This window comes from Polyangium sp. y55x31 (assembly GCF_029946505.1).
GTDB lineage: Bacteria > Myxococcota_A > Polyangia > Polyangiales > Polyangiaceae > Polyangium.
Genome location: NZ_JARZHG010000026.1, coordinates 1 through 57,671, shown reverse-complemented (window position 1 = coordinate 57,671; position 57,671 = coordinate 1). Strand labels below are relative to the sequence as shown.

The following is a 57,671-nucleotide window of genomic DNA, read 5'->3' as shown; positions in this document are numbered from 1 at the left end:
GATCGGGCCACACGGCATGGCGGTCCGTGGGGCGCGCTGCTCGAGGCGTGGCGCAAGATCGGCCGCGAACGATGAACCTCGCGGGCCTCGGAGCGCCGGAGGAGACGCGCGCCGAGGTCGCGAAACGGCTCGGCCTGTCGAGCGCCCTCGCGTTTTTTCCGGTGCGCCACCAGAGCCCGACGTGCGCGGCGAAGCTCGAAGCGTTCCTGCCGGCCTTCGCGCCGGACGTGATCCTCGTCGAGCTGCCCGCGCGGTTCGAAGAACACCTCGAAGCGCTGCTCGATCCGGAGAGCCGCGCGCCGTTCGCGATCTGCGCGGTCACCGACGAGCGGAGCCCCCGCTTCGTCGGGCGGCGCGACACGAGCCGCGCCGCGGAGGCGCCCCGATCGCGGGCGTATTACCCGTTCTGCGACTACTCGCCCGAGCTCGTGGCGCTTCGGTACGCGAAGGCAAGCGGCGCCGAGGTGCGCTTCATCGACCGGTTTTCGCCGCTGCCCGAGGACGACTCGGCCCTCGACGAGGACGACCTCCCCTCGGCGGAGCGCGCGCTCGGCGATCGGCTCGGGCAGGACGCGGGTGGGCTGCTCGCGCGCAGTCGGTTCACGGCGGCGCTCTGCGCGCGGGCGGGCGCGCGGGACTTCGACGAGCTGTGGGAGGCGCTCTTCGAGCAGGGCGGCTGGGACGAGAGCCCCGAAGGCTGGGCGCTCGCGGTGGGCGCGTACGCGCTCGCGACGCGGCGGACGTTCGGGCAGGAGGAGCTCGAAGCCGACGGGACGCTGTCACGCGAGCGGTTCATGGCGGCGAAGATCGCGGAGGCGGCGCGGACGGGGAGACGCGCGCTCGTGGTGGCCGGGGCGCTGCACGTGGTCGCGCTCGGCCGCGCGCGGGAGACATTGCCCGAGCTCCGGCGGGCGCCGAAGGACGACGCGGAAGCCGAGGTGCGGCTCGTTCCGTACACGTTCCCGCGGCTCGACGCGCTGCTCGGCTATGCGCCCGGGATGAGCGGGCCGGCGTTCTACCAGCACGTGTGGGAGGCGCGGGCGGAGGCGGATCCGTTCGCGCAGGCGGCGGAGCGGGTGCTGCTCGAGACGATCCGGCGGGCGCGGGCCGAGGGGGATGCGCTCGGGCCGGCCGACGCGATCGCGGCGCTCGCGTTCGCGCGGGAGCTCGCGTCGCTGCGCGGGCGGCCGAAGATCGGGCGGGCCGAGGTGATCGAGGCCGCGACGAGTTGCTTCGTGAAAGGCGAGCTGCGCGTGTCGGGGCGGCGGGTCGTCGCGGCGCTCGGCGAGGCGCTGCGAGGCAGCCGGGTGGGAAAGCTCGGGCCGACGGCGGGTCCAAGCCCGATCTCGCGGGACTTCCGGGCGACGGCCGAAGCGCTCGGGCTCCTGCCTTCCGGAGGGCCGCCGCGGTCGATCGAGCTCTCGCTCGCGGCGTCGAAGAAGGCGCGGCGCTCTTCGTGGTTCTTGCATCGCGCGGCGTGGCTCGGGCTCGGGTTCGCGACGCAGGTCGGGGTGGGCGAGGCGGAGGGGTTTGAGGCGGCGACCGAGCGCTGGACCGTGGCCTACGCGCCGGAGGTGGACGCGCGGCTCCTGGATCTCGCATCGGAGGGAGCGAGCGTGGAGGAGGCGGCCGCGCGGCTGCTCGTGCGCGCGGCGCGGGAGGGTGAAGGGCACGCGGGGGTGATCGCGGCGTGCGTGGGGCGAGGCGTGCGCATGGGGCTCGAAGGCGTCTGCCTGCGGCTCGCGCCGGCGCTCCAGGCGGCGATCCGCGCGGACGAGGATCCGCGGTCGCTCCTCGAAGCGGCGAGAAAGCTCCGGCGGGTGCGGGCGCAACGCGCGCGGATCGGCCTCCCGAAGGCGGCGTGGCTCGACGCGCTCGGGCGCGCGGCATACGAGGAGGGGGCGCGTGGCCTCCCGCGGCTCGCGCAGACCTCGGGATCGCGTGCCGCGGACGTGCCAGCGCTGCTCGCGGATCTCGGCGGGGCGGCGCTCGCGGCCGATGGCATGGGCCCCGCCCGGGAGCTCTTGCTGGCGAAGGCGCGGGCCGCGCGTGAGATCGCGCGAGCGACCTCGCCACTCGTGCTGGGCGCGCTCGACGGGCTCTTCGTGAGCCTCGGCGAGGGACGGGGCTCCGAGCTCGGCGCACATTTCGAGGCGGCGCGAGGGCGTCCCGAGGCGAAGGGCGCATACCTCGAAGGCCTGCTCGCGCTCTCGCCACGCGCGCTGCTCGACGAACCATCGCTGCTCGAAGCGCTCGTCGCACACGTGTCCTCGGGCAGCTTCGAGGGCTTCCTCGCCTCGCTCCCGTCCTTGCGCCGCGCCCTCGCGCGGCTCGGCCCTCGCGAGCTGGAGGAAATTTCTTCACGCGCCGCGCACCTGCTCGGCCTCGGCACTGCCGAGACGCTGCTCGTCTCGCCCTTGCCTCCCGACGAGGTGGCGCGTCTCTCGGCGTGGGAGCTTCGATGGCTCGAAGCCGAGGCGTCGTGGGCGGGCCCGTCTTCGGACGCAAATCGCTGACGTCCCGCGCCTCTCGACGCGCCGCGCTCGCTTTGCTACCCCTTTTGCCGATGAGCTCGCTCAAGGTCGGAGATCGCGCGCCGGAGATCGACGCGCAGACGAGCGCCGGCGACCGGTTCGTCCTCTCCAAGCAAGAGGGGCTTTGCACCGTCGTGTACTTCTACCCGAAGGCCTTCACGCCGGTGTGCACGGGCGAGACGCGCCTGTTCCGGGACAACTACAACGAGCTCCTGCTGGCCGGCGCAAACCTCGTCGGCGTGAGCACGGACGACAGCGACACGCAGTGCAAGTTCGCCGGCGATCTCCACCTGCCATTCCCGCTCATCGGGGACACGGACAAGCGAATCGCACGGGCCTACGACGTCCTCTGGCCGGTCATCGGGGTGGCGCAGCGCTACACGTTCGTCGTGAGCCCCGAGATGATCATCGAGGCGATCTTCCACCACGAGCTCAGCGCGGAGAAGCACCGCGACGACGTGCTGCGCTTCGTACACGCGAAGTTCGAGGCGGAGCGGCCCCAAGTCGGCTAGCGATCTCACATCCACCGCGCCGAAGAGACATCCGGACATCCCGACCTTCTCTTGGCGCAGCGCCAAAGCCACGTCCGGCCGCGCCGGCCTTCTCTTGGTGCAGCGCCAAGGCCACCTCCGGCCGCGCTGACCTTCTCTTGGCGTAGCGCCAACGCCACCTCCGGACGTGCCGACCTCCGCTTGGCGCGGCGCCAACGCCACCTCCGCACGCGCCGACCTCCGCTTGGCGCGGCGCCAACGCTACCTCCGCACGCGCCGACCTCCGCTTGGCGCGGCGCCAACGCCACCTCCGGACGCGCCGATCTCCGCTTGGCGCATCGCCAAGGGTGTCACCGGCCGCGCCGACCTCCACTTGGCGCGTCGCCAAGGGCGTCACCGGGCGTGCGGAGGTCTGCTAGCTCGTTCGGGGCTTCTTGCGCTCGCGCTTCTCACGCTTGGCGACCACGGCGGCGGCGCGCTTGGCCATGATCTCGGGCGTGAGCGGGCGGCCAGGCAGCGGGTCCTGCTCGTCGTGGTGCTCTTCGATCGCGCCGGGCTCGTAGCCGAGCTCGAAGATCGCGACCTCGCGCTGACCTCGCTCGCCGAGGCGGATCGGCATGACGGACGCGCCGATGCCCGCGCCGACGTACACCGCGCCGGGATGCGCGCCGCCGCTCCTCCGGCTGCCGTAAAGGCCGTGCACATAGCGGTGTCCCGCGAGCTTGCCGATCGCGAGCTCGTGCAAGCGGGCGAGCGTGACCTGGCCGGCGTGGGTGTGGCCGGAGAGAACGAGCGGGATGTCGCCCTGAGCCCAGAGCCCGTCGGCCTCCTCGGCGATGTGCGACATGGCGATCGTCGGCAGGTCGCGGCGCAGGCCCTTCAACGCCTCGTCTCTGCGGGCGTGGCCGGTGTACGCGTCGTCCAGGCCGACGACCTGGAGCATCTGGTGGCGCAAGCCGATGATGGTGTGGCGATTGTCGAGGATCTCGACGCCGCCGCGGCGCAGGGCCTCGCGGACCTCTTCCGCGCCGGACCAGTAATCGTGGTTGCCGAGCACCGCCATCACGGGCGCCTCGAAGCGCTGCACGAGGGCCTCCAGCCGATCGAGGTACTGCTGGCTGTGGCAGACGAAATCGCCCGTGAGCAGGACGAGATCGGGCTTCTCCGCGTTGGTCAGCTCGACCGCCGCGAGCTGCACCGCCCACGGGGTCACGCGGCCGACGTGGAGATCGGTCAGGTGCGCGATACGCAGGTGGGAGAGGTGCTCGGTGTAATGCGCCGGGCCGGCGAAGCGCCGGACCTGGATGCGCGTCTTCGCGCGGGCGACGGCGGCGGGCGAGACGACGGTCTCGTCGCCGGGGAGACGGCCGCGGAACTGCTCGAGGAGCAAGCCTTCAGGAGGAGGGGTGCTCGGCACGAGGGATCAGTATAAGGCGCGGGGACACACAAGCTACGGCTTTTGCCCGGGATTCGCCGCTCGCTCGCGCGAGGATCCCGAGGGCTCCAGGCCTTTCGTGCTGTCCACTTTACCCGCGTGAACCCGTCGTCTAGCGTCCGATCCCGCGGATGGCGGAGCGAGGCGTACGCGGTGCCCTCCGAAGGGCGAGGGCAATCGCGACGAGCCCATGGCGCCGTGTGCTCCTCGCCGTGACAGCCCTCCTCGCGGCGTCGCTTTTGCTTTGGCCTGGTCCCGACGGGCAGAGGAAGGTGGCGTGGGAGGATCTCGTCCTCCCGCTCGCCCCCGGAGCGGTCGTCGCGCGGGGTTATCACCTGTCTCCACCGCGGCGGGGCGAGGAGCACGACGTGGTGTTCACGGCGCGGCGCGAGGCCGGGCCGGAAGGGCCCGCGGGGCGGATCGAATTGCACGTCGTGGATCGAGGGCGATGGCCCGGCGTGCGCGAGACGAAGAGTTTTGGTGTCGCCTACGAGACGCCGCGATCCCAGGCGCCGATCGAGGAGCTGGAAGCGGTGACGCAGGCGCTCCGCGACGCGATCGACCGGAACGACACGGGGCTCGGTCCGCCGTCGTCGATCCCGCTCGCGACCGAGCCGGAGCCGCCGCTCGTGGCGCGCGTGCTCGCACGGCTCGTCGGGATCCGCGCGATCGTGGTGCCGGCGCTGCTCGCGGTCGCGATGGGGCTTCTGGGCTCGCTCCGGCGAGGGGATACGTTCGTCGGGGCGGCGCTCTTCGGGCTCGGGCTCGTGCTGCGGATCGTGCACCTCGATCTGCCGTTCGTGCACGACCAGGACGTGCAGCGGCTCTTCACGGGGGCGCTGCCGCTCGGCGAGATCCTGACGGGCAAGGGGCTCGAGGATCGGCACCCGCCGCTGTGGTTCGTCGTGCTGCACGCGGCGGGGACGTTCGGTGGATCCGAGGCGGTCATGCGCGCGCCGGCGGCGATCGCGGGAGCGCTGATCGCGCCGGCGATCGTGTGGGGCGCGCGGCTCGTGCGAGGGCGCGCGGGGCCGCTCGGGGCGATCGCGGCGCTCGTCGTGGCCGTGAGCCCGGAGCTCGTGGCGCGCTCCCGCGAGGTGAGCGAGATCCCGCTGTTCGGGCTGCTCGTGGTGGTGACGTGTGCGCTCGCGGCGCGGCTCGCGGAGGGGCGTTCGCGGGCGGCGCGGATCGGGCTCGCCGCGTCGACGGCGCTGCTCGCGTGGACGTACTACCTCGCGCCGCTCGTGATCGCGGGCGTCTTGCTCGGGCTCGTCGCGACGCGCAAACCGCTGCGGAACGTGGCGCTTCCGATCGGCGTCGGGGCGGCACTGGGCGCGCCGGCCTTCGTCCTGCTCGTGGTGACGGTCGTGCGGGATCACGGCGCGCGTGAGGTCGCGGAGCGGTTTCCGGATCTCGCCTGGGGGAGCCACGCGCCGATTCCGATGCTGCTCGGGCTGCTCGGCGAGACGATGAAGTGCGTGGGCCCAGGGGTCGTGCTTCTCGCGGGAGCCGCGGCGATGCTCGGGCTCGGGGCGCCACGAAACGCAGGGCCCGTGGTGGCCGTGGGCGCGGCGCTCGTGACCGCGATCGGCATCACGCTCGCCGCGAAGGTGGCGCGCGTGCAGACGTATTACTTCGCAGCCGTGGCGCCCGCGCTCGTGTTTGCGCTCGCGGTCGCGCCGCACCGGTACGTCCCGGCGTCGGTCTGGTCGGCGCTCGGCGGCGCCGCGCTGTCGATGCTGATGGTCCTCGACGCGCCTCGCCCGCACCTCGCGTATTTGCCCGACGCGGACGCGTTCATGCCGCGCTTCGCTGCGATCGCCGCCAGCCGCTCGGAGAAACGCATCGTCACGGTGGCGCATTACGACGCGACGCTGCTCGCGTATTACCTCCAGCGCGCCGCGAACACGCCCGCCTCCTGGCCCGGGACCGAGGTCTCGGGCGAGTTCGTCCTGGGAGACGCGGGACGCCGTATCCTACCGCTCGTGCAGGTGCACCGGATGGACGCGCAATCGGACGAAGCAGCCAGGGACGCGCTGCTCGCGGCGATCGCCGAAGGACCGACGCTCGTCATCGAGCGCGACGCGTTCGTCCTCGCGCGCGTGCACGACGCGCTCGCGCGGTGCGAGGTGCTGATGGAGGCGCCCACGGCGCGGCTCGTCACGTGCGGCGGAGAGGCGCGCTGACGGAGGGCGGAGGCGGGAGCGGCTCATGCGCATGCGCGGGGGAAAGTCAAGCGCGCGTGCCAGGGAAGCCCGAAGGCAGGCCGCCGCATGCGTTCATCCGCTTGCTCCCATAGCTCGCGGGCCCTAGGCACTCGAGCGGGGAAGGGTCATGGCGGAGGCATTCGACGACTTCGTGATGCCGGATCTCGACGGCCTGGGGTCGCTGTGCCGAGGGGGACGAGGCGATGGATCGAACGGCCAGGGACATCTTCGTCATCAGCGATCTGCACCTCGGTGACGGCGGCGTGCGCGACAACTTCGAGGCAGGCAAAAAGACGGGAGAGCTGCGCGCGTTCATCGACCACGTCGGCGCCGAGGGGGGCGAGCTCTTCATCCTCGGCGATCTCTTCGAGCTCTGGCAGATGAACATGAGCCGCCTCTTCGTGAAGCGGCGGGAGCTGCTCGACCACCTGGCCGCCGTGGAAGCCATCTATGTGCCAGGCAATCACGACGTCGACCTCGTCCACTTCGCCGGTACGGACCTCCTCGCGCATCCCTTGTTCGCCCGCATGCGCACGCCGTTCGAGCGGGTGATCGAGGGCAGGCGATTCCTCTTCTGCCACGGGCACGAGACCGATCCCTTCAACGCAGGGGACGACCCCGGATTCGGCCGCATGCTCGCCATCTTCGGCGGCGTCTTCGAGGACGAGAATGGCTCTCCGCTGCTGCCGAGCGGCGAGAGCGCAGAGGACGTGCTCGAGCAGTTCGGCGATTCGATGTTGATGATCTGGAGGTGCGCCCTCGGAGCCATGAAAAAGCACGCGACGCGCGAGGATCTGCGCCCCAACGCGACCCTGACCCCAGCGCAGAACCCGGATCGGCTCGGCGAGCACGTGGCCGGCGTTCGCGCCAATCGGCAGAAAGGCGGTTACGACGTTGTGGTGCTCGGGCACACACACAAGGCGGGTCGAATCGGAGATTGGTATTTCAACAGCGGCTCGTGGACCGGCCCTCTCAACCACTTCCTGCGTATCTCGCCGGACGGCCACGTTCGTCATCTCGAGTGGAAGAGCGGCCGCGCCATCGAGCACGAGATGCCCGTCGTGGCGCCCGACGAGCCGCGCCGCGCCGAGCCGTCCGCGGTGAAGAACCCGTTTCAATCGGCCATGTTCGCGGTCAAGACGCTCTTTCCCAGGCCGAAGAAGCCGGAGCCGGCGCGGTGGATCCTCCTCGCTCAGGGCGCGCTGGCGTTCGCCTTGGGTATCGGCACCTTGAGCGTCTCCATCGGTCAGGGGACGACCGCGGGGTGGCGCGTGCTCGTGACGGCCTTCGGCCTCTACGCCCTCGTCGACGGGTTCATCTCGCTGATGGCCGCGCGGCCCGAGGCCCCCATCAAGCGCCTCTTCTCCCGCCTACGCGGCGCGGCTGGAATCCTGCTCGGGCTCGTGGTGCTCCGCCGCGGCTATGCGGCCGAGATCTTCGTCGTCTTGGTCGGCATCTGGGCGTTCATCTCGGGTGCGCTGCGCGCCGCGGCCTCGGTGGTGTTCAAGGGAATGGTCGACTCGCGCTGGCTCTTCATCGTCGGCGTCGGTTTGATGATCGCCGGCCTCATTTTGCTCTTGTGGCCGCCGTCGGCTCCGCTGGTCAAATACGTGCTTGCCGGATACCTCTGTTATTACGGTCTGGGGGAGATGCTGGCCGGCGTCTTCGGGCAAAGATTGCCGAGGAAGGCCTCACTCATCCGGGCGTTCGTCCCGCCGCGCCCCGGCGACCCCACCTCGGCGGCGCCTCTCCGATAGGGACGAGCGCGGGAAATGGGGAAAGCGGGAGAGGTCCTATGAAGGGTATTCCACATCTCGTCGCCTCTCTGTGCAGATATGCTCTGATGATCGTCCTCGTATCTCAAGCAGGGTGTGGCGTCGCGCAGCGCGCGGGCCGGGGCGCAGCCGAGGGGGCGATCGGCAAGGTGGCCGGGAAGATCGGCGATCCCGAGCGCATCAAGGAGCTGGCGGAGGGCGTGAAACGGCGCGCCATCGGCAGCGCGACGGAGGAGCTCGGCCAGCCGCAACGACTCGCCGACATCCACCGGATCGCGGCGGCGCTCGGGGCAGGCGTCGTCTTCGGCGCGTCGAGCGCGGCATTGGGGGGGCCGCCCGTCGTCGAGCGCGTGAGCGAGGGCGACAGGCGCGAGGCGCAGAGCGCGACGCCGGTCGAGTCGATCGCGGGCCAGGCGGCGCGCGCATTTTCACAGGGGATCTCCGCCGAGCTCGGCCGCGAGGGCAAGGGGTCGCTCACGACGAGCCTCTCCGCAACGACCGAGCAGGTGACGGCATCCATGGCGCGCGGAGTGCGGGGCGAGCTCGGCGCGCTCTTCCCCGAGTGCAACGACGGCGACGCGGCGACGTGCCTGGATCGCTCCGTCGAGCGCGTCAGCCGCGCCAGCGCCGCCGGCGTCGCCGCGGGGCTCCGTGAGTCGCTCGGCGTATGGCCGCTCGTCCTCGCGTTCGGCGTCGGCGCGTTCTCCATGCTCGCGCTCCTGTGGTCGCGGGCGATCTACCGCGCGGGACAGCTCGCCCGCAGATAGGCTACGTAAATTCTCCCCCGAGGACTGCACGCATGGGACCTTCGCTCGACGCCCTGTTCCGCCTCTACACATTCTCGACCGGTCGGCGGCTCTTCTCCCTGCACCAGGTCCGAAGGCTCGCCCCGGAGACGGGCCAGGTCGAGCAGGCGCCGCCGGTGCAGGACGAGAAGCAAACCCCCTGACAGCCCGCGCGATGACGGAGGGCGCGGACGACAAGAAGCGCGAGGCGGCGCGGCGGCTGCGGCTGCTCTTCGGGCGCTTCGCGGACAGCTCGCTCGGAAGCCCGCTCGAAGGGGACGAGGTGCTCCTGCGGATCGACGAGGATCTCTCGTTCCTCTACGATCGCGCATTCCGGCGCGGCCCCTCGCCCGAAGGCGCGCGCGGCGCCGGCCTCGGGCCGAGCGTGCTCCGGCCCTCGACGTGGCTGGCGAGCGTGGAAGAGCTCTTCCCACCCGAGGCGCGCGTGGTGATGGAGGAAGACGCGGCGGCGCGGCACGGGCTCGCGGCGCTGCTCGAAGATCCGGCGGCGCTCGCCTCGGTGACGCCTTCCCCCGCGATCCTCGCGCTGCTCGTGCGGCTGCGTGGTCAGATCCCCGAAGCCTCGCTCCCCGCGGCGCGGCGGCTCATCGAGGAGGCCGTGCGTGATCTCTCGCGCGCGCTCGCCAAGGAGCTCACGCCTTCGCTCACGGGATCGTCCGGGCCACGCGGCCGGACGAACCTGCGCGTGCTCGCGAACCTCGACGCGCGACGCACCGTGCGGGAGAACCTGCGGCACTATGACCGCGCGCGCGGGGTGCTCGGCGTCGAGCGGCTCGTGTTCCGGCGGCGCCTCGCGAGGCAATCGCGCCATCGGCTGATCGTCCTGCTCGATCAGAGCGGCTCGATGGTGGACAGCGTCGTGCAGGCGGCGATCCTCGCGGCGATCTTCGCGTCGGTCCCGTCGATCGATCTGCGCCTCGTCGCGTTCGACACGCACGTGGTGGACATGACGGAGATCGCCGGGGATCCGGTGGAGGTCCTGTTCTCGCTCCAGCTCGGGGGCGGGACGCTGCTCTCGCGGGCCGTGGGGTACGCCGCGACGCTCGTCTCCGAGCCGCGACGCACGCTCGTCGTGCTCATCTCGGATTTCCGCGAGGGAGGCGCGCTCGGCGCGCTCGTCACGCGGGTGAAGGATCTGCTCGACGCCGGGGTGACCGTGCTCGGGCTCGTGGCCCTCGGCGACAAGGGCGCGGGCGGCTTCGATCGCCGCGTCACGGGCGCGCTCACGGCGCTCGGCATGCCGATCGGCGCCATGACGCCGCGGGAGCTCGCGGCCTGGGTCGGGCGTCACGTGCGCGGGGGCGAGACGTGACGATCCGCCGGGGAGCGCCGGCCGGCATGCGTCGCGCGGCGGCGCGGACCGAGCTTCTCGCCGTGCCGATGGGCGAAGGCGCAGCACGTGTCGGAGGCGCGACGGTCACGTGGCGCGACGGCCGCGTCGCGTGTGATTGCCCGATGGGCGACGCGCCGACGTGTCTGCATCGGCTGGTCGCGCAGGGCGACGAACGGGCGCGGGATCTCGGCGGAAGAGCGGGCCCCACGGATGCGCCGCCGGCCCTCGTCTTCCCCGAGCCTTCGAAGGCGGAGCCGCTCCCCGCGGAGGACGCCACGCGGTTCGCGCCGCTGCTCGCCGAGGTCGACGCGCTCGTGGCGGAGATCGTGACGTTCGGCCTGCGGCGCGGGGCGCGTGTCTCGGAGGATCGGGTGCGCGAGCTTTCCGCGCGTGCTGCGGCTATGCGCCCACGAGCGCGCGGGCCACGCGACGCGGGCCTCGGCAGGCTCGCGCGGTCGCTCGATCGGCTCGCGGCGCTCTTGCCGGCGCAAGGTGGCCCGGACGCGGGCGCGGCCGAGGCGGATGCGCTCCGGGAGCTCGCCGTCACGCGAAACCTCGGACGCGCGCTCCGTGCGAACACGGGCGCGCTGCCGCTCGAGGACATCGCGGGCGCGTCGCAACGCGCGTACGTCGAGGTGCCGCCGATCGAGGTGCAGGGGCTCGGCCTCGAAGCGTGGGTCGCGGCGGGCGGCGTCGCGGGCGTGACGGCGTACGTGGCCGTGCTCGGCGAAGACCGCGTCCTCGCGCGGACGCTGCTCACGAAGGGAAAACCCGCGCGGCCCGCGGATCCGCGGACGTGGGCGGAGGGGCTCGCGGCAGGGCCCGCGTTCGCGCGGAGCGGCCTCACGATGCGGGATCTCGCGCGGGGTCGGTTCACGCTCTCCGGCGCGCGGATCGCGCTCTCGCACGGGCGCCTCTCGGGCAGCCGGGCGACGAGCGTGGCCCTTCGGCCGGCGCTCCCGTGGGGCGATGATCGCCTCTCGCGGAGCGTCCTCGCGGGCCCCAAAGACGCGACGCGGCTCGGCCGGAGCCTCGACTTCGACGCGCTCGGCCGCCCCCCGCGCTCGTCGCCGATCGTGCTCTTGCCCTTGCAGAGTTGGTCCCCGAGCGACTTCGATCATGCGACGCAGGAGCTCTCGATCCGCATGCGCGTCGGCGCGGGCGTGGAGCTCCGGACCTCGCTCTCGTTCCGGGAGGAGCGCGCGCTCCTGTTCGACAACCTCGAAGTGCTGAGCCGCGCCGGAAGGCCGCCGCGTTTTCTCTGCGTTCGCCTCGCCCGCGAAGGAGGCTCGCTCGTGATCGAGCCGATCACGGCGATGCTCGTGGACGGCTTCACGATCGATCTCACGCTCGACGTGGTGGATCCCGCGCTGGAGGTGACCCGATGATCCCCGAGCGGCTCGCGAGGCAAGCGCGCGCGGCGATCGAGGACCTCGCCGCGGCCGGCGCGCTCGAACGCACGGAGCACCGGGCGATCTCGTTCCGGCGGCTCTCGGCGGACGCGCGGTCGATCGGCCTGTTCGATCTGGCGGCGCGCCTCGAAGCCGTGGCCGCGGCGCTCGAAGCACAAGCGGGGCTCGGGCCACGGCCGAACATGGCGCTCGCCGAGGCGCTGCTCGCGTCGTACGACCGCGTCGAAGCGCTCTCTGCGCGGCTCGCGCGTTCGGCGCTGCTCTCCGCGTTCGGGGCCGAAGACGACGACCCGGAGGCGCCGTGAACGCGCCTCTGCCTGCCCCCGATCACGAGGCCGTTTTCCTCGTGCGCCTCCGCTCCCTCGTCTCCGCCGTGCGTGTGCTCGAGGTTCGCGCGGACGCCTGGCCCGCGCGCCGCGTCGTCGAGCAACACGAGGGATACTTCGCCGAGGACGCCTTGCTCTTGCGGTTCGAGCCGCGCCAGGAAGTCCCCTTCCCGCTCCGCCTCCACGGCGAGCGCCCCGAGGACGACGTCGCCCATCACGAACGCGTGCGCCGCGCGAGCCGCGTGTTCCTGCGCGCCACGGCGCTCGCGGAGGCGCGCCCGAGGCGCGCGGAGCAAGCCTTCCAGGCGCTCGAATCGCTCTTCGAGGAGATCGGCCCCGACGCCGCGGCCTCGATGTGGCTCGAAGCCGCGCGCAGTTTCTTTGCGCTCGGCGACGAGGAACACGCGACGCGTTCGCTCCGCCGGCTCGCCCGGCTCGCGCGACGCGCCCCCGTCTCCGCGGCGCTCCTCGTCGCTGCGGTGTCCTCGCCTCGCCACGGAAACACCGTGCCTGGGGAGCTCGTGGACGTCGCGGCCGAGCGTGCAGGGGCCGACGCGGGGTTGTCGTTGCGGCTTGGCGTGTTGCGACGTCTTCTCGAAGCCGGCAGCGACGTACCGCCGGGGACGATGGCAGCCCTCACGAATGCGGCGCGGGCCTCGGCAGATCGCGATGCGGCCGAGATTCGGATCGACGCGGCCCTCCTCGGTTGTTTTGGTCTCCCGGGCACGTGGGCGCCTGCGGGGGAGGCCTCGCTCGTGCGGGCGCGGCTCCAGGCGCTCTGGGCGCTCTCGCACACGTCGGGCGACCACGGCTTCCACGTCCGGAAAAGCCTCGCTTCCGCGCTCCGCGCCACGCTCGACGACCTCGACACGGCGCATCTCGCCGCCGCGCTCGACACCCTTGTCCCGTTGAGCCCGAGCGACGACACCACGCTCCTGCTCGATGTCACGCTTCGCCTGCTCGGCGCGCTCGCGCGCGAGACGAGCGCATCGGCCGAGGACACCTGCATCCGAGCCCTCCTCCACCTCGCCGACGTCGCTCCGACGAACCTCTCCGATCACGGAGGCGATCTCCGTCGCGCCCTCGCGGACGCCTTCGACAAACCTGCGTCCCGCCCGCTGTTCGCCGCGCTCTCTGCCGATCTCCGTACCACTCCGCCCCGCTCGGTCACACACACGAGCCGCGTCCGTTCCCTTTCGCGATGGCTGCCCGCGCCGCTCGTCGCCGCGACGCTCGCCGCGCTCGCCGCCCCCGCCGAGGCGGCCGCGGCCTCACCCGCGCTCGCCTTCGTCTGGGCGCTGCGCCTCCTCGGCCTCGCGCAAGACGAACGCACCTCCCTCGATCTCGCCGAAGACGCGCTCTCCCTCGCCGAAACCCTCGCGCAGCGCATCGACCCCCACCTCGTCACGACGAGCACCGTCGCCGCCGCCGATCCCACCGTCCACCTCGCGCACCCCGACCCCGCCGCGCTCCTCCGCGGCATCACGCTGTCGCGCGCTTCCCTCGCCGATCGCGGCGCCCTCCGCCCCGAGCGCTGGCCCGCGCCCGCCCTCCCTGGCCTCTCCGATCCACGCGACGCGCGGTTCGTCCTCCTCGCGTGGTCGCTCTCCTCGCTCGACGCACGCGAGGCCGGCACCCACCACCTCGCCTTCGCGCGCATCGCCGACGCGACGCCCCTCGTGCGCGCCGGCGCCGGCCGCCTCCTGCCCTCGCCCCTCGCCTTGCGGGGCGTTTCTCCCTCGCTCACGCGCCTCGCCGCGACGAACCTGCTCCGTGTTCCCACCGCGGACGAACCTTCCCTCCGCGACGTCGTCGTCCTCTGCGCCCCGCGTGACCTCGCCGAGGCGTTCGCCCGCGACGTCGGCGTCTCTCCGCGCCTCGTCGCTGAATCACCGCCGTTCGTTCCGACGAAACTCGATCCACCCCGACCCCTCGTCCCCCGCGATCTCCCCCTCCCCGACCCCGATCCCGCGCGCCCCGTCGCCGCGCTCTTCCCGCGACGAACCGCGCTCGATCCCGCGCCCGTCCCCGCGCGTGATCCCGCCCTGCCGCTCTCGGCCGTGATCGCTGGCCATATCGTCTCGCTCGGGCCTCGCGGCGAGCTCGTCGTCACCGCCGAGGGCGCTTCCTCCCCGCTGCGTCGCGTTCCTTCGGCCGTGCGCAAAGACGAACGCTACCGCGCGCTCGTCCGCGGTCGCCGTGCGGAACGTGCGCGCAGGCACGAGGCCGCACGGCTCCTCGAAGAGCGCATGATCAAGGCCGCGCCCGTCACGGCGGGCGAGCTCGCGTGGCTCCTCGACGATCCTCTACACGCCTCGCTGCTGCGGCATCTCGTCATTGCGACGCGCCCGCAGGATTCCGGGCCTTCTCTCGCGCTCCTCTGGACCTGGGACGGCGCGCGTGGGCTCGGCGTCGTCCCGCTCGACTACGACGCCCGCTGGATCGGCTGGACCGATGTCGAGCTCGTGCACCCGGCCCGCTTGCCCGACGTCGCCGCGTGGCGCGCGCTTTCGGAAGATCTCGGCGTCAAACAGGAGCTGCCGCAGCTCTTCCGGGATCTCCGCGGCGTGCCAGACGACGAGCTCGACCGCACCGAGAGCCACGCCCTCGGGCGCCGCCTCATCGACGCGGCGGCCCTGCGGCGCGCGCTCGCGGAGGAGGGGTTTTCCACGGGGCCCGGGATCGCCACGCGGACGTTCGTGCATGAGCCGTCGAATTCGACCGTCGTGGCGTGGTTTGATCCAGGCAGCCCGCCCTGGCCGCGCGACGTCGCATTCTCCGGTGGGTTCGGGTTTTGCGGTTCGAATGGTGCTCTCCTGCCCTTTGCCGCGATCCCCTGGCCGCTCGTTTGTGAGGCGTGGGCTAGCATCGAACGCGCTCTTGCGCGGGCCGCGCCACGCGCGAGATAGCGGGAGCGGGGTCAGCGCGGCACGTCGATCAGCGCTCCTCTCCGCGAGATGCGGGCCGCGCCTGGACGCTGTCCATCGAAGAAGTGCAGCTCGGGATACCCCGATTCCACCTTGATCGCATATACGGGACGGGTCACGGGGACCTTCGCGACGAGCTCCTTGCTGCCCTCGGGCGCGTCGAGCGTGAGCGTGAGCTCATTGCCTGCGTCATTCGACGTGGCGACGAGGACGGCGCCTTTCGGCAGGACGGTATACGTGACGCCCCCCGACCTCACCACGTTCCTCCACGCGCCCGCCGCGCCCGGAGCCACGGGGAGCCTCAGGGCCGCGGCGATGATGCTGCCGGATTCGACGCGCTGGGCGAGCAACGTCCCATCCTCGGCCATTGTGTAGCCCCAGTACCCCTTCGTGGGGGTGTCGACCGATCCCTCGCGGAAAAACACCCCGGAGGCATCGCTCACGAAGCGATCTTTGCGACAATCCAGAATGACGAGGCCGCGCAAGCTCTCGAGCGAGAGGGGTTCGCACCCCTCCGGCGTCGGGCGAACGAGGAACGCCCTCGTGCTCCAGTGAAAGATGCCGATCGTCGGCCCGCGGAGAAGGGGGCCTTTTTCGCACGGTTTGTTGAAGAGGCGTTTGCAGAGCGCGTCGTCGAAGAACCTGCCGACGAGGCTGGAGGCAGGGTTGCGTGGGACGATCCCGCGGAGTTCGTGAATGCAGCGGAGCCCCTCGCAGACGGGCCGGGCAGGCTGCCTCAGAGGACCTACGAGGCTGATCCCGGACTGTTCGGATGGATCCTCGGCGGGCACGTCGAGCTCTTTCATGCCCGACGGGCCCAGGACACCAAACTTCGCCCGGCCTGGCTTTTCGGGCGCGGCGGCGAGCACGTCGCCCTCCCAAGGGAGCCCCGAATTCATCTCCGCGCCCAAAAACCACGGGTCGAACGAGACGAACTCGGCCCCTTGAATCTGCTCCGGCAGGCTGAGGGTCGCGAACGTGCGTCCGTCCTTCGTGAGGACGGACGCCTCCTGGACTTGCCCGAAGTCGTCCCGCTTGAGCGCATGCAGGATGAACCCGCCCCAACGCAATGGAGCTTCGAGCGCACGGCGGACCGGCACGACCTTGCCCTTGGCGTCGATCGTGGACCACGTCTCGGCGGGTTTTCGTCCGGCAGCGGCAGCGAGGATGACCCCGTCGGCGCGCACGAATGCGTGCTCCACCGACCCCTTCATCGGCACGTCGACGAAGGTCTTTCCTCCGTCCTTGGATTGCACGAGCACGCCGCCCCGGGCCGCGACGACGAACATGCCCGCCGCGTCGAAGACCCGGTCGATTCCGACCACGGGCGTCTGTTTTCCCGCGATGAGGTCGTCGACGCTCGCGGCACGGAATGGCGCGTGGCCTTCGTTCTCGGCGAAGACCTCGCCGCTCGTGACCACACCGACGAAGCGCACGCCTTTCGGGACGACGCCGCGGACGCCGTCCTTCGTGATCACGAGCTGGCCCACGCGCGATTGGAGCACGATGGCGCCGGGCTCGATGGCTTTGGCGCGCAGGTCGCCGAGAATCGGGTTGATCGGATGCACGACGTCATTCACGCGAGGCGAGGCTTCCCAGAGCTCGATCTGCTTGCTGTCGCGCTCGACCCAGGGCGCCGCCTCCGCCGCGCGCTCGATATGGATGGGCGCGTCGGGATCAGGCGGCGACTCCGGTGGGGCCGAAGCCGTGCCAGGCGACACGTGCACGACGGCGGGCGCGGCGACCGGAGGAGGTGGCGACGCCGGGGGCGTCGAGCCGCAGGCGAAGAGCAGCACGGAGAGGAGTGAGGATACGTGCAAGGGGCGATGACGCACGGGCCGGAAGCTTGCACACGACGGACCGGATTGACACGGTTTTTCGAGAGCGGCGGTGGATGGGGCGGGAGGACGTCGCGCGGCGGCCCCCCGACGCTGGATCTGGCGGTCGATCTTGCTCCGGCCGATCGCGCCGCCGGCAAAGATCCGAGGATCGAAGCTGCCGTGAAGGCTCTGGATTTGTGAGATGGAGGCGGGGTTGCAGCTTGCCATGAGGTAGGCTGCCGCCGTGCTCAGCCGCTCGGAGGACTTTGATGCGTGACGACCCGGCTCCGATCCCCGAAGTCCTCGAGGCGGCGAGCGCTCCTGACGAGCGCAAGCACCTCGGCCGCCGCGTGCGGGGCATGGCGTGGTTCGCCGGCGTGGTGCTCCTCGGGCTCACGGCCCGCAGCGTGCACCTGCAAGTCGTGCACGGCGCAGAGCACGCGCGCCGCCTCGAAGCCGCCAGCGTGAAGCGGGTGCGCCTCGCGCCGAGCCGCGGGGTGATCCGCGACGCGCGCGGCCGCGTCGTCGCCGAGGACCGCGTCGCCGTCGACGCCTACGTCATTCCCGAGGTGGTGCTCGGCCGAGGCGACGTGGTGCCCCGCCTCGCGGTCGCGCTCGGGCTCGACGACGCCGAGCGCGACCGCCTTCGCCACACGCTCGAGGCCGTGCCCCCGGCCAGGCGCGCGCAGTGGGTCCTCGTGCGTCGCGACGTTGCTCCCGAGCGGCTGCCGGCGATCCGCGACGAACGCGCGCTCCGGATCAAGCTCGTGGAACGCGCGGGGCGACACTACCCGTTCGGCTCTCTCGGCGCACACGCCGTCGGGTACATGAACGAGGTGTCGCCGGCCGACATCGCGAAAGATCCAGGCAAATGGCCGGGGGATCGCGTCGGCCGCACCGGCGTCGAGCGCGCGCGAGATCGCTCCTTGCGCGGCTCCCCGGGCCACGCGTTCGTGGCCGCGTCGCGGCGGATCGTCAGCCCGGTGGCGCCCACGGGCGAGGCGCCGCGAGCCGGACACGACGTGACGCTGACCCTCGACATGGATCTCGAGCGCGCGCTCGACGCGTCGTTCACTCGCCACGAGCAGCGCAAAGGCGCCGCGGTGCTGATCGACGTGCACACCGGCCGCGTGCTCGCGATGACGTCACGCCCCGCGTTTGATCCCAACCTGCTCGATCGCGGCGTGGCCGTCCCCGCGGCGGGCTCCGAGCTCGACCGCGCGCTTCTGCAGACCGAGCCGCCGGGCTCGACCCTCAAGCCCTTCACGGCGCTGGCGGCGCTCGCCTCGGATCGCGCCGCTGCCGAGCATACGGTGACGTGCAACGGAGCCTACCTGTTCGGGCCCCGGTGGTTCCGCTGCACGCACACCCACGGTCGGGTCGATCTCGATCACGCCCTCGCCGAGAACTGTAACGTGTGGCTCTACGATCAAGCCGCGCGCCTCGGGCTCGACGCCATCGTCGGCAAGGCCAAGCAATTCGGCCTCGGCGCGCCCACCGGCATCGAGATGGGCCGAGAGCTCGCCGGGCTCGTCCCGACCCGCGCCTGGTTCGAGCATGCCCATCCGGGCCCCTTTCGCGCGGGCCACAGCCTCAACGCCGCGGTCGGGATGGGCGTCGTGCGGGTGACGCCGATCCAGCTCGCGGTGGCCTACGCGGCGCTCGCCAACGGCGGCACCGTGCGCACGCCGCAGATCGTCGTGAGCGACGTGCCAGCGCCCGCGCGGCAGGTGGACGTTCCAGCCGCGGATCTCGCGCGGGTCCGCGCCGCGCTGCGCGCCCGTGCGAGCGAGCTTCCCGGGTTGCAAGCCAGCGTGGCCGGCACTCTAGGCGCGTCCGACTCGCGCGAGCTCTTCCTGATGCCCACGGCCTACATCGAAGCGGAGGACGCTCCACCGGACGACGAGCCGCCCGCGCGCCCCATCCGCATGCCGGAGACGAACGGCTGGTTCGCGGGCTTCGCGCCTGCGGACGCCCCCGAGGTGGCCATCGTCGTCCTCGTCCAGGGCCGGTCCTTCGCGGATCACCGCGTCGCGACCGCCATCGCGGACGACACGCTGCGCGCCTACTTCGCCGGCAAGGAAAGAGGCTCCCGATGATCCGCGCCGTGCGAAACCGTCCCCTCCTCGTCGTTGTCGGCGCCGCCGTCGCGCTCGCCGCCATAGGGCTCGCGACGGTGCGCTCGGCGGGGCTCGCCTTCCCCGAGCAAAGCGCGCTCTGGCCCCGGCAGCTCGCGTGGCTCCTCGTCGGTTCGGCCGCGGCGCTCGTCGTCGCGCGCGCGGATCTCCGCCGGCTCAAGGACCGCGGAGCGCTGCTGATTCATGGCGCGCTGATCCTCGCCACCATCGCGACCTTCGCCGCGTCGGGGGTCAACTCCGTGCATCGCTGGTTGCACCTCGGGGGCATCAACGTCCAGCCCTCCGAGCCCCTCAAGCTCGGCCTCGTGCTCGCGCTCGCGAGCTGTTTTTCCCGTCCTGTCGAGGGCCCGCGACCGCTCCGGGATCTCGCGCTCCCCGCGGGGCTCCTCGCCTGCACGCTGATCCCCGTGCTGCTCCAGCCGGATCTCGGGACCGCGGTGGGGCTCGCGCTCGTCGCCGCGTCGGCTCTCGCGCTCGAGCGCTTCTCGCGCGGCGCTCGGGCCTCGCTCGCGATCGGCGTGATCGGCAGCCTCGCGACCGTGTGGTTCACGCAGCACGACTACCAGCGCGCGCGCCTCGTCGCGTTCGTTCACGGCGGGGATCCGCTGACCACCGGCTACCAGAGCGACCACGCGTTGCGGCTCGTCGGGGCCGGGCGCCTCCTCGGCGGAAGCCCCTTCGCGGGGAGCGAGCCTTACCCGCTGCCCGAGGCCCACGGCGACTTCGCCTTCGCGGTATGGGCGCACGAGCACGGCTTCGCCGGCACGGCGCTGGTGCTCGGACTTTATCTCGCGCTGGTGCTCGCGGCGCTGCAAATCGCCGCGGCCGCGCGCGACCGCTTCGAGGCCCGCATCGCCGTGGGCGTCGCGGCGCTCTTCTTCTGGCAAGCGACGATCAACATCGGCATGGTGATGGGCCTGCTCCCCGTGGTGGGCGTCACGCTGCCGCTGATTTCGTACGGCGGATCGAGCGCGCTCACGTGCCTCGTGGGCGTCGGGCTGCTCGCGAGCGTGGCCCGGCGGCCTACCGCGGCATGACCACGGCGTAGCGAGCCTCGGCAATACGGGCCCGTCGCACCTGGTTCAGCTCGGCGTCAGGCCTCTGCGCCCCGAGGGCTGCGCCGTCGAGCCCCCTCGGCGTGGCGCGCTCGTGCAAAGCAACCTCCGTTGCTACTCGCAGCCGCAGCCGCAGGCATTGAAGAATGAATTCTGCGGCGGTTCGCAGCGAAACTTGATGACCATGCACTTTTGCCTGTCGCCGAGGTATCTGCGGTGCGGCTCTTTGGCTGGGTCGCACTCGCTGGTCGCGGCGGGCTGCGGCTCAGGCGCCTGCGTTGGCTGCGGTTCGGACGCTGGCTGCGCGCTGACGGACGTCGTCGACGTCTCGGGCGCTTCGGGCGTGGAGGGCGCCTGGTCGCCGGGCGCTGGCGCCTGCGCCTGCGCGCCGCAAGCGCCGGCCGTCGACACGGCGAGGAGCGCGAAAACGGCGTACATCGGCGAACGTCGGCAAAGGGAGGGTGAGCTCTTCTTCATTCGAGACCTCGATACGATCCGCGCGCTTCAGCGCGCTCCACAGGCGTTCAGCGTACAACGTACCGGCCCCCGGCGAGAGCCTCCTGCGACCTGATCTCGAATCGGGTGATTTCCGCTGCCGAGAGCTTCATTGCCCGCAGCACCATCTCCTGCCCCCTCCCGGGTCGAACCCGCCACCTTCTCCGGCGTATTCGGTTTTTGCGCTCCGAACGGTGTTCTCCTGCCTTTTGCCGCGACGGGCCCCGGCATCGAACGCGCCCTTGCGCGCGCCGCGTCACGCGCGAGATAGTTTGAACCTTGCCGAGCCTCCCCCACGCCTCGATCCTCGGACGCCGCTCGCCCGCGCGCGATCTGCTCGAAGCCGAGCTCCGCGCCGCCGGGTTCGACGTGCGTCCGGACGAGGACCCGAGAGCGCTCGGCGACGTGCCGCTCGTCGTCGTCCTCGACCTCGAAGGTGACGCCCCCGAGACCTCCCTCGACGCTTGCCGCGCGGCCCGCGCGCGCCTCGACGCCGCGGCCCTCGCGGCCGCCACCGAGCGTGACGACGACGCTCGCCTACGCGCGCTCGTCGACGCCGGCGCCGACGAGCTCTTCGTCCTCCCGCACGACGCGCCGCGGCTCGGCCCGCGCCTCGCCGCGATCCGCCGCCGCGCCGAGGTGACCCGCCGCATCCTCGACGAGAAGCGCGACATCGAGCGCCGCCACGAGCACCTCTACGAGCACGCGCCCATCATCCTGCACTCGATCGACGCCGATGGCCGCCTCATCAGCGTCAGCGACGGCTGGCTCGACGCCCTCGGCTACGAGCGCGCCGAGGTCCTCGGCCGCCGCTCCGTCGACTTCATGACCGAGGCCTCTCGAAACGAGGCCCTCGCGCGGATCCCCGAGCTCTTCCGGCGCGGCGTCGGCCGCGGCAGCCGGTACCAGTTCGTCCGCAAGGACGGCACCCTCCTCGAGGTGGTGATGACCGTCCTCGTCGAGCGCGACGCCGCGGGCAAGCTCCTCCGCACCTTCGCCGTCTCCACGGATCTCAGCGAAATCCGCGAAGTCGAGCGGGCCCTCGCGCGGGCCAACGACGAGCTGCACACCCTGCTCGCCGCGTTCCCCGACAACATCTTCCGCGTCTCCGGGGACGGCACCGTGCTCGAAGCACACTTCGGCAGGCGACAGCAGCGCCGCAGCGTCGAGTCGCTCCCCGCGCTCGTCGGCAAGAACCTCACCGAGATCCTCCAGCCGCTGCGGGCGCCGGAGGTCCTCGACGCCATCAAGAAGGTCCGCGGGACGACCGACATCGTCTCGCTCGAATACGAGACGCGGGGCACCGACGGAGGCCCCATGTTTCGTGAAATCCGTGTCGCCGCCCTGCCCCGCGGCGAGGCGCTCATCCTGAGCCGCGACGTGACGGATCTGCGCCACTCGGAGGCGCTGCTCCGCGAGAACGAGACACGCCTGCGCGCGCTGCTCGACAACGCCCCCGTCGTCCTCTGGGCGGTCGATCGCGACGGCACCATCACCTTCGCCGAAGGCAAGGGGCTCGCGCACCTCGGCTTCCGGCCGGGAGAGCTCATCGGCACCTCGGTCTTCCTCCTCCCGAGCCCTCACGGCGAGGGGTTGCCGCAGGTGTCCGAGCCCCTCGCGGGCCGGGCCTACAAGGGCGAGGTCGCGATCGGCCGTGTCTGGTTCGAGCACGCCTCCTGGCCGCTCCGCGACGCCTCGGGGGAAGTGACCGGCGCGCTCGGCGTCTCCACCGACATCACCGAGCGTCGCCGCGTCGAGCGAGCGCTGCGCGAGAGCGAGCGGCTCGCGCAGGCCGTCTTCGAGAACGCCCCCGTCGGCATCCAGATCTTCGGCCCCGACGGCGTCTCCGTGCGGATGAACGAGGCGCACCGCAGGCAGCTCGGCCTGCCCAGCACGACCTACGGCGTCGGCGTCTTCAACGCCCTCACCGATCCCCTCCACGTGGACACCGGCATGGCCGAGTGCTTCGCGCGCGCCTACGCGGGCGAGGTCGTCGAGATCCACGGCCAGGACGTGAACCTCGGCATCATCGGCAACTCCTGGAGCAGCTCGCGCGCGCGCCTCGTCTTCGACACCATCCTCTTCCCCATCCGCGACGGCGCCGAGACGCGCGCCGTCGTCGCCTTCTGCCGCGACGTCACCGAGCGCAGGCACGCCGAAGCGCGCCTGCTCCTCACCGATCGGCTCACCTCCCTCGGCACCATGGCCGCCGGCGTGGCCCACGAGATCAACAACCCCCTCTCGTTCGTCCTCGCGAACCTGGAGTTCGTCGCGGAGGCCTTGCGCGCCGCGCCGCCCGACGAAGGCACCTACGAGGCCGCCACGCAGGCCCTCGACGAGGCCCTCGAGGGCGCGAAGCGCATGCGCGCCATCGTGCGCGACATGGGCACCTTCTCCCGCTCCGACCGCGAGGCCACCGAGAGCGGCCCGATCGACGTGCGCGCCGTCCTCGACAAGGCCATCCGCATGACCCACCACGCCCTGCGCCATCGCACCCGCGTCACGCGCGTGTTCGGCGACGTGCCGGAGGTCATCGGCAACGAGCCGCGGCTCGTCCAGGTCTTCCTCAACCTCCTCGCGAACGCCGCGCAGGCCATGCCCGATCGCCCCGAGGCCGAGAACGAGATCCGCCTCGTCACCCGATCGATCGACGGACGTGTCGTCATCGAGGTCGTCGACAACGGCGTCGGCATCCCGCCCGAGCGCATCTCGCGCATCTTCGATCCGTTCTTCACGACGAAGCCCGTCGGCGAGGGCATGGGCCTCGGCCTCTCGGTTTGTCACAGCATCGTCTCGTCCTTCGGCGGCGAGCTGCTCGTCGAGAGCACGCCCGGCGTAGGCTCGACGTTCCGCGTGATCCTCCCGGCCGCCGAGCCTGCGCCGAGCTCGCGCGAGGGCCTCTGCCCCGCGGGGCGCGGCGACCGGCCCCGCGTCCTCTTCGTCGACGACGAGCCCTACGTCTGCGCCGCCGTGCGCCGCATGCTCGGCCGCGACATGGATCTCGTCTGCGCCTCGGGCTCCGAGGAGGCGCTCGGCCTCGTCCGCGCGGGCGAGCGCTTCGACGTCGTCCTCTGTGATCTCATGATGCCGGGTTCGAGCGGCGTCGCGCTCTACGCCTCCCTCCTCGAGCTCGATCCCGCACTCGAGCGGCGCGTCGGCTTCTTGACGGGTGGCGCCTGCACCGACGAGGTTCGATCGTTCCTCGGCGACGTCGGCGACAGGCTCCTCCTCAAACCGTTCGAAGCCGAAGCATTTCGCGCGCTCGTCTTCGCGCTCGCCTCGGGCAGCATGCCTCCGAGGAGGGCGGGCTAGGAGCGCGGCGCTCGAACGACGCTCGTCCCTCATCCGCAGGCTCCCGCAGCGAGGACCCGGGTTTTATGAAGCGGCCCTGATGCCGTCTCGTCTCGACTACCTCCCGGGAACATGGAGAGGCTCGCGGCCCTGGACGAACACACCCGCCGGCCTCTTCCTGGTGCTCGGCACGGTGGGTGGGACGGTCTTGCTGCGCGAGAGCCTCGCGCCGCTGCTCGGCACGTCCTCGCCCATGCTCGCGTTCGTCCTGCCGGTGACCATCTGCGCCGCGGTGGGCGGGCTCTGGCTCGGCCTCCTGGCCACGCTCCTCGCGCTCGGCGCGGGCTACTTCTTCTTCATCGAGCCCATCCACTCGCTCGCGCCGACGACCCCCGCCGACCTCGTCCGGATCGTCCTCTTCACCGCGATCGGCATCGCCATCAGCGCCGTGAGCGGCCGCATGCACCGCGAGGTCGAGCGCAGCCGGGAGGCCGAGCGCATCCTCACCGAGCGCGCCCAGGCGAGCGCGAGGAACGCCCAGCATTTCCGCACCCTCCTCACCTCTCGTACCCTCGGCGTCGCCACCTTCCGCGGCGACGCGATCGTCGAGGCGAACGACGCCTTCCTCGACGTACTCGGTTTGACCTCGGACGAATTCGACGCGCTCGCCGGCAAGCTCACCTGGCGCGAGATCACGCCCCCCGACCACCAGGCGGCCGACGAGCTCGCCGGCCGGCAGCTCCGGACGATGGGGTATTGCGCGCCCTACGAGAAGGAGTTCTTCCGCAAAGGCGGCAGTCGCGTCCCGGCCCTGATCGGCGGCGCCGTCGTCCTCGGCCGCGAGGGGCGCGACCTCACCGGCATGTTTTACATCGTCGATCTCTCGCGCCTGCGCCGCGCCGAGCAGGCCCTGCGCGAGAGCGAGGCCCGCCTCCGGCTCGCGCTCGACGCGGCCCGCGCGGGCTCGTGGGCCTGGGACGCGGTGACGAACCACCTCGTCTGGTCCGAGCGCAACTACGAGCTCTACGGCGTCGATCCCAAGCGCGTCCCGACCGTCGAGCGATGGCTCGAAGCCATCCACCCGGACGACCGCGCGCGCATCGTGGACGAGTCCGATCGCATGCTCGCGAGCGGCGCCGAGCACTTCCGCATCGAGCTCCGCGTCCCCCACGGCGCGCACGGGGTTCGCTGGCTCGCCGTCCTCGGCCAGGTCCACCGCGACGAACGCGGAGAGGTCGTTCGCTCCGCTGGCCTGACGCTCGACGTCACCGACCGCCGCAACATCGAGGAGAGCGAGCGCGCCGCCCGCGCCGAGGCCGAACGAGCGAGCCGCCTCAAGGACGAGTTCGTCGCGACGCTCTCGCACGAGCTCCGCACGCCGCTCACCTCCATCCTCGGCTGGGCCCAGGTCCTCAAACGCTCGCCGCACGGAGGCGACCAGCTCGATCGGGGCCTCGACGTCATCGAGCGCAACGCCCGCGTCCTCTCGCAGCTCGTCTCCGATCTGCTCGACGTCGGCCGCATCGTCACCGGCAAGATCCACCTCGACGTCGCGCCCTTCGATCTCGGCGCCGTCGTCGCCTCCGCGGCCGAGACCGTGCGCCCGTCCGCCGAGCAGAAGGGCGTCGCGCTCGACGTCCGCGTCGCGCCCATCGGCGAGCCCCTCCTCGGCGACGACGCCCGCATCGAGCAGCTCCTCTGGAACCTCTTCTCGAACGCCATCAAGTTCTCGCCTCCGGGCGGCCGCGTCGAGGTCCTGGTGCGCCCCTCACGGGGCCGCGCCATCATCGTCGTCCGCGACTTCGGCCAGGGCATCGCGCCCGAGTTCTTGCCGCACCTCTTCGAGCGTTTCCGCCAGGAGGACGCCTCGGCGTCCCGGCGTTACGGCGGCCTCGGTCTCGGCCTCTCCATCGTCAAGCACATCGCCGACCTCCATGGCGGCCGCGTGGTCGCCGAGAGCGCGGGGCCGGGCCTCGGCGCGACCTTCACCGTCGAGCTCCCACTCGCGTCCGAGAGCCGCGTGACGGCCGCTCGCCACGCCTCCCCGGAGCCTCTGCGGCGCGCCGGCTGATCGACCTGCCCCGCCGCCGATATCTGGTAACGTCGCGCCGATGGCCGAAGCGCCTCCCCGCCCCGAAGGCGAGCGCCCGCGATCCGTCGTACGCGCCGTCCTGCCGTTCGTCGTCTCGATCGCCCTCGTCGCGTTCGTCCTCCTCCGCCTCGATCTCCGGGCGTTCCGGGAGCATCTCGCGCGCGTGTCGGCGCCCTCGTTCCTCGCGTTCGCGGCCGTCTTCGTGGTCTCGCTTTGCGCCGCCGACAGCCTGGCGACCGTGCTCGTGTATCGCAGGTCCGTCGCGCCCATTCGATTTCGTGATTTTTTCATCCTCCGCGGCGCCTCCTACCTGCCTTCCCTCGTGAACCACCACGTCGGCCAGGCCTTCATCACCGTCGCCCTCTCGCGCATTCACGGCGTCCCCCTCGCCCGCGTCGCCGGCGCCACGCTGCTCGTCTACGCCTCCTGGATGGGCTCGATCCTGGGCCTGTCGTGTATCGCCATCGTCCTCGACGACAAACCGCTCGTTTGGCTCGCCATACCCCTCGGCGCGGGCTCTCTTTACCTCGCGCTCCTCGCGATCCGGCCCGCGCGCCTCGTTTCCATTCGGCTCCTCGCGCCCCTCTTCGAGGCCGGCGTGCGGGGCCACCTCTTTGCCCTCTTCGCGCGCCTCCCGCACCTCGTCGTCCTTTTCGTCGGCACGTGGGTTCCGTTCTGGTTCTTCGGCGTCCGTATTCCCCCGGGGCCCGCGTTCGCGTTCATTCCCGTCCTGATGGTCGCCGTCACCTTGCCCATCACGCCGCAGGGCTTTGGCACGCGGGACGTCCTCGCGGCGACGCTCCTCGAACCGTTTGCGCCGTTCCCCACCAAGGAAGCGCGGCTCGCGGCCATCGCGGCCTCGACCACGTCGTGGGGCGTGGCCATCACGCTGATCGAAATCGTCTTCGCGCTGGTGCTCCTCCGCTTCGTGACGCCGATTCCGACGACGACGAGCGGGGGGCTATCCGAGGCTCGGCCAGCTCCGGGGCGGCCGGAATTTCTTCCCGAAGGGCGGCCCGTCGCGCCGAACGATCCTCCCGGCTAGATCGGCCCGCGACACCATTCCGAGGGCCTCCCGGATCATCGCCATCCGCGCCGGCTCGAACCCCATTTCCTCCGCCGCCGTCGCGTCCACGATCGCCGGATCGAACCCGCCCACGAGCGTCCCGGCGAACACGGGCGTCGCCCCGAGCGGCCCTTCCCCCTCACCCGCCACGATCCCATCCACGAGCGCGAGGTAACGCCGCACGGGTTCGTCCCGCAAAACCCCGTCGCGATCGACGAAAAAGAGGATCCGGTTCAGATCGAGGATGGTTCGCCAGAGCGTATCGTTGCCCTCCCAGCTCCCGTCGATCACCTTGGGCGGCGCCCCGAGGCGAGCGAGGCGCGCGACGAGGGAATGGTCGCCGGGCAGCGGGAAGCGCGAGAGTTTGTCCTCGATCTGCTCCGCCAAGCTCCGCGGCCGATCGAGCTCGTCCCCACCCACGGAAGGATCTCCGGCCGTGAAATGCGGGAGCCAATATTTTTCGTTCGTGATTCCAATGACGCTCTTCAAGGCCAGCGTGACGCCGGTCTTTTTATGCGTCTTCATCTTGGGCAGGTTGATCACGACGTCCGCGTCGAGCACCGTGCGCGGCAGGCTGTACTCGTGTTTCCCGCCCGTGTGGTGCGGGACCGGCGTCTCGTAATGGCTGCGGTGGAACCGGAGCCGCTCACCGGGCGGCGCGTCGCTCCGCGCGAAGGCGCTCCGATCGCCGAGGTCCACGACGCGATACCCGCGCGGATCCCCCGGGAGCTTCGTGCGGACGAGCAAGCCGAGGTTGTACGAAATGCCGCCGCGTCGCACGTCGTCGAGCGCGAAATGGGGCGCCACCCGGAAATACCGCAAGTCCACGAAATCGACGTCCGCGCCGCGGAGGCGCAGGTGATCGATCACCGCGAAGATCCCGAGCGGCCCCGCGACCTTCTCGATCTCGCAGCCCTCCACGGGTGAATCCACGACCCGCACGGAGCCCTCGGGCCCCGCGGCCCGGAGCGCATAATCGAGGACGGGCCGCAAAAGCGCGCCATGCGTGCTCGAGGCCCACAACTTTTCGCCGGTGATCTTCTCGTGGAGGTTTTTCGAGGAGACCAGGTTGGGCTTGACGATCACCCGATCGCCCGGCCGGATCAAATCGCCGAGCGGATTCCATTCCGGAGTCCCGGCCCGCGCCACGTCGAGCGCGAGCTCCCGGAAGAGCGCCTCCACCATGGCATAAACCGGGTTCGGCGGCTCGAACGGCGGCACGCCGCCCGCTGCATACGTCGTCCCCGGGCGAGAGACGATCGCGACCGAGGACGCCTGGGTCACGCGTGATCCCCGCGGTCCACGCTCGGCCGCACCGAGGCGGAGCTGCGCTGGAAATCGATCCCGAGCTTGGAGACGGCCGCGACACGCTTGCCCGTGCGCACCATCGCCACCTCGTCGACGAATTCGACCGTGATCCGCAGATCCTCGCCGAGCACCTCGCGGAACTTCGCGAGCACCTCGTCGAGCACGTCATCCGAAAAACGCCCGCCCTTCACGACCCGGAACGTAATCGCCCCGAGCTCCTCCTGCACCACCTGGAACTGCTTGATCGCGTGATCGTACTCCTTGAGGTAATGCGCGAAGAACGTCCCCGGCACGAATCGCCCGTCCGTGCCCTGGATGATCGATTGCACGCGTCCCTCGATCGCCCCGATCCGCGGCGCGCCCCGACCACACGTGCACGGCGCGAGCGGATCCATGGCCTCGGCGAGATCGCCGATGCGATATCGAATGAACGGCATGCACATGTTCGTCAGGTCGGTGATCACGACCTCGCCGATCTCGCCGGGCTTCGCAGGCTCGCCACCCTTCAGGATCTCGACGATGTACCCTTCCGCGACCACGTGATGCCCCGCGTGCGCCTCGCATTCGTAGGCGATGCCCGAGAACTCGCGGCTGCCGTATTTGTCGAACACCGCGCACCCGAACGCCTGCTCGATCACGCGCCGGCTCGGGAGCGGGAGCGTCTGCGCGCTCGACATCACGGCCCGCGGCCGCACCGAGAGATCTCCGTGCGCCCGCAGGTAACGCGCCAGGAAATCGAGCGCCTCGGCATATCCGTCGAGAAGGACCGGCTCCGCCTCCGCGATCGTGCGGACCATCGCGGCGAGGTTTTTCTCGCTCATCTCGAAGATCGGCACGAACGTCCGATTCGAGAGGATCGCGTCCGCGCGCTCCTTCCGGATCTGGCTCTTCGACATGCCGATCGTCTGGTGCCAGAGCCGCACGCAAGGATCCCCGAATCGATACCCCGTCCACTCCTGGGCCCGGAGCGTCGCCGCCCAGCGCAATTCGAGCTGCACGCGGTCGGCGTAACAGACGAACGGCTCGCCGGTGGATCCGCTCGTCGCGATGCGCAAGACCTGCGATTTGTCGTGGTTCTCCGACATGATGTCGAAGTAGAGGTGCTTGCGGATGTCGGCCTTCGTGAGCAGCGGCAATTTGTGCAAATCCGCCTGCCCCCGCACGTCCTCGGGCCTGAGCCCGCGCTCCTGCATCCTCGCGCGGTAATACGGCACGTTGCGGTACGCGTGCCGGACGAGGCGCCTGAGCTTCTCGTCCTGCAGCTCCCGCGTCTCGGTGACCCCGAGCCATTGCGTCTTGCAGAGCGTCTCGTAGTAATGCTCGACGTCCCGCGTGATCATCCAGTGCGTGCTGTCGAACGCCGCGAGATACGCGCGCCACCGCATCTCCTGCACGGGCGTGCGCGGCGGCGTGCGATCCGCCACCGGATGGCGCCGCAAGAACTGATGCGCGACGTCCGGCGGCGGGCGGCTCACGCGGTATTCCCACGCGGCCTTCCCGATGTCGACGAGCGAGAGCACGCTCGCCCGCACGGCCGTCTTCTGGAGGAAGCTCACTCCCTGCCGCCGCTGCTCGAAGATCGTCTCGATCTCCTTGTACGAATACCCCTTCGCGTGCGCGGCGACCATGATGAACGATTGCCAGTAAAAATAGGTGCCGCGGTACGTGAGTAGGTCGAGCATCACCTCGCGGGCGCACATGACGAACCCGCTCTTGTTGTCCGAGAGCTCCATCCCGAACACGCCGTTGAGCAGGTGGTTGAGCCCGCGGCTCAGGTGATATCGCTGGTCCTTGCGCCGCCCGACCGCGCTGCGGAAGCCCTGCACCACGTCGACGCTGTGGTCGTAGAACGCGCGCCGGAGCCGCAGGAGATCCTCCGGCTGGTACTGCAAGTCCGCGTCGATCGTCGCGACGAGCTTGCCCCGCGACGCGCCCACGCCCGTCCGCCACGCCGCCGCGATGCCCCGGTTCTCCGGGTGAAAGCAACCCACGATGCGGCCCTCGGACGCGGCCGAGAGCTCGCGGATCACCGCCGCCGTGCCGTCCTTCGATCCGTCGTCGACGAGCACGAGCTCCCCGACGAGCCCGCCGACCTCGAAGACGCGGAGCACACGCGCCGCGAGCTCGCGCAAGTTGAGCTCCTCGTTCAGGCACGGGACGATGACGCTGAGCTCGATCGGCGATTCGGGAGCAGGGTGCGCTTGTTCGGTCATCGGAGAGCGGATCCTCGGCCTTCGGGAGTGCGAAACGGGCGCAGTCTACTCCACGGCGCTGCCCGGGGAAGCCACGCGGGAGGCTTGTTGATACGCGGGCGCCTTGCCGGTGAGCTCCGCGGTAAACCGCGTGATCCCTTCGAGCGCGCGCATGCGTGGCGTCCAGCCGAGCTCGCGCACGGCCTTCGACGCGTCGTACACGACGTCACGCGAGAGGAGCTTCACCACGAAGGGCGTGAGCGGCGGCGTCTCCTTCCGCCCGGCCAGCGAGTAAGCCGCCGCGAGCGACTTTGCCGCCGCCATCGCCGCCGGATACGGGAGCGAGAGGCGCGGCGGAGGCAGCTCGGCCGCGCGCGCGATCGTCTCGAAGACCTCGCGCACGCTCGGCGGACGCGCGTCGACCTCGTCCATCACGTTGAACGCCTCGCCGCCGAGATCCCGACGCTCCGCGGCCCGCAAAACGACGTCGACCACGTGATCGACCCACACGACGTTCAGCGGCGCGCGCCCGCCGTCGACGAGGAGCATCATGCGCTTGCGCAACGTCGCGATCGCGCGCGGCAGGAAGTTCCGATCGTAAGGCCCGTAGATCATGGGCGGACGCACCGCGATCACCGAGAGCCCGAGCGCGCGCCCCCGCTCGTCGGCGATACGCTCGGCGTGCGTCTTCGTGTCCTCGTAAGGCAAACCGCTCGTGCGCGTCGGCCACGCCTCGGTCACACGCCCGTGATCGGGCCTGCCGTACACGGCCACCGACGAGACATGCACCACGTGCGGCACGTGCGCCTCCGCGGCGGCCTCGATCACCGCGCGTGTCCCGCCCACGTTCACGCGCTCCATCTCGGCCGCGTCCGTCGGCTCGCCGACCATGGCCGCCGCGTGCACGACCACGTCCGCGCCGCGCAGCACGTCCGCGAGCGCAGCGCGATCCGCGAGGTCTCCGCCCACGACACGCACGCCGATCCGCGAAAGCGCGCGCGCGTCGAGCCGCTCCGGATCCCGCACGAGCCCCGCCACCTCGTGCCCTGCTTCCCGGGCGATCTCGCAGAGCCTCCGCCCCACGCCGCTCGTGACGCCCGTCGCCGCGATCTTCATGGCGCCGAGGGTGGCACGCGGCTCCGCGGCCTTCCAGCCGCAGCGCGAGCTAGTACCGCGACGGACGCGTCGTCGGAGCGGGCACGCTCGACGACCTCTCCGTGCGCGAAGGCTCGCCCACTTCGGAAGGCCTGCGCGGGGGATCACCGACCTCCGAGGGACGACGCGGAGGATCACCGACCTCCGAGGGACGACGCGGTGGATCACCGACCTCCGAGGGCCTGCGCGGAGGCTCCTGCGAAGAACGGAGATACGAGCCCGTCGGCAACGACGAGATGCGATCGCTGCGGTGCGACTCGAGCGCCTGCGGCCTGCGCGGCGCAAGACTCACGGGCGGCGCTTCGCCGCGCACGCTCTGACCGCGCAGGTACTCGAGCGCCTCGGCTTCGTCGTGAAACACTTCTGCTCCTGCGCCGTCCTCGCGCAGGTGGCGCTTGACCTGCAGCGCGCCGACCGCCGTCTTCACGATGATCGCAGCGCCGCGGAACCCTCGAAAGAGCCGGGGCCGGAAGCGCCGCATCGTCTCCTCGAACAGCGGATCGTTGCGCCGCGGCCCCTCGCGCAGATCCACGAGCAGCTTCCTCCGATCACGCCCGATCTCGTCGAACGCGGCGAGCACCGCCTCGAGGTCCTGCTCCATCATCCAGGTGTCGGGGTAGTCCCGCGACGTCCTGCGCATGATGAGGATGTGCCCCGAGCCATCCGTCTCCACCAGGTGATACGGCGTCTCGAGCTCGATCATCGCCCTCCAGCATAAACCGTTTTCGGGCGGTGAGCTTGCCTTCCGTGGTAGGGTCCGCCTGCTGAAAATGGCGCCTTCTCGCCCTTCACGAGGACCCATGCGACCCATCAAAAACGTGCTCGGCGTGGCCTTCGTGGCCGCCGCGACCCTGGCCTCCATCGTCGGCGCGACGCGCGACGCGCAGGCCTGAGGCATCGCGCCGGCCGTCGGTCCGACGGGCATCCCCTCCTGCAGCGAAGACGAAGGCGCGCCCTTGCCGCCGAGCAAGCCAGGCGCGCCCGTGGTCAAGCCACGCCCGCGGCTCTACCGCGTCGGCGCGACGGTGGGTTACGCCTGGACAAACCTGGTCTTCGCGGGCAAGTACGACGTCGCCATCGATCGGCGCGCGGCCGTCGCCACGTTCGAACGCAGGCTCGGCGCCGCGTGGACGCTGCAGCTCGGCGCGGGCGGCATCCTCTGGGGCAGCTTGCGCGAGGGAGCGCGGCGTTATGACTTCGGCCCCGGCTGGTCCGCCTCCATCGCCACGTCCTATCGCCTGCTCGACGGCCGTGATCGATGGCCGTTCGTGATCCTCGGCGCTTCGCTCGCCGTCGCGGGCGCGGAGACACGCGAGGCGCGCCCCGACGCGCCTGCCGTGCCGTACTACGCCGGCGACCTGCGCCTCAGCGCGGTCGCCGGCAAGACGTTCTACGACGTGCTCAGCCCCTACGCCGTCGCCCGCGTGTTCGGCGGCCCGATCTTCTGGCAGGTCGACGGCGAGGATCGACAGGGGACCGATCGCTACAAGTTCCAGCTCGGCCTCGGCCTCGTGGCCACGTTGCCGATCGGCCTCGACGTGTTCGCGGAGATCATCCCGCTCGGCGAGCGGAGCGTGACGACCGGCGCGGGTTTTTCTTTCTAGAACCGCCCGCGCCGCTCGCTCATCCGCACTCGCACGTGAGGGGATTGACGCACTCGAGGTTCTGGAACGCGCAGTCGAAGACGCACGCGAAGGGGTTGCACGCGACGCCGCCGTCGCCCGTGCTGCCGCCCGAGCACGTGCCGCCCATGCAGGTTTGACCGGCCGCGCAATCGGCGTTGGAGCAACACTGCGACTGGCAGACGCACGAGAACCCGTTCTTCACGTACCCCGAGTTGCAGCTCACGTCGCAGAGGCCCGTGGAGTTACAAATCGCGGCGCCGTTCTGCACCGTCGGGCACGGCGTGCACGTCGTCGACGTGAAGCACCCCGTCGCGGGCGTGTTGCCCGCGCAAACCCCGGCGCAGGAGTGCTCCATCGGCCCGCACGTCTGCCCGCCCGAGCTCGCGCTGCTCGACGAGCTGCTGCTCGACGAACTGCTGCTGCTCGACGCGCTGCTGCTCGACGCGCTGCTCGACGAACTGCTGTTCGTCGCGCCGCCCATGCCGCCGAAGCCTCCCGTGTCGGATTCGCCGCCTTCACCGCCCCCGCCGAGCCCTGGTCCGGCCGCGGTCGCGCAACCGCTGCCGAGCCATGCCCCGAACCCGAGCGCCACCACAACCAAGCCAAGCCGCCGCTTCGTGCTCACGACGTACCTCCGCGACCGATGTTCACCCGTTTTTCCCGCAAGTGGAAGCTTCACGGACCACTGCGTCGTGGTAGACGAACCCCGCCGCGCACCCCGGTGCGACGGTCGTGGAGGACCCATGTCACCCATCATTTCGCCCGAGCTGGACGATTACATCGAAGCGCATACGCGCCCCCGTCCGGCGCTCTTCGACGAGCTGCGCGAGGTCACGTATGCCTCGACAAAGTCGCCGCAGATGCAGGTCGGCCGCGTCGAGGGCACGTTCCTGAAGATGCTCTGCGCGCTCGTCGCGGCGCGTCGTGTGCTCGAGATCGGCACGTTCACGGGCTACTCCGCGCTCTGCATGGCCGAGGCGTTGCCCGACGACGGCGAGCTCTACACGCTCGACATCGACCCCGACGCGACGCGTATCGCCCGCTCATTCTTCGATCGCAGCCCGCACGGAAAGAAGATCCGCATCCTGCTCGGCAACGCCCTCGATACCCTGCGCTCGCTGCCGGCAGGCCCGCCCTTCGACCTCGTCTTCATCGACGCCGACAAGGAGCGGTACGTCGATTACTACGAGGCCGTCCTCCCGCTCGTCCGCAAAGGAGGCCTCATCGTCGGGGACAACACGCTGTGGAGCGGCGACGTCCTCGCGCCCAAGGACGCCGCAGGCCACGGCATCTGCCGCTACAACGACGTGGTCAACGCCGATCCGCGCGTCGAGAACGTCCTGCTCTCGATCCGCGACGGCATGATGCTCGCGCGGAAGCTCTGACCCGACAGCCGGAAGTGGTAAAGGTTCTCGCATGCTGCTCGTCGTCGACGTGGGCAACACGAACATCTCGTTTGGCGTGTTCGAGGGGACGAAGCTCCTCCACCACGTGCGCTCCGAGAGCGCGCGCAGCCGCACGGCCGACGAGTACGCGGTGCTCGTCCGGCAGATGCTCGCGCTCCGCGGCGTCGATCCCGACCTCATCGATCACGCCATCATCGCGAGCGTCGTCCCGACCCTGACCGACACCATGGTCGAGCTCGTTCGCCGCGCTTTCCGCCGCGATCCGCTCGTCGTCGGACCGGGCATCAAGACGGGCATGGCCATCCTCTACGAGAACCCGCGCGAGGTCGGCGCCGATCGCATCGTGAACGCGGTCGCCGCCTACGAGTGGGCCAAGGGTCCCGTCATCGTCGTCGATTTCGGCACGGCGACGACCTTCGACTGCGTGACGCCCAAGGGCGAGTACCTCGGCGGCGTGATCACGCCCGGCGTGCAGATCAGCGCCGAAGCGCTCTTCTCCCGCGCCGCGCGCCTCTCCCGCGTGGAGATCACCTTGCCCCCCAAGGTCGTCGGGCGAAACCCGGTGCACAGCATGCAATCCGGCATCGTGTACGGCTACGCGGGCCTCGTGGACGGCCTGTGCAAGCGCCTCGTAGCCGAGCTCGGCTACACGTGCCGTATCGTCGCCACGGGTGGCCTCGCGCGGCTCATCGCCCCGCTCACCGAGTCGATCGAGGAGGTCGACGACGACCTCACGCTCACGGGCCTGCGCCTGCTCTACGAGCGCAACGCGCAGGAGCCGCGCGCGTCCGCGAGGACCGAAGGCGCTTGATCCGCCGTCCGATCCTGGTCGCCGCCGCGCTCCTCGTCCTCGTCACCGCCCTCGCGCTCGCCTTCGGCACCGAGCCGATCTCCCTCTCGAACGCCCTCGCCGAGCCCGGCCTCGCCCGCACGATCCTGATCGACGTGCGCCTGCCGCGCGTCGCGCTCGCCGCCATGGCCGGCGCCGGCCTCGGCGTCGTCGGCGCCGCGTTCCAGGCGCTCCTGCGCAACCCGCTCGCCGAGCCGTACGTGCTCGGCGTCTCCGGCGGCGCGGCTCTCGGCGCGACGACCGCCATCGCGCTCGGCCTCGGCGCGACCACGCTCCTCGGCGCCGCGCTGATCCCCGCCGCCTCGCTCCTCGGCGGCCTCGTCGCCACGTCGCTCGTCTATGCCGTCGCGCGTGGCATGCGCGGCGGCGCTTCGGGCACGGCGATCCTGCTCGCCGGCGTGATGGTCAACTCCATGGCCGCCGCGCTCATCACGTTCTTGAAGGCCCTCGTCCCGCCGTCACGCGCGCAGCAGCTCTTGCGCTGGCTCGTCGGCTTCGTGGACCTGCCGCACGTCTCGTCGCTGCTCGCGGCGCTCGTTTACGTGGGCATCGGATGCGTGGTGCTCCTGTTCGACGCGGGGCGCCTCAACGTGCTCGTGCTCGGCGACGAGACGGCCGGCACGCTCGGCGTCGACGTGCGCGCCCTCGAACGACGCACGTTCCTCGCGTCCTCGTGTGTCGTCGGCGCGATCGTCAGCTTGACGGGCCTCATCGGCTTCGTGGGCCTCGTCGTCCCGCACGCCGTGCGCCGTCTCATCGGCCCCGATCAGCGCCGCGTGCTGCCCGTCTCGCTTCTCTCCGGAGCGGCGATGCTCGTCGGCTGCGACCTCGTCGCGCGCCTCGCGTTCCGCTCGCTCGGCACCGAGCCGCCGGTCGGCGCGGTGACAGCGCTGATCGGCGGCCCGGCGTTCCTCGTGCTCCTACGCCGCTCGGGCGGCTAACCCTGCATCACCCGTGCGAACGCAGGCCGCGACGTACACCGCGCGGCCCACGCGTTCACGTTCGGGAACGGGCTCACGTCGATGCCGAAACGCCCCAGGAAGGGGATCGCCGGCGCCATGGAGATGTCGACGAGCGAGAACGTGTTGCCCACGAGGTACTCCTTGCCCTCGAGCGCCTCGTTCAGGATCGCGAGATGCGCCGCGAGATCCTTCTTCGCGGCCTCGGCGGCCTTCGGGCTGCGCTCGTCCGCGGGGAAACGATCGAGGCTGTTGCGGAGGTAGCGCTGCAGCGCCTCGCCGAACGTCACCGCGCCCCACGCCATCCACTTGAAGGCCTCGGCGCGATCGAGGTTCGGCGGCGGGAAGAGTCCCTTGTCCACGCCGAAGCGCTCGCCGAGGTACAGCAGGATCGCGAGCCCCTCGAAGAGCGGCCGACCCTCGGCGATGAGCAGCGGCACCTTGCCGTTCGGGTTGAGCGCGAGGTACTCGGGCTTCTTCTGTTCACCGGCCGCGAGGTCGAGCCTGACCTTCTCGTACGGAACGCCGAGCTCCTCGAGCGCCCAGTGCACCCGCGACGCACTCGTCATGGGCGCGTAATACAACTTGAGATCCATCGCGATCGACCTTCCTCTCGCGGCGCGCGCGGCGCCGCCGCGGCCGAGCGTGTCCGACACGGCCGCGCGCGGCAAGGGGGTGCGGGAAGGCCTTCCGGGAGGCGTTTGCCGAGGACTACTCGTCGTTGATGGGCTCGGCGATGGGCACCGCGAAGTCATCGACCGAGCCATCGATGCCTCGAACCGCCACGACGCCATCCTCGTCCTCGGCCCATCCCACGGACACGCTGAGGAGCGGATCGCGCTCGCGCTTCGTGCGGCTCACGCTCACGCTCACCTGCACCACGCGCATCACCATGTCGGGCGGGAGCGCCTCGCTCTGCCCGAGGAGGGTCTCCGGATGGAACGACGGCGCGGGCCTGCGCGACGAAGGCGCGCGGGTCGTGCGGATGCGCGCGACGCCGATGACCATGGCGCCGTTCTTCGCCGTGGAGTCGAGCCCGATGCGGAGGTGACCACACGTCGTGGCCCCAATCTCCCCGCGCGGATCCACGTATCCCATCCGGTCCTGCGACGGCATCACGACCTGGAGCTCGTTGCCCTTTCGAAACCCGTACACCGCGTAGCTCGCGGGCCCCTTCGCGAGCGTGGTGAGCGGCACGCGTGTCGTCACCACCGGCCGGATGCTCGACGTTCGCGCGTCGAGCCAGGCGTCGACGATCTCGAGCTCCGCCTCGCCCGGCTTGCGCTCGACGAGGCGCTCGACACGCATCGGCAGCACGCCGCCCACGCGGATGCTGGTCCCCGCGAAGCCCGAAGGCGGCACGCCCTGCGGGATCGCGCCGATCGATACACAACGGCCTCCTTCGGCAGCCACGGTCGCGAACGACGGCTGCACCCTGTGCGCGTTCTCGTCGACGCGCACGCCGTCGATGCGCTCGCCCGCAGGAATCGCGTCGGGCGCGTCCTTCGGATGCAGCATCTCCGGCACGCGCGCCTCGGGCACCGACGAGAAGCTCGGCGTCCCCGCGGCCTCGGCCGGCGCGCCCGCCACGAAGGCGAGCGACGCCGCCGCGATCGCCACACACGAGCTCTTTGCGAGGCCGCGCATCACAGGCTCCTCATGTAGGCCTCGAGCGCGTCGAGGTCTTCCTTCGCGAGGTGCTTCGTGTGGCCCATCTTGCCGTCCGCATCGACCAACAGCGAACGCAAGGTCGCGTAGCGGCCGTCGTGGAAATACGGCGCCGTGCCGCCGACGAACCGCAGCGAAGGCGTGTCGAACGTGGCCGCGACGTCGGCATCGGCGCGGCTCGAAACGTCGTGCGCCGTGTGATCGGTCCACGCGCCCTCCTCGCGGTGGCACGTCCCGCAGCCCGTCTGCGCCGAGTGGAAGATCGCCTTGCCGCGCTGGACGAGCACGTCGTTCGTGTCGTCCCGCATCTCGGCCTGCGGCGGCCGCAGGCTCGTGGCGAACGCGATCAGCGCGTCGATCTCCCGCCGCGCGAGCCCCGCGCCGCCGAGCCGGCCGAACGTCTCCGCGAGGTGCGCCTCGACGCTGTCCCCGCGGCCCGTCCATCCATACGGCGCCGTCTTCGCGAGCCGTCCCGCGAGCATCGGCGTCTGTCGCGGCCCCTCCGGCGTCGCCCACGTCAGCGCGTCGTCGCGACCATCCGGATGGCAGCTCGCGCAGGCGCGGCCGTCGTTCGAGATGCGCTGATCGCCGCTCGCGTGAAAGAGCTTCCGGCCGAGCTCGAGATCGGCCGTCGCCGCCGTCTGCGCCTTGCGCGAGAGTCCGACGCGGAGGATCGCGGGCGCGTCCACGCGCGCCTCCACCGCATCCTTCGCGCCGAGCGGCGCGATCTGGAGCGTGCGATCGAACTGCGACCACACGACGAGCCGCCGGCCCTCCGGATCCACCGCGAGCCCCGTCGGCCCCGCGGCGACCGGGAAGCGGCGCCGCTCCGCCCGCTGCGGATCGGCCGCCGCCGCGTCGTACTCGATGACCGTGTCGATGCCGAGGCACGAGACGAAGAGCGAGCGCGAAGCCGGATCGATCGCCGCGGCCCGCGGCAGCAAGCACGCAGCGCGAGGCCGCGCCACGCCCACCATTTGCCGCACGTCCGGCTTCACGCTCACCGACTCGCCGAGCGGCTGCTCGGTGTCCTCGTCGACGACCGCGACCGACGCGACCTCCGGCGGGTTCATGCCGCCGCTGCCATATCCCTCCGAGCGCTCCTCGGCGAGCCCCGGATCCACGAGCACCTGCGGCGCGAAGATGCGGCCCGAGAGATCCGTCGACTTCGCGAGCGCGAAGCCCTGGCACGCGCGCCGCTCGATCTCCTCGCTGCCGCCGAAGAGGCCGACCTTCCCATGCCGGAGAACGCCCGCCTCGACCCCGCCCACGTCCACCGGACGCACGCGCTTCGCCCCGAGATCGACCACGCTCATCCGCGAGCCCACGACGTGCGCGACGAACGCCTTCTTGCCGTCGTCCGAGATCACCAGCGAGCGAGGCTCGCGCGGCAGCGGCACCTCGTACGCTCGTCCCATGCTCGCCACGTCGTACGCCGTGAGCGCCGCGCCCCAGGCGCTCGTCACGAGCAACGTGCCGTCGTCGGGCGTCGTCGCGAGCGCGACCGGCTCGACCGGCGTGGGCACCGTGCAGAGCGACGCGAGCGGCTGCGACGGATCCGCCTCCGGCTCGAGCACCTCGATCGCCGCCTTGTCCCGGAGCGCCACCACGACGCGGCCATCGGCCGCTACGAGGAGCTGCGACGGCGTCCCTCCGAGCTGCGTCGTCCCGAGCTCCTTGCCCGTCGCGACGTCGACCGTGTGGATGTTTCCGTCATCCTCGTCCGCGACGTACGCGATCGTCTTGCCTCCGGCCTTCGCCAGCGCGACCACGCCGCCTTGTCGCGCGCCCGCGAGCGGCTTCGCGCCCACGCCCGGGCGCACGCGCCCGCAGCTCCTCTCGCCGACACCCGGCGCCTTTGCTTCGGCGCCTCCTCGTCCCGTGCTCCCACACCCCGCCGCGAGACCTGCCGTCGCCGCAGCAACCAGACCGATGACCGCAACGCTCTTTCGCATGGCGCCTTCCTCTTCGAGTGGGGCTTCGGGTCGCCTACGGCGCCCTGCACCCCACACCCCAGCTCCCCGGGAGACACTTGCATTCCAAGAGCAGGACGCCGGCGCCCGCGGAGGAAATCTTGGACGAGCGTAGTCAGGTTTTGTTTTGCGCGCCGCGAAAAAAAGTCGCGCTCGGAGCCCTCAGCCCATGCCGAGCAGCTTGTTCATGCTCGCCTCGTCGGCGGGCGTGAACGGGTACTGATCGAACTCCGCGCTCGTGACCCACTTGAACGCATTCACCGCGAGCGGCGCGGGCTCGCCCGACGTGATGCGACACTCGTAGAGGTAGAGGTCCACGACGTAACGCTCGTACGGATGGCTCACGAAGGAGATGAGCTGCCCCGGCTCGACCTCGACCCCGAGCCGATGAAAGACCTCACGCTTGAGCGCCGCCGCGTCCGTCTCCGCGTCCTCCACGCGCCCGCCGGGAAACTCCCACAGGAGCGGTAACAAGGCCGTCGGACGGCGCTGCGTGATGAGGTAACGCCCTTCGTGCTCGATGACGGCAGCAACGACGCGAATCGTGCGCGGCGGTTCCATGGCCGACATTCTCCCCCGCCGAGACGCGCGGCGCCAGAAGCCGCGCGCCCGGCAAACCGTCTCAGAACTGAATGTTGATCCGGAAGAGCTGCTGACCCATCAGGAGGACGTCCCCGTCGATGAGGTCCACCTCCGACGAGATCCGGATGAACGTGCCGTTGGAGCTGCCGAGATCCGTGACGAAGAGCTGGCCCCGCTCGTAACTGATGCGGCAGTGCAGACCCGAGACGTAACCGTCCTCGGGGAAAAGCACGTCCCCACGCTCGCGGCCGAGGTGCAGGCCCGTCTCCGGGATCGGGAACGAGTTGCCCGTCGCGTCCCGGCCGATGATCAGCGCGATGCGACCCACGTAGCCCTTCGACGGGCTGCCGAGCCGCTCCACCCCGTCCGCCGTCGCCTGCATCGCCGAGAGCGCCTCGAAGCGGACGATCTCCTGGCCGATGCGGAACACGTCGCCGATCATCACGGCGATCGGCTCGTCGCGGCGCAACTTGCGGTAGACGCCGTTCAGCGAACTCTCGTCGCGCACCGAGAGCTTGCCGTTCTTCGACACGAACGTCGCGTGCCGCGGCGAGAGGTAGTTGTCGCCCGCGAAGATCGCCCCGACATCACGGCCGATCGTGAACGTCGCCGACGGGAGCGTATACGAGCCCGCCTCCGAGCCGTCCGCGCGGAGCGCCGTCAAGACGACCGTCATCGCGCTCGGCGTCGAGGCCACGGGCGGCGCCGCGGGCGAGGCCATCGCCGGCACGCTGCCGGGCTTCGGCAGCGTCAGCTTCGCGCCGCACGACGCGCAGAACCGGTTCGTCTGCGCATTCGTGTGGCCGCAGTCCTTGCACACCACAGGGCCCGCGGACGGCGCGGCCTGCGCCGCGATCGGCGGATGCACGGCCGCGGGCGCTGCCGGCGGGAATTGCGCGACGGCGCCTTTGACGCCCATGTCGTCCGTCACGGCGCCGGGCCGAACGGCAGGCATCCCCTGCGGAGGCGTCCCGCCCGTCGCAAACTTCTTCGGAGACGCGTCCCGCGGCAGCTCGGAGCCGCAGCCGAGGCAGAACTTGTAGTGGTCCTGGTTCTCCTTGTTGCACTTGGGACAGGTAATCACGCCGCCTCCTCGGGGGACTGCCGACACCGGCCCACCCGGACCGCGGCGCCGAGCATATTCGGGCCGATTTTTTTTGTCGAGGCTTCTTGCGCGGCACGAAGGCGCGCCGCGCGTACGTCGCGCCACCGTGGGATGTCGTCGTTCGTCCCGGAGAACGATTTACTTGGAGGAGAGGAGCGCGAGCGCCTCGCGCACGAGATCTCCGAGCGGCTCGGCCTGCACGCGCGCTCCGAGCGCCGTCACCGCACGCTCGGCCTCGGCCGGTCGGAAGCCCATCCGCGTGAGCGCGCCGTGCAAGAGCTCCGCCTTGCCCTCGGGCGCGACGGGCGCCTTCGCCTCGGTGCCCTTCGCGACGACGGGCGCCGCCGCGAGCTTGCCCTTGAGCTCCAGGATGAGCCGCTCCGCGGTCTTTTTGCCGACCCCGGGCACGGCCACGAGCCGCGACGCCTCGCCGCGCGCGATGGCCGACGCGAGCTCGCCCGCCGGCAGCGCGCCGAGGATCGACATCGCGATCTTCGGCCCGATGCTGGAGACGCCGATCAGCGATCGGAACGCCGCCCGATCGTCGCGCGTCGGGAAGCCGTAGAGCGCGAAGGTGTCTTCCCGGACGTGCGTGTGCACGTACAGGGTGACCACGTCGTCACCCTCCCGCGACGCACGTCCGAGCGCGCCGAGCGGCACCGTGACCTCGTAGCCGACCCCCCCGACGTCGATGACGACGACGCCCTCGGCCGAGTCCTCGACGATGCGGCCCGTGAGTCTGCCGATCAATCCTTCTTCGCTCCCTGCGCGATCCAGCGGCGAACCGTGTCGCGCGTCGCCTGCGGCAGGAGGTCGCCCGTGAGCGGCATCGTGCCGCCGCACGCCGCGTCGCAGACGACGGCGCTGCACGTGAGCGTGCCGTCCATCTTGTGCATGAGGAAGCTCGTCTCGGGGCTGTTCGGCTCGATGATCTTCATCCCGGTCGCCTTCGTCGCGGCCACGCCGACGTTCTGCGAGAAGATCGCGTCGATCTCCGCCTGGGTCGGCGCGGTCGCGCTGTTGGCCGGGCCGAGGTAGGGCTGACCGGGCATACCGGAGACGGCGCCGTGGCACGACGCGCCGCCGATGCCGCAGGAGTTGCGGAAGATCGGGAGCACGTCACCGGAGAACGTCACCGCGGGGCTCGCCTTGTCGAACGACCCGTAGTCGTAACAAGTATCGTCCCCATTTCCTTCGTCGGAGCAACCCGCCACGCCGAACGCCAGCGCAGCGAGAGAGGCAAGAGCAGCAATCGTCAAGGATACGAGTTTGTTCGAGCGCTTCGGCATGGGCCCGACCCTACCAGAATTCCGCGCCGTGACAGCAGGAGATAGGCCGCTGCTCGCTTGGCCCACGCACGCCTTGGGCACTACCATCGGTGCGGCATGCGGTCCCTCTGCGCCCTCGCCTTCGTCCTCCTCGCATCCGGCTGCGCCGGCGGGGGGCAAGATGCCCTCCGCAAGGAGATCGAGGCGCTGCGCCAGGAGGTGGGACGCGTCCGTGCAGACAACAACATCCTCGCGGCCCGCGTCGAGACGCTCGAGCTCGCGAACACCAAGCTTTCCGCGCGAAATCCCGCGCCCGTGAGCGCCCCGAAGAGCGCCGAGGACGATCGACCCTCGCTCGACGTCGTGCACCTCGCGCCGACCCCCGAAGGCGGGACGACCGCGTCGCTCGCGCCGATCGCTGCAGCACAAACCGATGACGACCCGGGCGCTTCGAACGAGCCCGACGACGCACCTCGCCCGGTCCTCCGCTCCACGGCCCGGGGCGAGGTGCTCACCCACCCCGCGGCTCCCGCGCCGGCAAGCCCCGCGAAGGGCAAGCGCCCCCTCCCGAGCACCCCGAGAACGGCACCATGAAGGACACACGCGCCCTCGCCCCCGCCATCGTCCTCCTCTCCCTCGCGGCCGCGGGCCACGCAGACGCGCAGGACGGCTCCGAAGCCGCGCCCTCCCAGGGCAACGGCGCGCAGGTCACGATCGTGCAGGTCCCGCAGACGCCGGCGCCGGCAACACAGGTCGTCGTGCCGGGTTACCCGCAGCCCGGCTACAACCCGGATGCGCATCTGCCGTCGAGCTCGCGCTCCACGGTCGACACGTCACGCGCGGCGGACGGCTTCGATCTGCTCCCCGATCCGGCGTCGAGCGAGACGGTGCGCGGCACGGCGAACGGCGGCTTCGTGCTCGAAGGGCAGCACGTGCCCGAGATCCACAGCGTGCGCACGGGCGACACGCTCTGGGACATCTCGAGCCGCTACTACAAGAACCCCTATAGCTGGCCGCGCCTCTGGGCGCAGAACCCGCAGATCCAGAACCCGCACTGGATCTACCCCGGCGATCAGGTGCGGCTGCGCGACGCGGGCGACAGGGACCTGCCCGGCATGAAGCGCCTCATCGCCGGCGTGCGCAAGGTCGCGCCGCAGACGATCTTCCTGCGCGACACGGGCTGGCTCGACGACAAGAAGGACGACGTCTGGGGTGAGATCAACGGCAGCCCCGCGGACAAGATGCTGCTCAGCGCGGGCGACGACGTGTACGTCAAGCTCGACGAGAACCACGAAGTCGCCGTCGGTCAGCTCCTCACCATCTTCCGCCCGCTCGTCACGAGCGGCGACGCCGCGCAGAAGGGCCAGCTCGTCTCGATCCGCGGCACGCTCCGCGTCGACCGGATCAACACGCAGACGCGCATGATCCGCGGCCGCGTGATCGAGTCGCTCGACACCGTGGAGCGAGGCGCGAAGGTCGGCCCGGTCGACCGAAGTTTCGTCGTCGTCCCGCCCGCGACGAGCGCCGACGACATCGACGCGAAGATCGTGGCGGCGCTTTATCCGCACGCGTTCTACGGGCAGAACCAGATCGTGTTCCTCGACAAGGGCGAAAAAGAAGGCGTCAAGCCGGGCATGCGCTTCTTCGCCTTGCGCCGCGGCGATCGCTGGCGCCACACGTTGCGCGGCGCGGGCAAGTTCGCCACCGTGCGACCCGTCATCGAGGACGATCGCCCCGCGCAGACAGAGAACCTCGCGCCGCCCGGCGACGACAACCTCTTCCCGGACGAGACGTACGCCGAGCTGCGCGTGGTCAAGGTCCGCGAGCACACGGCGACGGCGCTCGTGACGGCCTCGTCGCACGAGATCGAGCGCGGCGCGTTCGTGACGGCGCGCAAGGGGTACTAGGGAGAGGCCGGTCCTCCGAGCCAGACGGGGACGAACTTCGGCGAAACCAGCGCCAGGATGCACGCCGCGGCCGCGAGCACGGCCCCGCCGTGAAGGAGCGCGAGCCCGGCGCGCGTAACACCCTTCGGCTGGGTTTGGCCGACGGAGCTCGCGGCCGCCAGCGCGTTGGCGAGGGGAATCGCGAACGCGAGCCAGAGGAGCGGCGACGTGGTCTCGCCCGGGGACTTCGGCGTCACGAGCGCGGCGACCAGCAGGTACGCCGAGAAGAGGTAGATCGTCGGGCTCTTGATGCGCCGCGCCGCGAGGTGCCCGCGGCCCTCGCGCATGCCGCGGACGCCTCGGATCACGGCCACGAGGGCCGCGGCGAGGAGCCAAGCGACGCTGAGAAACCAGACCAGGGGGTACATCGCGTCCGCGCGGAAGATTCCGCCATACCACGAACCAACCGTACGCCCGTCGTGGTAAACAAAGAAACCATGAAGCGTGCGGCCCTTCCGCTCGGTCTCGCCCTCCTTGCTCTCTACGCGATCGTGCCCTTGGGCTGCGGCTCGAGCCAGCCTGCGCAGCCGCAGGGCCCCGCGATCGGCGTCGTCGACGCGCAGGTCGTGGTCGAGAGTTGCCCCGACCAGAAGACGATGAACGCCAAGGCCGCACACGCGACGATCCAGAAGCTCGTCGAGAAGTGCAGCACGGTCCCCAACGGCACTGCGCACTTCTCGACCACGCTCATGCCGGGTGGTCGGATCATGCTCGCGTCCCCGTCCGGCAACCCGGACGACGGCGTCGTGCCCACGTGCGTGCTGTCGAACCAGCTCACGCACCGCGTGTATCTCAAGCAGCCGTGCAAGTTCGACGTGAAGCTCGAAGAGCGCAAGGTCGAGGCGCAAGCGGCCGCGGAGTGAACCGCGTCATCGCGGGCAGTACCACGATGGCAGCGGCCACGGGTTCGGCGTCTGCGTCATGAGCGCCCAGCCGAAGTAGACGAAGTCCACGAGCAGCACGAGCCCGCCCGCCCGCGCCACGGCCATCACCGCGCTCGGCCGCGAGAGCCAGCGCGCCCGCGCAGCAAGCACGTACACGGCCGCGCCCGCGGCGAGCGCGAACACGAGCCCCACCGCCGTTCGCCCGTACCAATCCATCCCGAGCCCCGCCGGCCGCGACGCGAAGACGAACCTTCGTTCGAGCGGCAAGTACCAGGGCACGGGCGACTTGCGCGCCGCGCTCACCAGAAACACGAGCCCGTACGCGAGCCGCGCCGCGAGGAACGCGAGGAAGAGCCGCGCCGAGGGTGAAGGCGGCTTCGTCTCGCTCATCCGATCCCCCGCACCGACGCGACGAGGATCCCGAGCGTCACGTTCAGCCACACCACGCAGCACACGAGAAAGCTCATCACCGCGTAGATGCGCACGAGCCAGCGCTCCTCCGCGGGTTTGAGCGTGAACGCGAGCGCGCCGAGCCCGAGCGCCACGACGAGCGTGAGCGACGCGTACACTTCTTTGACGTCGAACAGTCCGGCGTACAGCGGCGCGTACCGATCGAGGTAGATGCCGCGCACGTGATAGCGGTACGTCGGGTAGAGCAGCGCGCCCACGACGAAGGTGAAGACGTACGCGACGGCGACGACCTTCGCCCAGGTCTTCTCGGTCGCGACGCGGATGAACCGATCCCGCAGGTAGTGGCGCATCGTGAGGGCGTGGTGCGTCGCGGCGCCGACGAGGACGATGCTTCCCGCGGTATGCAGCACCATGAGCAGGCGCCGCGCGCCGTAGAGGAACACGGCTTCGGTCTCGGGCGGCGCGCAGGGGTCGATCATGACGAGGCCTCGTCGCGTCGCACGCGAGGGCACTCGGGGTCGGGGCGGAAGGTGTTCGCAGTCGACGCTCGGGGGCTACGCTCGGACAAGCCGAGCTGCGCCCCCGAACCCCCCGCGTGCCGCGAGACGACCTGGCAACCGCCGCGGCAGACCGGAAACAACGTGCAGGAGGCGCAGGGCTCCGGCGGGGCCGCGTGATACGCGCGGAAGCGATCGATCTCCTCGCTCGACGAAGGCGAGAAGCTGCACGGCGCAGCACGCCCCGCGACGTCGAGCGCGCCGAGGTACCTGCCGGCCTCGCAACCGAACACGCCGAGCGAAGCGAGTATCTCCGCCGCGCGAGGTTCTTCTGCGAGCGCCTCCGAGAGCAGCGGCACGAGGGCACAATCGATCCGGACCGAAAGACGCCGCCGATGCACGATCGCGGTGATCGCAGGCCAGAGCGCTTCTCGCTGCGCCGCCGAGAGCCGCGCCTCGAAGTAACCGATCCCCGCCGCGCGGCCCTGCGGCTTGTACCGCAAGAGCTGAAGCTCTCCCGCGCCGAGATCCGCGACACGTTCGGCCGTGGCGTCGAGATGCTCGAATGATCGTCGCGTGAGCACGAGGTTCACGCCGACGGGGATTTTTGCGCGCGCGAGAACTTCGATCGCGCGCTCGGCGACCCGCGCGCCGTCGAACCCACGCACGGCGGCGTACGCGCCGCCCACGCCGTCATGGCTCACGTTGATCTGCGCGAACGCCCGGAGCTCCTTGGCGCGCTCCTCTCGCAACCCGAACCCACTCGTCGTCATCACGGGCACGAGCCCGAGCGAACGCGCGAAGGCCGCGAGCGCGCCGAGGTCCTCACGAAGCAGCGGCTCTCCACCGCCGAAGGCCACGGTCGAAGCGCCGAGCTCGGCCGCGGTGACGAGCCTCGCGCGAAGCTCGTCGAGAGAAGGCTCCGCGCCGTCGGGCCGCGCGTCGAGGTAGCAGTCGGCGCACGGTGCGTGGCAACGCGCGTTCACCGCGAGGTGGACTTCGAGCGGTCGTGGGGGCGCGGGCGCGTCCGCAGGTTGCCCCACGGGAACGCCGAGCCGCGCGGCGAGCGCGTGATCGACGGCGACGAGGGTTCGGTCATCGAGACGAACCCACGCGCCGAAGGGCTCGGGGCGGGACCAGGGGGGCACGAAGGGAACGCTCTAGTGCGGACGTGCGCGGGCGTCACGGGGGCGAGCGGGCGGGGGCGTGGGGTCGATGGGAAACATGCTGGGCTCGATCCTCCACCTCACGACGTCACGCCTTCACGGAACGGCCCCGTCTCCCCGGACCCACGCCACCCACGCCTTAGAGTGCCGGCGCCATCTCCCGGAGCCCACGCCGCCACGTCAAAACCGTGCGACCTCGTGTCTCCGGAGACTCGACGCCGTCCTCCGGGACCGACGAGCCCACGTCGAAATCCTACATCCTCCGTGTCTCCGGGGACTCGACGCCACCCCTCGGACGGTCGAGCTCACGTCGAAATCCAGCGACCTCGTGTCTTCGGAGACTCGACACCGTCCCCCTGAGCCGACGGCCCCACGTCGAACGCCTGCAGTGCTGGTTCCCCGTGGACTGGACGTCCGCGCGGTCGAGGTACGGCACAACCAGCCTTGCCTGGTCGCACGGGAACATGCGCGGAGGGAGGGGGGACGGCAACGGGCGCGCCGTCCCCGTACGTGTGGCGGGTGTCTGAAGCTACTCTGCCGTCTCTTGTTCGACCCGTGTCATGGGCTGCACGGACGAGAAATCGTACAGATACTCGTGCAGCGTATTCAGCACCGTGTCAACGAGATCCCGCGAGGTATTGAACCTCTCCGGATTGCGCGAGATGAGATGGTAGACGTTCCCATCCAATGGCATGCACATCCCGATCTCCGGGGGCTGCGTGCGGTAGGTCATGTAAATCTGGAAGAGGGACAACGCGATTCCTACGACGGTCGCCCTCGTTCCGATGGAAGCAGCTCTGAGCGCGAGCCCCTTATTTCTAACGAGGAGTCCCAAGGATTCGGCAAGGATGGCGCCCAGATCGGTCTCAGCTGCCACAAATATCGCTCCATCCAGGTTGGTTCGATCCTGACTCGGCTTGATGGCAAAGCTACCGAGCGTGAACAGATCCCCGAGGATTGCGAAGGACTTTCCGAATACTGCAGGGAGGATGCCTTCAGCATCGGCCATCCGCCCGCTTGTGAACCACTCGATTACCTTCCCGGCCACGAAGCTCGCTCCGGTGGAACCGAGCGCAACAAAGCCCACACCCGTCGAGACATCGTTCCGGAGCCCATCGTAGGAGACGGGTAGAGTTGCGGCCTCCGCCGAGGACACCGGCACCGGATCGACCTGGGGCGGCGTGTCCCACTCCTCGCCCTTGCTTCGATACACTGTGCTGGGGGGGGTATTGCCGAAGTAGTAAGAACCGCTCCCTCCGCCATCGCCACCACTACCACCAGGGAACGTGGTCCCGAACTCCTCGGTCTTCACCTCGATGTCGACTTTACCGCCCTTGACGGGAATGCAATCCTCGTCCTTCTTGCCCTCCTCGTCCAGCCCCGATGGATCTACGACGGAAAGCGGACGATTCCACGCATAACTATAGCGGTTCAGGTCCGCGAGCATGAACGGCGCCTGCACGATCGGATCCGGGCTGATGAAGCGTCCCACCGAAGGGGCATACATCCGCCCGCGCATGAACGTGAATCCTCCGTCGAGCCGGCCCTCGTGACCGGTGAAGCCGGGCTTCACCAGCGAGTCGGTGCTGAACAACGTCGAATCGGTCCAATCGTCCGGATCACGCGCCTCGCCCCAGGGACTGTAGCTGCGCTCCTCCACGACGTTCCCATTGGCAGCCATGACCAGGTCGGTCGATCCCAGCGCATCGGCCAGCACGTAGTGGACATCGGCCTGCGTCACGTTGCCATTGTTGCCGTAGAGCCGCGTCAACTCGGCCACCGTGCGGCTTCCCACCTTCACCAGGTAGGTATGCTTGGCCATCGCGAACGGCTCGTTGAGCTTGCGCTCGCGCCGGTAGAGCTCGCCGACCAGCACCGTCTCCGTCTGGCTCTGGTCGTCGAAGCGCCGCACCCGATTGCCGTCGGCATCGTAATCGAGCTCCAGCTCGTAGTCCGGCAGGCTCATGATCGACTTCACACGGCCGAACGGATCCCAGGTCAGCGCGGTGTTCACGCCGTTCACCGAGCGGGCGATCAGCGCGCCATTCTGGTTGTACCAGAACTGCTCGTCACCGGCGCTCGCGAGCCTCTCGTTCTGGTAGGTGTACGTGCCGACCCCCGTGCGATCCAGCAGATTGCCGAACGGGTCGTACGCGTAACTCTCGGTCCTGGTGTCCACGCCCTTCTCGGCCAAGGCGCCGACGAGCTGGTGCTTCGGATCGTAGCTGAATGTCTCGCTCTGCGCGCGCACGTGGTCGATGCGCTTGTGCAGGTCCATGCCCTTCGTCCATTGCACCTCGAGATCTTGCACCGTGACGGACGTATTCTGCTGCTCGATCACCGAGCGGATCCGCTCGAGCCTGCCGGTCGAAGCATCGAACTGACGCGTCGTCAGGGCGCCGTTGCCGAGCCGCTCCTCGTGCGTTCCGCCGAAAGGATCCGCCGCGAGCTGCTCCCAGAACGTGGTCCCTTCGTTGCCGGTGACCTCCAGCAGGTGCCCGTAGGCATCGTAGGTCCGCTGGACCGCGAACGATGTACCGGCAAAGGGGTCCGGATAACGCACGTTCAGGGGGCGTCCGAACGAATCGTAATCCATTTCGACGGTGAACGAGTCACCGTTGATGGTCCACTCCGTCGTGTTCAGTCTGCCGAAGGCGTCGTACAGGTAGAGCCTGGAATTCCCATCGCGCGAGACCGACTCGTGCAGGGCCCCGGGCCGCGTCACGTCATAACTCCAGAGGGTGGTCCCGCCTTCCGAGTCCAGGATCTCGTCGAGCCGGCCCAGCGCGTCGTAGTGATGAAGGAGCTCCTCGCCCTCGGCATTGAGCGAGCGCCTCATCTGACCCAAAGGATCGTAGTCGAAGGTCTGCAGGCCGGTCTGCGCGTCGTCCAGGGTCAGACGCTGGTTGTAGAGGTCGAGCCCGATGAGCACCGGCGAGCGCAGCGCGGTCGGCTGGCACGGGGCGACCTGGTTCATGCCCTCGAAATGGCCATACTCGTAGCACATCTCGGTGTAGCTGCCGGGAACGTTCGCGTCCTCGGCCTTGTGGCCGTCCGCCGAGCGCACGAGGTTGCCTCGCGTGTCCGTCAGGATCCAGGTCTGGTTCTCGTCCGGATCGATCTGCGTCGTCTTGAGGCCCTCATAGATCCAGCGCGTCGAGGTGAGCCCATCGATGCCGCTCGGATCGATGCGCTCGATCAAGCGGCCCTGCACGTCGTAGTACATCCTCGTCCACACCACCGGCTGGCCCGTCTTGACCGGCACCGACGTCCTCACCAGGCGTCCCCGGTGATCGTATTGGGCATAGCGGAACACCTCGTATTCGTCCTTGAAGCCCTTCGACACGGTCTGCGCGGGGCGGCCGAGCACGTCGAAGGTCGTCTCCGAGTGGCCGTGGCCAGGCGTATCGACGATGACGCGCGGAGGCAGGAACGCCAGGGGCTCGTAGGTGATCGTCGCGCCGGGGCTCATCGGCGTGTTCTGGGCCCAGACCTGCGCGAAGGTCGGGCGGCCGAATCGGTCGTAGTTTTGAATCGTCTTCACGCCGCTCGGATCGGTCGAGGAGAGGAGCGTACCGAGGCCCGGCTCCCAGGTCATCGAGGAGATGTGACCCAGCGCGTTCGTGCGCGTGATCGGGAATACGCCATTCGCGCCATACGTGAGGACGGTCGTCCGATCATTGCCTTCCGCATCCCAGACGTGAACCGAGCTCACGTTGCCGTAGCTGTCGTAGCCGTACGCCGTGAAGGAGCGATGCTCCGGGAGATCCGGCTCCACCGTGACCAGATCGGTATCGCCGAACGCGTTGTACGTCATCGCGACCGTGCGGGTCTTCGGCTGGGGATCCGCGGGCACGAGCTTGTGCGTCACCTCGCGCTTGCGGAGCAGTCCGAGCTGCCAGCTCGTGAGCCGGTGCTCGTACTCCAGTTCGGTCTCGTAGCGCGCGCCGGAGATCAGGTCCTCGCTGCAATACGTCGTCGGAAAGCCCTGCGCATCGAGCGCGCCCGTCGCCCACATGTCCATGGTGCTCATGCAGGAATCCGGGTAATTGATATCGTGCGTCGTCCGACCAATGCCTTGCCATTGGTCGGTCAACGGAACCATCTCGCCCAGCCCCACCAGGTTCTCCACGGCCTCCGGCGTCAGGGTGTACCACGGCTGCGACGAGCAGCAGTCCCACCAGGCCTCGACGTCATCGAACGTGCGCACACGCGAGTTCATCTTCACGGGCTGGAAGTAGTACGTCTCCGGGAGAGGGCCTTGCCAGTCCGGATCGCCCTGGAAGTCACCTCCCAGCAGGGTATCGTATGCATAGTTTTCCAGGACGGCCCGAGCTCCCTCCGGATGATCCGGATCGGTGTTCCGGATCATCGTGACCGCTGCGGTGAGCTTTCCCGCGTTCGGAATGATGACGGAACCCGTGGCGAAGTTGAAGGGTTGCTCCGGGTAGTGCCGGTACAGCTCCGAGCGCACGCTGGCATAGTCCTGCGGTGGGGCATCCGGCCCGGTCGCACCGGCGTCGTTCAGCATCCGGCGGGTGAAGCCGAGGAATTGGTTGCCCGCACGGTAGCGCTGCGCGTCCTCGTAGAAGTAGTCGGTGCGCTGCGACCCGACGGTCGGCGAGATACCCAGGGGGCTGAGCAGGCTTGCGACGAGCGGCCGTGTATCGAAGGGCCGCGAGTCCGAGTCGTTCGTGTACGGATGCCACTGCGACGAGCATTCGGACTCGCGATAGACGCTCACGTCGGTCATGGGTTTGTAGTGCACGGACCATTGCGCACCATGGCCGTTCGAGACGCGCTGCACGAGGTCGGGCACGTCGCCCTGGCGGATGTGGAAGTCCAGAAGCCACGGGTCGTTGTGCGGGTCGTTATCGCCGTCCGGATTCGTGGTGCGAGCCATCACGTCCAGCAAGCCGTCGGCGTTGTAATCGCCGAGCGACAGCATTCGCTCGTCGAGCTTCCACGGCAGGGCCGGCAAGGTCGTCGGGGTCCACTGCAGGGAGGCGAACGCATTCAGCGGATACTCGAGCACGTGAGGACGCGCGTCCGGGTCCTGGGGGGCGTCATTGCGCATCAGCAGCTCGGCGCGCCCGTCCCGGTCCCAATCGACGAGGTGCGCGCTCAGGAACTGCGCGTGAAAGGACGCGGCGCCGTACGTGTGGTCCCAGTCGTGGCTCCGGACGAAGTGACCGCCGATGTTGAGCCACACCTCGATGCGGCCCTCCCACTGCGCGCCCCAGTCGTCGAGCATCTCGCCGTCCTGCTGGTTCACGAACGGGCTCAGGTTGTTTTCTTCGAGCGTGGCGTCGGATTCGAAGCGCACCACGTCCGGGAGCCCGTCGCCGTTGACGTCGCCCACCTTGTCCGCGCCGAGGCCGTTGCCGCGGCACAGGGCACCATACTCCTGCAGGCAGGCCCAGTTCGCGCCCTCGGCAGCGTGGAGCCGCTGGTAAAAATCGAACGGCAGATCCGTGTCGACGTCGTGGAAATTATTGCCATTGTTGCCCGGGTTCTTGCGATACAGGATCGCGCGGTATGTCTCGTTCTGTAGCTCCACGGGGCTGAGCCAGTGGCCCCCGGAGATCACGGGCGGCCACTTGCCGTCCGGATCGTTCTCGACCTGGGTATCATTGCTGTACCCATAGATGTACATCAGGTTGTCCGACCCATCCCCGTCGAAGTCCATGACGTGGACCTTGTCCAGGACCGAGCAGGGGTAGCTTTCCAGCACTCCGTCGATGTCGTAGTAAATGCGGTTCGAGGGGCCGTTGGTCTCGTTTTCGAAATAGTGCCAGAAGCCGCGATACAGGGTCGAGCCTTCCAGGACTCCAGGCAACGTCTTGTACGCCTCGGGGCCGAAGTACGCGTCCAGGTTCTCGTTCTCGATGCAGGCCATCAAGTCCGTCAGCCCGTCGCCGTTGAAATCTCCAGGCACCGCCAGCAAGATCCGGTTTCCGACGGGCGGAACCCTGGTCGGCGAGGGGTACATCAACCCCGTCTCCCGGACCTCCGCGAAGATTTCGGTGTCGTTGTCGTAACGGGTCTCGTCGCATACGGACTCCTGCACCAGGATCTGCAGGCCGTCGCCGAAGCCCCGATACATCGGATTCGTCGAGGTGTAGCCTTCGACGCCCATCACGTCGGTGCGGGAATCGCCGTTGTAATCGATGTTCGAGATCCCGATCGCGTCACCGGGCAGCAGGTAATCGCGGCACTGATTGTCGATGTCGCAGAGCTCGACGGGACTCTGGGGAATGGGCGGCGGCGTGCGCACGAGGATGTTCGTGTCGATGATCTGCGACTCCTGCGGGGTCGGGCGGATGGCCCAGAAGCTCCATGTCTGGGGCTGATTGCTTCCATCCGCTGCGGGAGCGACGAGCAGGTCGGTCGTGCCATCATGATTGCCATCGAGCTGCGTCATCTGAAACACCGCAGCATGGTCTGTCTCGGGGACTCCATGCACGGGGAAGAGATTGCTGTCGAAGGCGAAGTCCCCCTGCGCGTCCTCCAGGGCGATCTCGCCATTGATGGCGCCGCTCTGCCACGTGAAGCTCGTCTCGGGCTTGCAGACCTCCCCGTCGTTCTCGTACACGCACTCCTTTACACTCTCCAGCAAGAACTTCTTCGTCGTGGATGCGAGGTTCGTGTACTGAAATTTATACTGCCGTACCATGCGCTCGCCCTCGGCGGCGATGGCCGACGGGGCGAACGTCAGGATGCCCGTCAGCCGGCGAGGCTGCCGATATCGCGTGCTGCTGAAGAAACCGTCCATCATCTCGTCGCGCGCCAGACGGTCGTACTGGAGCTCGACCCGGCGCGTGTTGTTCGCGTAGCGGATCTGCTCCAGCCGATGCTCGAGCCGCGAGGCGGTGCCCAGCGCGTCGTTGAAATTGTCCTGGTACGTGTAGTGGAACGTCATCGTATTGCCGTGTGCGTCCTCTACCCGGGTCAACTTCCACGCGTAGGGCCGCCTCACGACACCCCCGGCGGCGTCCTGCTCGAACTTGTAGACGCGGCTCTGGTCATCGGTGCCGTAGAATTGCTTCGAGCCGTCGGGCAACTGCACCTCGAAGCCGGGCAGCCCGTCCGGTGAGCTCACCGCGACGACGCGGCGGTGGTCATCCTGATAGAGGCGGTACACGCGGCCGATCTTCAGGGCGTTCTCCAATCCCACGAGCCGCACGCCGTCGAGACAGAGCCAGTCCGCCGCATACACGGGGCCCCCTGCTCCGTCGTCGCGGTACGTGATGGGATAGACATCGAAGTCCTCGCTGAGCGTATGGCCGCAGCGTTTGATGCTCGAGGTCGCGGACAGCGAGAAGCCCACGCCCATGTCTCCGCTGCCGCCGCTGCTGTTGTAATTGACGCTCAGCGAAGGCACGAGGCCGCCGACGCCGGGTGGGACCTGGATGGGGATGGAGGTGACCGCCGCGCCGGTCGAAGTCACGGCCAAACCGCCTCCCGTATTTCCGGCCGGCGCCGTGTCGCTGAGCTGGCCGTCGGGGCTGGCGAAAGCCGATCCATAGGGCAGTGCCAGGATCAGCAATGATGCAAGCATCCTGCGTATCATCATGAAGTTCCTTGTTTCTTCGAGTGCGCGGGCGATCCCACGTCGGCCAGCCCAAGGGCAAGCTTCGGGCCACAGGACGCGCGCGCGGAGACTCCCCGTTCAAGAGGCTCGGACGACGGTCGGTGTCATAGGCGCGTGACACTGACACGGCCGCGTAACAGCCGCGCTCCGCCCGCCGTCATGCTCACGTGACAGCCCCCGAGGGGCACGAGAGCCTCGCGTGTGACCGCCACGAAAGCGGCACGCGGGTGAAATGGCTGCTCGGCATCAGAGCGAAGAGCCGCCGACGATGGCGGAGGGCGTGTCGCAAACAGGACGAGCGATTCCCTCGCGCCCCCCGAAACCGGCGCCCCCGCCCCTCCGCCGAAACGCCCCCGCCCCTACTTCCCCTGCGACTCGATCCACACCTTGAGCTGGGCCCTCTCCTCGTCCGTCATCGCCGTCGCATTCCCGAGTGGCATATCCCGGGTCACGCTCGTCCGCTGCACCACCTTCTCCGCCTTTGCCAGCACCTGCTCTGGCGTCTCCAGGATGAACCCTGCCGGCGGCGCGATGAACGTCGGGTGCGTCGGCTTCTGCGAATGGCACGGCACGCAGCGCTTTTGCACGATCGCCATCGCCGTCGCCGTATCCACCGGCCCCACCACCGGCGGCGGCGCCGGCCGCATGAAGCTGAGCCCCATCGCGCCCCCGAACGCCGCCGCCACCGCCACGAGGAGCGACCTCTCTTTGCGGTCGTGCTTGAAAGAGATGTTCAGGTAATGGCGGATCGTCACGCCGCCCGCCATCAAGAGCCACAGGATCAGCCACGCGCGGTGATGGTTGTAGGCCAGCGCGAAATGGTTGCTGATCATCGCGAACGTGACCGGCAGCGTGAAATAGTTGTTGTGCTGCGATCGCCGCTTCGCTTGCTCGCCGTGCCGCAGATCGAGCGGCTGTCCGGCATTGAGCTGTTTTCGCATGGCGATGTGGTGGGGCACGATCGACGTCCACACGTTGAGCCCCATGCACGTCCCGAGCATCGCCCCCACGTGGATGTACGCCGCGCGCCCGCTGAAGACGTGCTGATACCCGTACGCCGCGAGCCCGACGAACACCGCCATCACCGCCAGGATCACGCGGTTGTCTTCAATGAAGAAACAAAGCTCGTTGTAAAAGAACCAGCACGCCAGGATCGACGCGATGCTGATGCCCACGGCCGCCGTCGGCCCGATGTCCGCCACGCTCGGGTCGATGAGGTACGTCCGCGCGCCGTACCAGTAGATCCCCGCGAGCAAGAGCGCCCCCGTGACCAGCGTCGTCTTCGCGGGCCAGGCGTGGACGAGCAGCCGCTCGGGGTGGGCGTTCGGCCAGTATTGCTCGTGATAATAAAAACTACCGCCGTGGATCTCGTCGAGCGTGCCCCGGATGTTCTCCTTCAGCACCTTGCCCTTCGGCGGCCGTACGGACAGGTCGAACCAATTGAAATAAAACGACGTCCCCACCCACGCGATCCCCGCCATGAGGTGGAGCCAGCGAAGCAGAATCGCGATCCAGTCCTGGAATACCGCCATCATCGTACCGGTCCGGCCCCTATACCGCTTCCAACGTTCGGGGGCTACGCTCGGCAAAGCGAGCTGCGCCCCCAAACCCCCGGTCCCCTGGCGTCGACGCGCGCGCTCGGTACGGAAGCTTTCTCCGGCCGATCCGTGCTTTTCGGGCTAAACTCCCGCCGTGGCTCTCCGCTCGTTCTTTTCCCGGCGCGGCGCCGTCTGGGGGCTCGGCCTCACCGCCCTCGTCGCCCTCGGCTGCGCCGCCGTCACCACCGCCCCGCGCCTGACCGCCGGGACCACCCCCGCGCCCGCGGTCGCCGCCGCCGCCGCCCCCGCCTCCGCGTCCGCCGCCGCCCCCGCGGCCGCCG

At 70.0% G+C, this 57,671-nt stretch carries 45 protein-coding genes (1 of these 45 running past the window's edge); 24 read left to right on the top strand and 21 right to left on the bottom strand.

Annotated elements, in window-relative coordinates; translation table 11 throughout:
• The 3 genes in view from QHF84_RS33900 to QHF84_RS33890 are tightly spaced (at most 50 nt apart) and all read left to right on the top strand, a layout consistent with a single transcriptional unit that may run on beyond the window.
• Positions 1-75 carry the end of an AAA family ATPase gene (locus QHF84_RS33900; RefSeq protein ID WP_281317649.1) on the top strand. Its footprint begins 1,059 nt before the window's first position, so 75 of the gene's 1,134 nt are visible here — the last part of the coding sequence; the start codon falls outside the window, past its left edge; the stop codon is at positions 73-75.
• On the top strand, positions 72-2,516 hold the full coding sequence (locus QHF84_RS33895; RefSeq protein WP_281317648.1) for a DUF5682 family protein: 2,445 nt from the start codon (positions 72-74) through the stop codon (positions 2,514-2,516). Before QHF84_RS33900 ends, QHF84_RS33895 begins: the two co-directional genes overlap by 4 nt.
• 50 nt (positions 2,517-2,566) lie before the next feature.
• Entirely contained in the window at positions 2,567-3,046 is a 480-nt protein-coding gene (locus QHF84_RS33890; RefSeq protein WP_281317647.1) for a peroxiredoxin, read from the top strand.
• A gap of 394 nt (positions 3,047-3,440) precedes the next feature.
• Here the strand turns inward: QHF84_RS33890 and QHF84_RS33885 are convergent, their stop codons facing one another.
• A complete protein-coding gene (locus tag QHF84_RS33885) occupies positions 3,441-4,442 on the bottom strand; it encodes a metallophosphoesterase (RefSeq protein ID WP_281317646.1) in 1,002 nt (333 codons plus the stop codon).
• Positions 4,443-4,672: 230 nt separating this feature from the next.
• Between QHF84_RS33885 and QHF84_RS33880 the strand changes: the two genes are divergently transcribed.
• The 8 genes from QHF84_RS33880 (at position 4,673) to QHF84_RS33845 (ending at position 15,228) form a co-directional block, all read left to right on the top strand.
• Entirely contained in the window at positions 4,673-6,646 is a 1,974-nt protein-coding gene (locus QHF84_RS33880) for a hypothetical protein (RefSeq protein ID WP_281317645.1), read from the top strand.
• 224 nt (positions 6,647-6,870) lie between these two features.
• The gene (locus QHF84_RS33875) at positions 6,871-8,424 is read left to right on the top strand and encodes a DUF308 domain-containing protein (RefSeq protein WP_281317644.1); all 1,554 of its coding nucleotides are present in this window, start codon (positions 6,871-6,873) and stop codon (positions 8,422-8,424) included.
• A gap of 86 nt (positions 8,425-8,510) precedes the next feature.
• Complete coding sequence (locus QHF84_RS33870) at positions 8,511-9,209, top strand: hypothetical protein (protein ID WP_281317643.1); 699 nt, start codon at positions 8,511-8,513, stop codon at positions 9,207-9,209.
• A 32-nt stretch (positions 9,210-9,241) separates the two neighbouring features.
• Positions 9,242-9,391, top strand: coding sequence for a hypothetical protein (locus tag QHF84_RS33865; protein WP_281317642.1), 150 nt, complete (start codon positions 9,242-9,244; stop codon positions 9,389-9,391).
• Between the two features lie 11 nt (positions 9,392-9,402).
• A complete protein-coding gene (locus QHF84_RS33860; protein WP_281317641.1) occupies positions 9,403-10,560 on the top strand; it encodes a VWA domain-containing protein in 1,158 nt (385 codons plus the stop codon).
• On the top strand, positions 10,557-11,969 hold the full coding sequence (locus tag QHF84_RS33855) for a hypothetical protein (RefSeq protein WP_281317640.1): 1,413 nt from the start codon (positions 10,557-10,559) through the stop codon (positions 11,967-11,969). The genes QHF84_RS33860 and QHF84_RS33855 overlap by 4 nt, the downstream gene beginning before the upstream one ends.
• Complete coding sequence (locus QHF84_RS33850; RefSeq protein WP_281317639.1) at positions 11,966-12,298, top strand: hypothetical protein; 333 nt, start codon at positions 11,966-11,968, stop codon at positions 12,296-12,298. The genes QHF84_RS33855 and QHF84_RS33850 overlap by 4 nt, the downstream gene beginning before the upstream one ends.
• A complete protein-coding gene (locus QHF84_RS33845; RefSeq protein WP_281317638.1) occupies positions 12,295-15,228 on the top strand; it encodes a DUF4132 domain-containing protein in 2,934 nt (977 codons plus the stop codon). Before QHF84_RS33850 ends, QHF84_RS33845 begins: the two co-directional genes overlap by 4 nt.
• Before the next feature lie 11 nt (positions 15,229-15,239).
• Here the strand turns inward: QHF84_RS33845 and QHF84_RS33840 are convergent, their stop codons facing one another.
• On the bottom strand, positions 15,240-17,081 hold the full coding sequence (locus QHF84_RS33840; protein ID WP_281317637.1) for a hypothetical protein: 1,842 nt from the start codon (positions 17,079-17,081) through the stop codon (positions 15,240-15,242).
• Between the two features lie 254 nt (positions 17,082-17,335).
• Between QHF84_RS33840 and QHF84_RS33835 the strand changes: the two genes are divergently transcribed.
• Together QHF84_RS33835 and QHF84_RS33830 are read left to right on the top strand one after the other, a co-directional pair.
• Entirely contained in the window at positions 17,336-19,165 is a 1,830-nt protein-coding gene (locus tag QHF84_RS33835; RefSeq protein ID WP_281317636.1) for a penicillin-binding transpeptidase domain-containing protein, read from the top strand.
• 8 nt (positions 19,166-19,173) lie between these two features.
• Positions 19,174-20,241 carry an FtsW/RodA/SpoVE family cell cycle protein gene (locus QHF84_RS33830; protein WP_281317635.1) on the top strand — a complete coding sequence of 356 codons (1,068 nt, stop codon included), beginning with the start codon at positions 19,174-19,176 and terminating at the stop codon, positions 20,239-20,241.
• Between the two features lie 132 nt (positions 20,242-20,373).
• On the opposite strand, the gene QHF84_RS33825 is transcribed toward QHF84_RS33830, so the two are convergent.
• Positions 20,374-20,697, bottom strand: coding sequence for a hypothetical protein (locus QHF84_RS33825; protein ID WP_281317634.1), 324 nt, complete (start codon positions 20,695-20,697; stop codon positions 20,374-20,376).
• Positions 20,698-21,033: 336 nt separating this feature from the next.
• On the opposite strand from QHF84_RS33825, the gene QHF84_RS33820 reads away from it, so the two are divergent.
• The 3 genes from QHF84_RS33820 to QHF84_RS33810 all read left to right on the top strand — a co-directional run bounded on the left by QHF84_RS33820 (position 21,034) and on the right by QHF84_RS33810 (position 27,182).
• The gene (locus QHF84_RS33820; protein ID WP_281317633.1) at positions 21,034-24,066 is read left to right on the top strand and encodes a PAS domain S-box protein; all 3,033 of its coding nucleotides are present in this window, start codon (positions 21,034-21,036) and stop codon (positions 24,064-24,066) included.
• Between the two features lie 79 nt (positions 24,067-24,145).
• Positions 24,146-26,116, top strand: coding sequence for an ATP-binding protein (locus QHF84_RS33815; protein ID WP_281317632.1), 1,971 nt, complete (start codon positions 24,146-24,148; stop codon positions 26,114-26,116).
• A gap of 40 nt (positions 26,117-26,156) precedes the next feature.
• Positions 26,157-27,182, top strand: coding sequence for a lysylphosphatidylglycerol synthase domain-containing protein (locus tag QHF84_RS33810; protein WP_281317631.1), 1,026 nt, complete (start codon positions 26,157-26,159; stop codon positions 27,180-27,182).
• Here the strand turns inward: QHF84_RS33810 and QHF84_RS33805 are convergent.
• The 4 genes from QHF84_RS33805 to QHF84_RS33790 are packed head-to-tail and all read right to left on the bottom strand — an operon-like array spanning position 27,099 to position 32,561.
• Positions 27,099-28,487 carry a DUF362 domain-containing protein gene (locus QHF84_RS33805; protein ID WP_281317630.1) on the bottom strand — a complete coding sequence of 463 codons (1,389 nt, stop codon included), beginning with the start codon at positions 28,485-28,487 and terminating at the stop codon, positions 27,099-27,101. The genes QHF84_RS33810 and QHF84_RS33805 overlap by 84 nt on opposite strands.
• The gene (locus tag QHF84_RS33800) at positions 28,484-30,724 is read right to left on the bottom strand and encodes a glycosyltransferase (RefSeq protein WP_281317629.1); all 2,241 of its coding nucleotides are present in this window, start codon (positions 30,722-30,724) and stop codon (positions 28,484-28,486) included. The genes QHF84_RS33805 and QHF84_RS33800 overlap by 4 nt, the downstream gene beginning before the upstream one ends.
• A gap of 45 nt (positions 30,725-30,769) precedes the next feature.
• A complete protein-coding gene (locus tag QHF84_RS33795) occupies positions 30,770-31,819 on the bottom strand; it encodes an NAD-dependent epimerase/dehydratase family protein (protein ID WP_281317628.1) in 1,050 nt (349 codons plus the stop codon).
• Positions 31,820-31,868: 49 nt separating this feature from the next.
• A complete protein-coding gene (locus QHF84_RS33790; protein ID WP_281317627.1) occupies positions 31,869-32,561 on the bottom strand; it encodes a hypothetical protein in 693 nt (230 codons plus the stop codon).
• A 253-nt stretch (positions 32,562-32,814) separates the two neighbouring features.
• Here QHF84_RS33790 and QHF84_RS33785 point away from each other — a divergent pair, with 253 nt between their 5' ends.
• Positions 32,815-33,462, top strand: coding sequence for a hypothetical protein (locus QHF84_RS33785; RefSeq protein WP_281317626.1), 648 nt, complete (start codon positions 32,815-32,817; stop codon positions 33,460-33,462).
• A gap of 19 nt (positions 33,463-33,481) precedes the next feature.
• On the opposite strand, the gene QHF84_RS33780 is transcribed toward QHF84_RS33785, so the two are convergent.
• Positions 33,482-34,108, bottom strand: coding sequence for a hypothetical protein (locus QHF84_RS33780; protein ID WP_281317625.1), 627 nt, complete (start codon positions 34,106-34,108; stop codon positions 33,482-33,484).
• A gap of 118 nt (positions 34,109-34,226) precedes the next feature.
• Between QHF84_RS33780 and QHF84_RS33775 the strand changes: the two genes are divergently transcribed.
• The 3 genes from QHF84_RS33775 to QHF84_RS33765 are packed head-to-tail and all read left to right on the top strand — an operon-like array spanning position 34,227 to position 36,680.
• The gene (locus tag QHF84_RS33775; RefSeq protein WP_281317624.1) at positions 34,227-34,868 is read left to right on the top strand and encodes a class I SAM-dependent methyltransferase; all 642 of its coding nucleotides are present in this window, start codon (positions 34,227-34,229) and stop codon (positions 34,866-34,868) included.
• Positions 34,869-34,899: 31 nt separating this feature from the next.
• A complete protein-coding gene (locus QHF84_RS33770; protein WP_281317623.1) occupies positions 34,900-35,700 on the top strand; it encodes a type III pantothenate kinase in 801 nt (266 codons plus the stop codon).
• Complete coding sequence (locus QHF84_RS33765; protein ID WP_281317622.1) at positions 35,697-36,680, top strand: iron ABC transporter permease; 984 nt, start codon at positions 35,697-35,699, stop codon at positions 36,678-36,680. The genes QHF84_RS33770 and QHF84_RS33765 overlap by 4 nt, the downstream gene beginning before the upstream one ends.
• On the opposite strand, the gene QHF84_RS33760 is transcribed toward QHF84_RS33765, so the two are convergent.
• The 7 genes from QHF84_RS33760 to QHF84_RS33730 all read right to left on the bottom strand — a co-directional run bounded on the left by QHF84_RS33760 (position 36,677) and on the right by QHF84_RS33730 (position 43,315).
• A complete protein-coding gene (locus QHF84_RS33760; protein WP_281317621.1) occupies positions 36,677-37,294 on the bottom strand; it encodes a glutathione S-transferase family protein in 618 nt (205 codons plus the stop codon). The genes QHF84_RS33765 and QHF84_RS33760 overlap by 4 nt on opposite strands.
• 115 nt (positions 37,295-37,409) lie before the next feature.
• Positions 37,410-38,345, bottom strand: a complete 936-nt coding sequence (locus QHF84_RS33755; protein ID WP_281317620.1) for a hypothetical protein — start codon at positions 38,343-38,345, stop codon at positions 37,410-37,412.
• Positions 38,345-40,321: a cytochrome C peroxidase gene (locus tag QHF84_RS33750; RefSeq protein WP_281317619.1), complete on the bottom strand. Its 1,977-nt coding sequence runs from the start codon at positions 40,319-40,321 to the stop codon at positions 38,345-38,347. Before QHF84_RS33750 ends, QHF84_RS33755 begins: the two co-directional genes overlap by 1 nt.
• A gap of 180 nt (positions 40,322-40,501) precedes the next feature.
• Positions 40,502-40,900: a (deoxy)nucleoside triphosphate pyrophosphohydrolase gene (locus QHF84_RS33745; protein ID WP_281317618.1), complete on the bottom strand. Its 399-nt coding sequence runs from the start codon at positions 40,898-40,900 to the stop codon at positions 40,502-40,504.
• Positions 40,901-40,961: 61 nt separating this feature from the next.
• On the bottom strand, positions 40,962-42,005 hold the full coding sequence (locus tag QHF84_RS33740; protein WP_281317617.1) for an FHA domain-containing protein: 1,044 nt from the start codon (positions 42,003-42,005) through the stop codon (positions 40,962-40,964).
• Positions 42,006-42,164: 159 nt separating this feature from the next.
• Positions 42,165-42,776, bottom strand: coding sequence for a Holliday junction branch migration protein RuvA (ruvA, locus tag QHF84_RS33735; RefSeq protein WP_281317616.1), 612 nt, complete (start codon positions 42,774-42,776; stop codon positions 42,165-42,167).
• Positions 42,773-43,315, bottom strand: coding sequence for a hypothetical protein (locus QHF84_RS33730; protein WP_281317615.1), 543 nt, complete (start codon positions 43,313-43,315; stop codon positions 42,773-42,775). Before QHF84_RS33730 ends, ruvA begins: the two co-directional genes overlap by 4 nt.
• A gap of 96 nt (positions 43,316-43,411) precedes the next feature.
• On the opposite strand from QHF84_RS33730, the gene QHF84_RS33725 reads away from it, so the two are divergent.
• Positions 43,412-43,888, top strand: coding sequence for a hypothetical protein (locus QHF84_RS33725; RefSeq protein ID WP_281317614.1), 477 nt, complete (start codon positions 43,412-43,414; stop codon positions 43,886-43,888).
• Positions 43,885-45,201 carry a LysM peptidoglycan-binding domain-containing protein gene (locus QHF84_RS33720; protein ID WP_281317613.1) on the top strand — a complete coding sequence of 439 codons (1,317 nt, stop codon included), beginning with the start codon at positions 43,885-43,887 and terminating at the stop codon, positions 45,199-45,201. The genes QHF84_RS33725 and QHF84_RS33720 overlap by 4 nt, the downstream gene beginning before the upstream one ends.
• On the opposite strand, the gene QHF84_RS33715 is transcribed toward QHF84_RS33720, so the two are convergent.
• Positions 45,198-45,608 (bottom strand): hypothetical protein, encoded by a 411-nt coding sequence (locus tag QHF84_RS33715; RefSeq protein WP_281317612.1) that lies wholly within the window; start codon positions 45,606-45,608, stop codon positions 45,198-45,200. The genes QHF84_RS33720 and QHF84_RS33715 overlap by 4 nt on opposite strands.
• 69 nt (positions 45,609-45,677) lie before the next feature.
• On the opposite strand from QHF84_RS33715, the gene QHF84_RS33710 reads away from it, so the two are divergent.
• Positions 45,678-46,103, top strand: coding sequence for a hypothetical protein (locus tag QHF84_RS33710; protein ID WP_281317611.1), 426 nt, complete (start codon positions 45,678-45,680; stop codon positions 46,101-46,103).
• A 6-nt stretch (positions 46,104-46,109) separates the two neighbouring features.
• On the opposite strand, the gene QHF84_RS33705 is transcribed toward QHF84_RS33710, so the two are convergent.
• From QHF84_RS33705 to QHF84_RS33685, 5 genes are all read right to left on the bottom strand, one after another.
• Positions 46,110-46,514, bottom strand: coding sequence for a hypothetical protein (locus tag QHF84_RS33705; RefSeq protein WP_281317610.1), 405 nt, complete (start codon positions 46,512-46,514; stop codon positions 46,110-46,112).
• The gene (locus tag QHF84_RS33700; RefSeq protein ID WP_281317609.1) at positions 46,511-47,014 is read right to left on the bottom strand and encodes a hypothetical protein; all 504 of its coding nucleotides are present in this window, start codon (positions 47,012-47,014) and stop codon (positions 46,511-46,513) included. The genes QHF84_RS33705 and QHF84_RS33700 overlap by 4 nt, the downstream gene beginning before the upstream one ends.
• Positions 47,011-48,180, bottom strand: coding sequence for a radical SAM protein (locus tag QHF84_RS33695; RefSeq protein ID WP_281317608.1), 1,170 nt, complete (start codon positions 48,178-48,180; stop codon positions 47,011-47,013). The genes QHF84_RS33700 and QHF84_RS33695 overlap by 4 nt, the downstream gene beginning before the upstream one ends.
• Positions 48,181-48,727: 547 nt before the next feature.
• Positions 48,728-55,759 (bottom strand): RHS repeat-associated core domain-containing protein, encoded by a 7,032-nt coding sequence (locus tag QHF84_RS33690; protein WP_281317607.1) that lies wholly within the window; start codon positions 55,757-55,759, stop codon positions 48,728-48,730.
• A 392-nt stretch (positions 55,760-56,151) separates the two neighbouring features.
• Positions 56,152-57,327 carry a urate hydroxylase PuuD gene (locus QHF84_RS33685; RefSeq protein ID WP_281317606.1) on the bottom strand — a complete coding sequence of 392 codons (1,176 nt, stop codon included), beginning with the start codon at positions 57,325-57,327 and terminating at the stop codon, positions 56,152-56,154.
• Positions 57,328-57,484: 157 nt separating this feature from the next.
• Here QHF84_RS33685 and QHF84_RS33680 point away from each other — a divergent pair.
• The coding region (locus QHF84_RS33680; protein ID WP_281317605.1) for a hypothetical protein at positions 57,485-57,671 on the top strand (187 nt) is incomplete at its 3' end.

What these genes read in the sequence shown, in the direction of transcription:
- QHF84_RS33895 (WP_281317648.1), top strand. Translation starts at nt 72, where the DNA reads ATGAACCTCGCGGGCCTCGGAGCGCCGGAGGAGACGCGCGCCGAGGTC.
- QHF84_RS33890 (WP_281317647.1), top strand. Translation starts at nt 2,567, where the DNA reads ATGAGCTCGCTCAAGGTCGGAGATCGCGCGCCGGAGATCGACGCGCAG.
- QHF84_RS33875 (WP_281317644.1), top strand. Translation starts at nt 6,871, where the DNA reads ATGGATCGAACGGCCAGGGACATCTTCGTCATCAGCGATCTGCACCTC.
- QHF84_RS33870 (WP_281317643.1), top strand. Translation starts at nt 8,511, where the DNA reads ATGATCGTCCTCGTATCTCAAGCAGGGTGTGGCGTCGCGCAGCGCGCG.
- QHF84_RS33865 (WP_281317642.1), top strand. Translation starts at nt 9,242, where the DNA reads ATGGGACCTTCGCTCGACGCCCTGTTCCGCCTCTACACATTCTCGACC.
- QHF84_RS33860 (WP_281317641.1), top strand. Translation starts at nt 9,403, where the DNA reads ATGACGGAGGGCGCGGACGACAAGAAGCGCGAGGCGGCGCGGCGGCTG.
- QHF84_RS33850 (WP_281317639.1), top strand. Translation starts at nt 11,966, where the DNA reads ATGATCCCCGAGCGGCTCGCGAGGCAAGCGCGCGCGGCGATCGAGGAC.
- QHF84_RS33835 (WP_281317636.1), top strand. Translation starts at nt 17,336, where the DNA reads ATGCGTGACGACCCGGCTCCGATCCCCGAAGTCCTCGAGGCGGCGAGC.
- QHF84_RS33825 (WP_281317634.1), bottom strand. Translation starts at nt 20,697, where the DNA reads ATGTACGCCGTTTTCGCGCTCCTCGCCGTGTCGACGGCCGGCGCTTGC.
- QHF84_RS33815 (WP_281317632.1), top strand. Translation starts at nt 24,146, where the DNA reads ATGCCGTCTCGTCTCGACTACCTCCCGGGAACATGGAGAGGCTCGCGG.
- QHF84_RS33810 (WP_281317631.1), top strand. Translation starts at nt 26,157, where the DNA reads ATGGCCGAAGCGCCTCCCCGCCCCGAAGGCGAGCGCCCGCGATCCGTC.
- QHF84_RS33800 (WP_281317629.1), bottom strand. Translation starts at nt 30,724, where the DNA reads ATGACCGAACAAGCGCACCCTGCTCCCGAATCGCCGATCGAGCTCAGC.
- QHF84_RS33795 (WP_281317628.1), bottom strand. Translation starts at nt 31,819, where the DNA reads ATGAAGATCGCGGCGACGGGCGTCACGAGCGGCGTGGGGCGGAGGCTC.
- QHF84_RS33790 (WP_281317627.1), bottom strand. Translation starts at nt 32,561, where the DNA reads ATGATCGAGCTCGAGACGCCGTATCACCTGGTGGAGACGGATGGCTCG.
- QHF84_RS33775 (WP_281317624.1), top strand. Translation starts at nt 34,227, where the DNA reads ATGTCACCCATCATTTCGCCCGAGCTGGACGATTACATCGAAGCGCAT.
- QHF84_RS33770 (WP_281317623.1), top strand. Translation starts at nt 34,900, where the DNA reads ATGCTGCTCGTCGTCGACGTGGGCAACACGAACATCTCGTTTGGCGTG.
- QHF84_RS33760 (WP_281317621.1), bottom strand. Translation starts at nt 37,294, where the DNA reads ATGGATCTCAAGTTGTATTACGCGCCCATGACGAGTGCGTCGCGGGTG.
- QHF84_RS33755 (WP_281317620.1), bottom strand. Translation starts at nt 38,345, where the DNA reads ATGCGCGGCCTCGCAAAGAGCTCGTGTGTGGCGATCGCGGCGGCGTCG.
- QHF84_RS33750 (WP_281317619.1), bottom strand. Translation starts at nt 40,321, where the DNA reads ATGCGAAAGAGCGTTGCGGTCATCGGTCTGGTTGCTGCGGCGACGGCA.
- QHF84_RS33745 (WP_281317618.1), bottom strand. Translation starts at nt 40,900, where the DNA reads ATGGAACCGCCGCGCACGATTCGCGTCGTTGCTGCCGTCATCGAGCAC.
- QHF84_RS33730 (WP_281317615.1), bottom strand. Translation starts at nt 43,315, where the DNA reads ATGCCGAAGCGCTCGAACAAACTCGTATCCTTGACGATTGCTGCTCTT.
- QHF84_RS33725 (WP_281317614.1), top strand. Translation starts at nt 43,412, where the DNA reads ATGCGGTCCCTCTGCGCCCTCGCCTTCGTCCTCCTCGCATCCGGCTGC.
- QHF84_RS33720 (WP_281317613.1), top strand. Translation starts at nt 43,885, where the DNA reads ATGAAGGACACACGCGCCCTCGCCCCCGCCATCGTCCTCCTCTCCCTC.
- QHF84_RS33715 (WP_281317612.1), bottom strand. Translation starts at nt 45,608, where the DNA reads ATGTACCCCCTGGTCTGGTTTCTCAGCGTCGCTTGGCTCCTCGCCGCG.
- QHF84_RS33710 (WP_281317611.1), top strand. Translation starts at nt 45,678, where the DNA reads ATGAAGCGTGCGGCCCTTCCGCTCGGTCTCGCCCTCCTTGCTCTCTAC.
- QHF84_RS33705 (WP_281317610.1), bottom strand. Translation starts at nt 46,514, where the DNA reads ATGAGCGAGACGAAGCCGCCTTCACCCTCGGCGCGGCTCTTCCTCGCG.
- QHF84_RS33700 (WP_281317609.1), bottom strand. Translation starts at nt 47,014, where the DNA reads ATGATCGACCCCTGCGCGCCGCCCGAGACCGAAGCCGTGTTCCTCTAC.
- QHF84_RS33690 (WP_281317607.1), bottom strand. Translation starts at nt 55,759, where the DNA reads ATGCTTGCATCATTGCTGATCCTGGCACTGCCCTATGGATCGGCTTTC.
- QHF84_RS33685 (WP_281317606.1), bottom strand. Translation starts at nt 57,327, where the DNA reads ATGATGGCGGTATTCCAGGACTGGATCGCGATTCTGCTTCGCTGGCTC.